This is a genomic window from Desulfitobacterium sp. LBE (genome assembly GCF_007830365.1).
GTDB classification, from domain to species: domain Bacteria; phylum Bacillota; class Desulfitobacteriia; order Desulfitobacteriales; family Desulfitobacteriaceae; genus Desulfitobacterium; species Desulfitobacterium hafniense.
On sequence record NZ_VLKD01000001.1, the window covers coordinates 379,462 to 437,132 of the forward strand.

Consider the following 57,671-nt stretch of genomic DNA (forward strand, 5'->3'; position numbering starts at 1 on the left):
CTCAGCGCGACGGATCATGGCTTTAACCATACTTCCACCGATGCGGCCGCCTACATGGCCGCAATCACGGGAGGTCATGTTAGCCCATCCCTTGGTTTGGATTTGTTCGGTTAAACCTAATTCGGAGGCCACCTCCATTTTAAACTCGTCCAAAACAGACTTGGGCAAAATGCCGGCGGAGCGGTTTCTGCGACTCATAGATATCCATCTCCTTTCATCTGTTTAATCGAGACAATTCTATTTTTTACAGACGGGATTATAAATATAGTACAGAAAATATGGAGAATTTAAGCTTAATTGTTAAGGGAGGAAACTGAGTTGATTATTGGGACCTTTTTGTTTTACTTCATTTTATTCCTTTTTGTTTTTTCCTCCCCGGAAAAGCTTAAGCAAAGGGATAAACGCTGGACAAAAATATTGGTTTTACCGGCCGTCTTTGCCCTGATTTTAGCTTTTTTAACGGTGATCAAAGTGTTCTTTATCTATAAGATTATCCTGATTATTGTTCTTGGCTTAACCACGCTCCTGACCTATTGGCAGTATGGAGAGCGGATTAAGCACTGGTTAGGTTGAAACGAGATAAGATCCTCCGGGTCGCGTAGCTTTATGCACAACGCGTACTCCATAGCTCCGGGGCTGGTTAACCCGCTTTCTTAACAGCATCTGCGGCGGATAGGCATGCTTTGGGGAGTGCCGCCTTGAGCGAAACTGTCCACCGGACACTTTCGTACGCCAAACCCCGTTGTTTTCTGCATGTGAACCGTGGCTCCGCTACGTTAAGAAAGCCTCGTTAACCTGACCGCCCCTCCGCTAAATCCGACACCTTCGGGCGTGAATCCTAAAACCTTCCACCGGAAGGTTTCTTCTTCGGAGTTCACGGCTTTTGTACATAAAGCTACTGCTTGCGGGTTTCTTTGCGAGGCATTTCTGGGGTCTGCTCAGGTCTTCTTCAAAGCCTTGCTTAGGAGCGCCGACCCCTGCCGCTTCAAGCGGCGTCGGTAAAGACGGAAAAAGCCGCTCATGTCATGCAACTTGCCCCACACCACACTTCCCAGAAAGCCATGCTTACCCAGCCCCACAAAGCCCCGCTCACTCAGACCGAAAAAGCAGCCCAAGGATTTTGCTTTACGGAAGAGAGCGAATTTAAGCGAGCGGAAACAAAGCTTCGCGAAAAGCACGCTGCGGAGAAAGGTTGGAAACAGGACGTTTCCAACCGGCTATGAGAACAAGTGCGAAAGCAGTGCTTTCGAGGAGCCGATTTAGCCACGAAACCCGGACGAGGGTCTCGCCCAAGCCGCCACGCCACAGAGAACGACTTAGCGGCGCAGGTGGACCTTTCGGAGCGGCGGGCTTTTCGCGTTAGTTTTGTCCGCGCAGCTTATGGAGCGACCAGCGTAAATCAAAATCCTGGAGAACAACTCAGCGTAAAAACTTGCCGAGCCAGGGAATTCTCTGCAGATCGTCACGGTTGATACCGCCGTTAAAGAAGAGAATGGCGAAGTAAAGAACCGCTCCCAGTATGATCTCCAGGAGAAAGGCTAAGGGATGGAAAGCGAAGAAGGGATGAAAGAGGCGAAAGGCCAACATCATGCCAATGCCGCCCATGAGCGGGTGGAGAAGAAACTCCCGAAGATCGACAGGCATCCCTGTATAGTGGACGATAGCGGCCAGATTCAGGGTCGAGGAGATAAAAAAACCGACGACATAAGCTACAGCCGTTCCTTTAAGCCCCCACTGAGGTGAAGCCGTTAAAATGAAAAGTATCGGTATCCGGATGACGGCGGAAATAATGGAATGGATCACCGGGAGCTGGACCTTGCCTAATCCTTGCAGAATTCCTGTAGAGGTTTGTTGAAGGTAGGAAAAGATCCCACCTAAGGCAAGGATGCGCAGAATGCTGCTGGTGCCTTCGCTTTTAAAAAAGGCGCTGAAAGGCTCAGCAAAGAAAAAGAGGATTACTAAACTGGGGACCCCGATGAAAATGGTCATCCGTAAAGCTTGGGCACTGCGGAGCTTAACCGTTTGGAATTGCTTTCGGGCGGCCGCTTCGGAAATGGCAGGAACCAAAGAGGTCGCCAGGGCAAAGGTGAAGACGCTGGGGAAATTGAGGAGAGTAAACACAGCCCCGCCCAGTTGTCCGAAAAGAGTGGTGGCTTCTCGGGCTGTATAGCCGGCTAGTTGCAGCCGTTGTGGTATCAGCATGGCATCCACCGTGGATAACCCGCTGGAAAAGAGCCTGCCGATCGTCACTGGATAAGCTAAGTGGAAAAGTTCTTTCATGGTTTGAATCGGATGTAGGGATTCATCCTGGTGGGAGGACTTTTTTGTTTTTTGGAGTTTATACTGAAGAATAATGATAAATAAGCCGATGATTTCTCCCGACAACATTCCCAAGGCCAAACCGGAAGCAGCCCATTCGATCCCTCTGGGCAATAAAGTGTAAGCCGAGAAAAATCCCACACTGACCCGCACCAGTTGTTCACAGATCTGACTGAGTGCAGTGGGAAGCATATTCTGCATGCCCTGAAAATACCCGCGAAAGGCTGAGGAAACAGAGACCACAAAGATTGCCGGTGTGCAGATCAAAAAAAGCCTTAGAACACGGGGATCGGGAAAGAAACGCTCTGCCAGGAGAGGCGAAATAATGTAGAGAGCCACGGAAATAACCAGCCCTGAACAGGTCAATAAAAGAAGGGAAGTACGAAATATGGAGCGGGCACGGGAATAATTCTGCAAAGATACTGCTTCGGAGATCATTTTCGAAACAGCCAAAGGGATGCCCGCAGTGGTAAAGACTAAAGCAAACATATACATAGGGAAAACCATATTGAATAGTCCAAAGGCCTCTCCGCCAATATGGGTCATGATTAAGTATTGATAAATAAAACCCAAAACCCGATTGAGAAAGTTTGCCGCCAAGAGAATGACAGCCCCATAAATAAAGGTCCTTTTGGCCATATTCCTCTCCAACCCCCTGGTCCCACTTATCCTGACTAACTTTATGCCAGAAGAAGGAAAGTGATGACAATTTATTCTAAGGATCAGGAAGGTAGGGAATTGGGTTGTCAATATCGAATATTCACACAGAGGATAACTTAATCTTCAGATGGAATGCTTTCACCTAAAGCAAGTTTCCTAGATGTTTTTTAAGTTATGGAATATTTGAAAAGGATTTTTATAGTTAGTGGAGAAATATTTAATTATTGTTGATTTAAGACAATTTTTTGTAAAGTGAATACTGTTCCAAAAATTGGGCATTCTACCTCCGAATGGAGGGGTTGCCTGTGTGGACACTCATCAAAAATGCCAAACTATTCGCACCGGAGCCGCTGCAGGAGCGGGATCTTCTCCTTGTAGGGAATCGAATCGCCGCCCTTGGCGATGACCTGTCCCTTCCCCCTTATGCTAAGGGTGAGGTGTATGACCTTCATGGACATTACCTTGTTCCCGGTTTTATCGACGCTCATGTCCATATCTGCGGAGGAGGAGGAGAAGCGGGGCCCAGCTCCAGGACTCCTGAGGTTCAACTTTCTCAACTGACGCGGGCCGGGATAACCACTGTGGTAGGCTGCTTGGGAACGGATTCTATCTCCCGTTCGATGGAAGAGCTCCTGGTTAAGGCAAATGCCTTGGAAGAAGAAGGATTAACGTGCTTTGTCTATAGCGGTGGTTATCAAGCCGATCGTATGATCTTTGATACCTTGCGCAAAGACTTAGTCTTAATCGATAAAGTGATTGGGGCGGGTGAGATCGCCATTTCTGACCATCGTTCCGCCCAACCTCAAAAATCTGAGCTGGAGCATCTTGCTGCGGAAGCTCGAGTAGGGGGGATGTTAGGAGATAAAGCGGGAGTCGTTCATATTCACCTGGGTGAAGGGAAGAGAGGTTTGTCCCCAATTCTAAAAATAATTGAGGAAACTGAAATTCCGATCAGCCAATTCATGCCAACTCATATCAATCGAAAGGAAACGCTCTTAGAGCAAGGAGTAGAGTTTCTCAAAGCAGGTGGCACAATTGATTTAACAGCAGGTTGCGATGATTTTGAACCGCATTTACAGGCTCCTTTCGTTCTAAAAACCCTTTACGAGCAGGGATTGCTGAATGACCGTGTGACGGTTACTTCAGACGGAAATGGCAGCCTTCCTCAGTTTAACGAGGCTGGAATCCTTGTCGGCATGGGAATAGGATCCGTTCATGTTCTTTGGCGCGATATCCGGGAGGCTGTGCTCCGGTACGGAATACCCCTTGATACCGCTCTGAGAACCATTACTTCCAATCCCGCCCGTATTCTACAATTAAAAAACAAAGGCATGATTCGGGAAGGCTTTGACGGTGATTTGGTGGCCTTGTCCGATGACTTGATGATTGAACAGGTGTGGGCTAAGGGAAGAGTTATGATTCGTAACCGTAAACCTGTTGTTTTAGGGGTATATGAGACATCATTGGCGAGTCATCTTCAGACTGTAGAAACTCCACGATTAGTCAAAGGTTAGACCTTTTCTAATACATTTTAAGGAGGTTGATTTGTCTTGAAGACCTATGACACTATGAATCTACGCAATATTTGCCTAGTAGGGCACGGAGGGGCAGGGAAGACGTCTTTGACGGAAGCTTGTCTCTTTAACTCAGGTGCGGTTACCCGTATGGGAAAAGTGCCTGAGGGAAACACAATGTCGGATTCTTTGCCAGAAGAGATTAAACACAAGGTTTCTATCAGTACGAGTCTTATTCCTGTTGAATGGCAGGGATGTAAAATCAATGTCCTGGATACTCCGGGATATTCTGATTTTTTTGGTGAGGTTAAGTCTGCCCTTCGGGTGGCAGAGAGCGGGGTCGTTGTTCTGTGCGGTGTATCAGGTCTTGAGGTACAAGCTGAGCTTATCCTTGACTTGATGGAAGAGCAGAAGTTGCCCCGCGTTATTTTTATTAATAAGTTAGAGCGCGAGAATGCTAATTTTGAAAAGGTTCTGAATCAACTCACAGAAGCTTTCCCTAATATGCGTTTTGCCCCCTTAACTCTTCCTATAGGTCATGAGGATCAGTTTCAGGGTGTCGTAGATATTATCGAGCAAAAGGCGTATATCTATGAAAACAATGCCAGTGGGAAGTATACAGTTAAGGATATTCCGTCAGATCTTTTATCTGATGTGGAACACTATCGAGAAATATTAGCTGAGGCGATAGCCGAAGCTGATGACGATATATTGACAAAATATCTGGATGGCGAAACTTTAAGTGATGACGACCTTCGCCAAGCTTTGAAAAGCGCCTTGGAAAAGGATTTAACCGTTCCGGTCCTTGCGGGTTCAGCTCTCAAAAACGTCGGGATTGGGAATTTGCTCGACTTCTTTGTTCAATACGCCCCGACTCCCCAAGTTCAAGAAGAGAAAAGCGCTCTGATCTTTAAAACTCTGGCCGACCCCTATGTCGGTAAGATGAGTTTTATCAGGGTCTATGGAGGAAAGCTCCAAGGGGACAGTATGGTGTATAATGCTCAAAAAGAAAAAGAAGAAAAAATCAGCACTCCCTTTATTCTGCGAGGAAAAAACCAAGATCCGGTTCAGGTCGTCCCGGCGGGAGATATCGCCGTAGTGGCTAAACTTCAGGATGCAGCTACCGGTGATACCCTGTGCGCTAAGGAGAATTCTGTGCAATTGGAGGGTATCGATTTACCTGTACCCCGTTTGCCTGTAGCCATCGCTCCTAAGAGCAAGGGAGATGAAGATAAACTGGGGAGTGCCCTGGCCCGCTTGGCGGAAGAGGACCCCACCATGCGTGTGGAGAAGAATGTCGAGACCAAAGAACTGATTCTCTATGGTATGGGTGAAATGCATGTTGAGATCCTGATGGAGAAGCTGCAACGGAAATTTGGCGTTGGTGTAGAGATGAAAGTTCCCCGGGTTCCCTATCGGGAAACTATTAAAAAGCCTGTTAAAGTAGAGGGCAAACACAAAAAGCAAAGCGGCGGCCACGGACAATATGGGCATGTCTGGATCAGTATGGAGCCTCTCGTGGATGGCGAGTTTGAATTTGCCGAGGAAGTATTCGGGGGTGCTGTACCCAGGCAATACTTCCCAGCTGTAGAAAAGGGAATTCGTGAAGCTATGGCGGAAGGAGTGTTGGCCGGATATCCTGTTACCGGATTTAAGGTAACCTTGACCGACGGCTCATACCATAGTGTGGATTCTTCCGAAATGGCCTTCAAGCTGGCTTCCATTATTGCCTTCCGTAAAGGTGCAGAAATGGCAAAACCCACTTTGCTGGAGCCGATTTCTGAGGTCGAGATTAGGGTGCCGGAAGCCTATATGGGTGATGTGATCGGTGATATCAACGGCAAACGGGGCAAGGTCCTGGGAATGGAGGCCGATGGTAAATTCCAGGTGATTAAGGCTCATGTGCCGCAATCGGAAATGATGCGCTATGCCATTGATTTAAAATCCATGACCCAAGGGCGAGGCAGCTTCGATATCCGATTCTTAAAATACGATGAAGTACCTTCTAAAATCAGTGAAGGAATTATCAATGAGCTTAAAGCGGCCCAGGGAAGCTAATTAGGGTTATATAGCGCTTAATCAACAGTCAGGTAGTTACCTGGCTGTTTTCTTTTTTTTGTTAATTAAAACTAAAGATTAATAAAAAATTCCTAATTTTAAGAAGGGTATTTACAAAATGCGTTGAATATTCAAATTATTGTATAAATTATATAAATATATATTATATAAAATTGAGGGAAAAAGAGTGGAGGGCTCAACTGTGGGACAACAGCCAAAAAGGGTGGAGATAAGGGATAGTAGGCGCATAGAAGAAGAACTTAAAGTGCTCTACAATTCGATTCAAGAAGCCATTGAGGTCGCAGGCAAAGACGGAACCATTCAATATGTCAACCCGTATTTCAGCCGTTTAACAGGCATATCTCCTTATGAACGAATCGGTAAGAACATCTTCGAACTCTCACCGGAGGGGGCACTGGCAAGAGTACTGAGGACCCATGAACCAATCTATGCACATCGTTCCACGATGGAAGAGTGTGATATCGAAATCATTGCCAATGCATACCCCATTGTCATCGAAGGTAATATCGAAGCGGCCCTGGTGGTGTTTCAGCAACTAACGGAGACCTCCAGGCTGGGCGAAGAGATCGAAGCGGCGAAACAGATGATTCAAGCTCTTACAACCCGGGTCGATCAGATGGCATCCAGCTCGTATACTTTTGACGATGTTCTAGGGAGCCACCCGGATTTTGCTTTTATTCGCAATAAGGCGCGTCGCTCGGCCGAGACCCATTCACCCATTATGATCATGGGTGAAAGCGGTTCTGGAAAAGAGCTCTTTGCTCATGCCATTCATAGTGGCAGCACGCGCAGCCATAAACCTTTTTTGAAAGTGGATTGTGCCAATATACCGGAAAGCCTTCTTGAAGTTGAGTTGCTGGGTTACGAGAAGAAAAGCCAGGATAGGGCTTCCGAGCGGAAGTTGGGCAAATTGGAATGTGCCAGTGGGGGAACTCTGTTCCTTGATGAAATAGGGCTGCTTAATGACTATTTACAAGATAAATTGCTTCATATCCTTCTGGAGAAGAAGTTCCAACCTGTTGACGGAACCCAGGTGATTGAACTGGATATTCGGATTATCACGGCAACTAACCGCGATTTAAGAACTATGGTGGAGAATGGGCAGTTCTCACCGGATTTGTATCATCTGCTCGGTGGTATTGAAATCCAAATACCCCCTTTAAGAATGCATAAAGAAGATGCCTTGACTTACGCCCAGAGTTTTATCTATAAGGCCAATCGGAAGCTGGGCAAACATGTGATTGGCATAACGACTCAGGCAGAGCAGCTTTTATTGGATTACCACTGGCCGGGAAACATCCGTGAGTTGAGAAATGTCATCGAGATGGCGATGGATTCCGTGGAAGGAGATATGCTCAATATTAAGGATTTTGCCAGTTTGGTAGAGATTGTCAATAAGACGGAAGAGATTCATTATCGTGAGCCTATGGCCCTTGATGAATTAGAAAAGAGGATGATTCGCTTGGCATTAGACCGCTATGGCAATTCCGTGGAAGGGAAAAAGCGGGCAGCTGGTGTCCTCAATATCTCCTTAGCTACTCTCTATAATAAGCTGAAAACCCTCGAGGATAATGTTTAACCCAGGGTAAAAAGGTATGCTTTATGGGGAATCTGCTCATCCTATACCTAAAGGAGGGATTTTCCATGGCATTATTCGGCACAAAGGGCAGGGACCCTAAGAAAAAGCCAGAACCCGCCCCAAAGCAGCATCATCGCGGCGACGCTATTCGTGAAGATATGGAAGGGTTCAAAGATTTGTACTGGCCATAAAGGGGCCGCCCAAAAGCTCTCAACCGAGTTGGTGAGAGCTTTTTAAGTAGTCCGTAGTTTTAAGCCTTTATAATTTGATCCCTTATAAATATTTTAAGAACTTAAGCTTGACACTTTTCCTGCCTTCAAGTATAATTTCATTTGTCGCTAGTTGATAAAGTGACTTAGGGGATTAGTTTAATGGTAGAACAGCGGTCTCCAAAACCGTTAGTGTGGGTTCAACTCCTGCATCCCCTGCCAATATGAAATCCGCTCTCTGCAAGGTTTGCAGGGATTTTTTGTTTTTCGAGATTCGAAATAATAAAAATTAGGTAGAACAAAAGTGGAACATCTGATTTTATTTTGTTTATGGGAAAACCCGCCGTGAGTGGCGGGTTTTTCTAATCCACCCTCTCCACCAATAGGAGGCCCATACCGCATTGACCTGTTTCCTGTTTCAAGCTGTAAATACTGCTCCGCTATCTTCCCACTGCGTTCCGCGCTCTTCGGCATTATTTTCTTGTTCACTTTTAGCTGGCGCAGTAGGAAGATAGTAGAGTTCTCAGGCATACTTGATATCTCGTTGAGCTTGGCAGAAGAAGATGTTGAATGCGGTATTTGGCGGAGAGCCTAAAGGTATAGAAAAATAAGTATTGTGCTCCATAATTAGGATATGCTACCATATGCAGTATGGAGGTGCATAAATGAAAAAATTCTTATTCCTATTTTTACTTATTCCTTTAGTTCTATCCCTTGCAGCGTGTGGTGGAGAAGGTGTAACGGCTAAAAAGGGTGAGACAGCAGAACAATCTGTAGAAAAGGCACTTAACGCGATTAAGGCCGCCGACATCGAAGCAGCATCCAAGTACATTGATTATAATGAGATTGTTAATGCGGGCAGTACAGGAACCCCGGATACTGAAGATGAAAAGAAGTCGGAAGAGATGTCCAAGGCGATTTTAAAAAACATTGAATATAAGATTTTAGAGTCATCAGAAGAAGAAAAAACTGCTGTTGTCAAAACTGAAATTACCAACCTGGATATGAGCAACGTAATGGCTGAGTTTATCTCCCAGCTCTTTTCCCTTGCCTTCAGTGGATTAAATGAAGAACAATTAAATGAAAAGTCTTTTGAAATATTCACAAACCTGGTAAGTAGCGAAACTAAAACCGTAACGAAAACAGTGGACATTAATCTTTCTAAAAGCGAAGAAGGATGGAGAATTGTAGGGGACGACGCATTAGCTGACGCTCTAACAGGTGGATTAGTTAGTTTTTCGGACAGCATGAATGGGAACAACGAAAACAGCGGAAACAGTGACACAGATAAACTACAAGAGATAAGCAATTGGTTGATAGGAAAAGTTTGGAATGAAGGATTTGTTGACATCCAACACTACATAGCAAGAGGAAAAAGCAGCACAGGACAGACGCTTGATATTGAATTCACCTTAGAACAACTCGATGCTACAATGAAGAAAAAGGCAGATTATGATAGTTTTATCGGCGGATTGGCCGAGGAACAATACTCTCAAATAAAATCAATATGGGGAAGGTTATCCCCAGAGATAGATAGTCTATATGATCAAATTAAAGGTACTCCGCCTGTCGCAAATGATGCCAGTAATTCTTTCGATACAGGAAAGCTTGAACAGTATATGGACGCCTTTACTGATGCGGTAGATGATTTAAATTAAATTTAGTTGAACTATAAAAAGCGCCTTTCCCGGGAGTGTTTGTCACACATCCCCGGTCAGAGGCATATAGTATGGTGAGTGGATGATTTTATTATTGGATATAGTCATAAGTCTCTTTTCAGCAGGAGCAGACACCCTGGCAGTTAGAGCCGGGGTTCTTTTTTTATTGTCAGGATTTACCGTTACTATTTTTCCGCTGCCGCGATAAGTTCCTTATACGAGTATAAGTTCTGAGGCAGCGAAATTATAAGAGAGAGCTACCTCCTTTAAGTAATTAAGTAATTGTTTTCCTTCAACGAGAAGAAAGGTGCTCCTCTTTTTAAGCAGCCATAACGGCTGCGTAAAGACATTACCTGGCGATAGAGTTGGCCAGAGCCTTCTGAACTTCAAATATGTTTTTGTCTTTTTTAAACTCCTTGGTGATAGGTGATGAATTGCCAGAAATCCAGATTTTTAATTCTGCGTCGAGATCGAGGTGACCGGCTGTCTCTACAGCAAAGTGCGTGATACTTCTGAAAGGTATAGAGTGATACTCAATCTTTTTACCGGTGATGCCTTGTTTGTCCACGAGAATCAACCTGCTGTTGGTAAACACGATTAAATCTCTGATGAGTTTAAAAGCCTTTGTTATCTGTTCTGAGTCATAAAGTAAAGGACCTACTTCGCTTTCAATTTCTTTGGTGTCAATCTCTGAGGCATTGCCCATCATCCCGCTAAATATTCCCATAATGTTTAATATCTCCTTTCTGAATTGCAATGTTCAAGTATTCGAGGGAAAAATTTTATTTCCTGCTTTGGCTTAATGATGCCGAAAAGTGGGCATTTATCAGGGCACACTCTGTTTTTGTGCCCAAAATCCTATGCCGGAAATTTGCGGGAAGTGGGGTAGCTGGGGAGTGGGTCAGTCACCATTATAACGACATGTCTATATAAATATAGTATAGCGAGAGGTGATAGCATTTGGATTTTACAATTATAACAGCCCTCATTGGGATTGTAGCAGCTCTGTCCGGAATTATCTTAGGGTGGTCGGCAAGGGCAAAGGAAGCGAAAAGAGAAGTCAGAATAGACGCTGAAATCAACACAGCCATCCGTACCGACATGGAGTACCTTAAGCGCGGGGTAGATGATATCCGCATAGAGCAGCGTGCCCAGGGGCAGCGCATGGATACCATGGGTGAACGTCTTACCCGGGTTGAGGAGTCATCTAAACAGGCTCATAAGAGGATTGATCGCCTTGAGCAGAAAGGAGAGTAAGCATGAAAATCGAATGGGTGGGCACACCGAACTATCGTCAGGGGAGAAGTGGTAATCAAGTCTTTGCCATCATAAATCACATCACAGCAGGACGATATCCGGGGTGCCTCTCATGGATGCAGAATCCTGCCTCCCAGGCAAGCAGTCACTATCTCGTACTCAAGGATGGACGAATCCTGCAGCTTGTCAAAGACGAGGATACTGCGTGGCACGCCGGCCTTGTCAATAAACCGAACTGGAAGTTGTATAATGGAAAAAATCCGAACCTGTATACTATTGGCATTGAGCATGAGGCTTTAGAAGGGGAGGGGCTAACCGATGCTCAGTATCAGTCTACGTTATGGCTTCACGGTCAGCTCCTGGCCAAGTTTCCGGCAATTAAACCGGACAGTGACCACATCATCGGTCATTATCGCACAGACAGTGTAAATCGGCCGAACGATCCAGGAGCGAAGTTTCCCTGGGAGCAACTGTTTAAAGATTTAAAATCTAAGGATTTGAAAGGAGAGGAGGATATGGTGGATAATCTTGTTATCTATGCTGATGGGGATGTGGGAGCAGCCCTTATCTTGAGCCAGAAGCTGGGATGCCCGATGGTTCATAAAAACAGCTCAAACAAGTATCAAGCTGCCCAGAAGCACTGGGTTGGGGTACAAGGGACAAATGATAGTGGGAATAGCTACTATGCCGGAGCGAATCGTACCGAAACGGCAAGAGCGGTTCTGAAATGAAGCAGAGCCATTTTTCTAAGCGGATAGTGTTTCTGGTGATGTAGTTGAACACCGGATTCACTATCCGTTTTTTACTTATTGAAAAGCAAATTGAAGAAGCAGATACACGATTAGTTCATGAATAGCCCCTTAAAATTCGTATTTGTAATAGAATAGTTTAAGCTGGTAAGCAATCGCTGCTATGCCAAAACCAGCACTCTTTAGTAAATTACCGATTACGGCGAGTTTTGTGCCTCTGGTCAACACAAGAGAGGTTTTTAAGTTGGCGGTTGATCCCAGTTCTTCTAAGCGGACAATCGCCACATGGGTGAAAAGGATGCTGGCGAGAAAGAAAAGCCAGCTTGCAGCTGTGATGGACATGGCAGAATCAATATCTTTTGGTTTAACCATTGAAACGTTCTCGGTGAGAAGTGCTTGTTCTTCTTGATAGTTCGATATAAAAGCCAAGATCGTGCCGAGAAGAAAGAGTAAATCCCCTGCTCTTTCTTCATAGGTTAGGGTTAAATCAACATTTTCATTTGCCATAATCATCACTTCCCTATTTATTAAGATATGTCATAGAGCCAAGAACCGTAACATATGAAGGCTGTAATCCTGTCGCAGAGTTTTGTGCGGGAAAGAGTGCAGGAACGTCCTTCGATCAATACTCTTGAAAGACTCATTGAATATAATTTCAGCTCTTTTAAGTGAGAGGACTAATTGAGAAGACAGGTTGTGTTGGCTCCACATCTGCAGTATACTGCAGATGTGGAGCGATTTTGTCATGGGAAAAGCTTTGCATGGATTCCCGACATTCAGCCTGGATAATAATTCAATGAAATTATACTGACGCCGGAGGAATGAAATGGCAAGTGTTTTACTCGAAATCCAAGAGACAGTCAAAAAATATACAGAGATTATGGCAAAGATATCAAGAGTGGACGTAGAGGTTGTGGATACGGAATTATTTCGGGTAGCCGGTACCGGTATGTTTGCTGATCATGTAAACGAGGATATGTCCGCAGAGGGATATGCCTATAGTCATGTTATAAAAGAAGGCCGGCTTCAGGTTATTTACTCTCCAGGTCATGAATTGATCTGTAACAATTGTCCCAAGCGGGACAGCTGTGCTGAAGAAATAGAGATTGCTATGCCGATCTGGGCCAGTGATCAAATTATAGGTGTGATCGGATTGGTGGGTTCCAATGCCCAGCAACGCAATGCGATCCTGGCGGATGAAGAGACATATCTTGGGTTGATTGAGCAGATCGCTAATTTTATTGCGGCTAAAGCGATCGAACAGATCGATCGCAAGGAAAAGGAGTCAATGCTGTCAACGCTTGCTTTTGCTATTAATAATATGGAAGAAGGGGTTCTCATTGTCAGCCGCAAGCATACCATCACCATGGCCAATCGGGCCGCCAAGCAGCAGCTGATGTTGAACACTCTCGAAGGTATGCGGATTATGTTGTCTCCAACCGGGGATAAGCTTAACGGGAAGACAGAATATATGTTGAATGTCGGAGCAAAGACATTTCGTATTCTTGGCCAAATTAATTCTTTGCTCAAAGCGGATGACTCTTATGCCGAGCTTCTATCGTTTACCCCAACCCGTGATCTGAATAAAAAATTGTACGCCATGACTGCTGCGGTGAGTGAAGGTATAGTTGTAGGCAATAGTCAAGAGACGATAGCCCTTCGTACCCAAATTGGAAAAATAGCGAACAGCACTTCAACAGTGCTTATCACTGGAGAAAGCGGTACCGGCAAGGAGGTTGTGGCTACCGCTATTTGGCGTGCCGGTGATCGTAAAGAACAGCAATTTGTAGCGGTGAATTGTGCGGCTATTCCTGAGAGTCTGCTGGAAGCTGAATTATTCGGTTATGTAAAAGGGGCTTTTACAGGAGCCGATCCTAACGGCCGGGTAGGAAAATTTGAACTGGCTAATCAGGGGATCATCTTTCTGGATGAGATCGGCGATATGCCCCTGTATTTGCAGGCCAAGCTTCTACGTGTTCTTCAGGAACGTAAAATCACCCGTATCGGTTCCAATCACTTGATTTCCATCGATGTGCGTGTCATTGCCGCTACAAATAAAGATATCCGAACCATGATTGCCAATGGCAAATTCCGCGAAGATCTGTATTATAGACTGAACGTGATTCCTGTGAAGATTCTGCCCCTTCGCCACCGTCTTGAGGATATTCCCGTTCTTGCCAACTTATTTGCCCAACGGTATGCGGTAAGGCTTGGCAAGCCGGAGCGTGAAATTTCACCGGCAGCGATGCGCGCCTTGCTGGAGTATCCATGGTACGGCAATGTTCGGGAATTGGAAAACACTGTGGAATATATGGTGAATATGTGCAATGATCAGGATGTTCTGGGGTTAGAAACATTACCCAAGGATTTTTTGGTTAATGAACATACTGTCATAATTCAGGCGGATAGCTCTTATGAAAAAGAAAAAAAGCACGGTTCTGAGGAAAAGGTAATACCCCTGCAGGAGGTTGAACAACGAGAAATAGCAAAAGCTCTGCGTCTTCACGGTATGAATACTCAAGGGAAAAAAGAGGCGGCGAAAAGTCTCGGTATTAGTCTTGCAACTTTATATCGTAAACTAGAACAATTCTCAAATTGATAATTTTGTTATTCTCACATTGAGAAAATTATTGAAATGAGAATAATGGAAAGTGTGTATGCTGAATTGAGCCTAGATAAATTTGTTCAAAAATATTGAGTAAAATGCAACATTTCTGATGTGTTGCATTTTTTTATTAATGATTCAAGACAATAATGTGATTGGCACGAAAATTGCAATTGTATTGTTGTGGTTAATATTTAAAGACTGACCCTAAGTGGTCATATGAAAGGAGGATCTCTGGTGAAAGAAGAGATTAAAATTATTTCATTTCAGCGTGATAAACAAAAGGCAAGCGATCTGACATTTTTGAATTTGGAGGAAGCTGAAAAGGTCCATAGCTTTCATGTCAGCTTTCCCATTTACCAAAAAACGCCGCTGCGGGAATTGAAAAACACGGCTCAAGCTCTGGGGCTTGGCACCGTCTATGTCAAGGATGAATCGTATCGTTTCGGACTCAATGCCTTCAAGGTTTTGGGGGGGAGCTATGCAATCGGCAACTATATTGCTTCAAAGCTGGGTACCGATATTCGAGATCTTCCTTACGAGAAGATGGTTTCAGAGGAAGTTCGCAGCAAGCTTGGTGAACTGACCTTTGTAACGGCGACTGATGGAAATCATGGCCGTGGTGTCGCCTGGACAGCGAACCAGCTTAAGCAGCGTTCTGTCGTCTATATGCCAAAGGGGAGTGCGGCTGAGCGGCTGGAGAATATCCGGGCTGAGGGAGCTGAGGCATCCATTACTGAGCTGAATTATGATGAAGCCGTCCGTTTGGCTAACCGCAAAGCAGAAGAAAATGGCTGGATTATGGTACAGGATACGGCCTGGCAAGGCTATGAAGATATTCCCCGCTGGATCATGCAAGGATACGGCACCTTGGGCTATGAGGTTTATGGTCAATTAAAGGAAAAACCAACCCACATCTTCTTGCAGGCTGGGGTCGGTTCTATGGCTGGAGCGGTCACTGGTTTCTTCGCTTCACTGTATGGTGAAGAACGCCCGATCATCGCCATTGTTGAGCCCAATAAGGCAGACTGCCTGTATCTTACTGCCCAGGCAGATGATGGGGAGCGGCATTTTGTCACGGGAGAGATGAACACCATCATGGCCGGACTCGCCTGCGGAGAGCCGTGCAGCATTGCCTGGGAAGTTCTGAAAGACTATGCAGATCATTTTATATCTTGCCCTGATTACGTCGCAGCAAAGGGAATGCGCATCCTTGGCAATCCTGTTCAAGGAGACGAGAGAGTCATTTCAGGTGAAAGCGGTGCGGCTCCATTTGGCTGTGTGGCAGAGATCATGACGAATCCGCTGTATAAGGAGATAAAAGATCAGCTTCAGTTGAACGAAAACTCGCGGGTTCTCTTCTTCAGTACCGAAGGAGATACGGATCAGGAAAATTATCAGGCCATTGTTTGGGATGGAAAATATCCCAGCTGCAAGTAATCAGTGATAAAGGAGATTTGATAATGAAGGAAATCAGAACAGCAAAAGCACCGGGTGCCATCGGTCCCTATTCCCAAGGATTTATCAGTGGTGATCTTGTCTATACTTCCGGGCAGATTCCTGTCGATCCTGCCTCTGGTGATGTTGCCGCGGGCATTGCCGGACAAGCAGAGCAAAGCTGTAAAAACGTGGGAGCTATTTTGGAAGCAGCTGATTCAGACTTTTCAAAGGTTATAAAAACCACCTGTTTTTTAACGGACATGAATGATTTCGCGGCCTTTAACGAGGTCTATGCCCGCTATTTTGTTTCTAAACCAGCCCGCAGCTGTGTGGCAGTGAGAGCTCTGCCGAAAGGCGTTCTTTGTGAGATTGAAGCGATTGCTGAATTATAAAGTGAAAAGGAGGAAATAGATTTTATGTTAAATTCGGAAAGACAAGGGAAAGTTGTGGAGCTGTGCAGTGATCTGATACGGGCAAAGTCCATGTCAGGAGAAGAACAAGATGTTGTCGGCATTATGGAAAAGTTTTTTCGCATGCATCAATTCGACACCATAAAAAAGGATAAGTACGGCAACATCATTGGCTGCATTAAAGGTAACAGACCCGGCAAAAAAATCTTGTATGAGGGCCACATGGACGAGGTACCTGTTGCCGATCCAAAGGTTTGGACTCATGATCCTTTTGGTGCAGAAATTGAGAACGGCCGTATTTATGGCCGGGGAGCCACAGATATGAAAGGCGGTTTATCTGCCGCCTGTTGTGCAGCGGCCTTTTTCGCCGAAGATACCAACCGTGATTTTGCCGGTGAAATATATGTGGCGGGAAGCTGTCACGAAGAGTGCTTCGAAGGTGTTGCCGCCCGCTCCATCAGTGAAATAGTTCAACCTGATATTGTGGTTATTTGTGAGCCTTCACATCTGGATCTGCGGATTGGCCAGAGAGGTCGTGCCGAAATTGTCGTGGAAACCTTTGGCCGCCCCGCTCATTCTTCCAATCCCGAAAAAGGTGTCAACGCCGTTTATAAGATGATGCAGATTATAGAAGGGATAAAAGGATTGCCGGTCAACAATCATCCTGTGCTCGGCAAAGGAATTTTAGAGTTGACAGATATAAAGTCATCCCCCTATCCCGGAGCGTCGGTAGTACCTCAATACTGCCGGGCTACCTATGATCGCCGCACTCTTGTCGATGAAACGAAAGAAAGCGTGCTGGCTCCTATTCAGGATCTGATCAAGAAGCTGCAGGAAAATGACCCTGAGCTGGAGGCGAAAGTTTCCTATGCGTGGGGTTCCGAAAAATGTTATACAGGGGCAGTCATCGAAGGGGAAAGATTCTTCCCTGCCTGGCTGTATAACGAAGGTGATGATTTTGTGCAGGCGGCTTATCAGGAATTGCAAAAAAATAACTTCAGTTCGCAAATTTCTACTTGGCAATTTTGCACTAACGGAAGCCATTATGCAGGGGAGGCAAAGATTCGCACCATCGGTTTAGGTCCCTCATGGGAACATCTGGCCCATATTACCGACGAGTATATCGAGCTTGAACAGCTGTATGGTGCTGTCAGCGCCTATATGTCCATCAGTAAGGGCTTGCTTGACATGTGATGAATGCATTTTGCCGAATCTTTTATACGGTTTGAAAAAGTGTCTTAAACCAACGTCATCGCAAAGAGAAGGGAGAAAATTATGTACGATCTTATCATTAAGAACGGAACCGTTGTTTCCCCGTCATCCAGCACAATATGTGATGTAGCCATAAAAGATGACAAAATTGTCGGTCTTGGGTTTTATGAAGCCGCTGAAGGAATTCGAACCATTGATGCGACAGGAAAGTATGTTATGCCTGGTGTGATCGAAGCCCACATGCACTGCATGGCCCCTTTTCAAGGATGTTTAGGCGCCAATACCTTCTATCAACAGAGCGTCAGCGGTGCTTTCGGCGGGGTAACCATGTTTATGGATTTTGCCAATGTTTTTCCGGGAAAATCCGTTTTGGAAGCTGTCAAAGAACGCAGGGCGGAGATGGAGGAATCTGCCATAGACTTTAGTGTCCACGGAAAGTTTGTCAAGTCTCCTCCCGAGCTGGTGGAAGAAATCCCCCAACTGGCCGAGTACGGCGTACCGACCTTTAAAATGTTTATGACCTACAAAAAGGAAGGGGTCATGATCGATGAGGAGACCATGCTCAAAGTCTTTGAAAAAGCAAAGGAAGTGGGCGGTCTGCCCATGCTCCACTGTGAGGACAATACCATGGCGGAAGATGCCATCGAAAAAGTAAAGAAAATCGGCGATCTGAGTTGGGTTAACTTCGCAAAGACCAAGCCTCAGAAGTGCGAAGCAGCAGCCTTTGAACGGGCATGCAGACTTGCGGAGTATGTCGGCTGCTCCGTTATGGTGGTCCATACAACCCATAAAGAAGCGTTGGATGTTGCCCGCCGTGCCCATGAATCAGGATTTCCCATCTATGTGGAGACCGGTCCCCACTATCTTACCTTGTTCGATGATAATTATGAAAAGGAAGAGGGGTATTTATACCTATGCTCTCCTCCGCTGCGCACGCCCCAGGATGCTGAAGACTTATGGCAGGGGCTGCAGGATGGTACAATATCCGTCACCGGCTCTGACGACTGCACGTTTGACACTAATGAAAAAGCAGCCTTTCTTGAAAAAGACGAAAACGGCAACTATATTCAGGATTTCACCAAGGTAGTCAATGGCATGTCCGGATTGGAGGTTCGCTTGCCGATTCTTCTTTCTGAGGGAGCAGGGAAAGGACGCCTGACGATCAACCAGGTTTGTGCCCTGACCAGCACCAATGTTGCTAAGATCTATGGCTGCTACCCACAGAAAGGTATCATCGCCCCTGGGTCTGATGCGGATCTGGTTATTGTGGATATGGCTCAGGAGGTAACTCTATCTAAGGATATTCTCCACAACAATATCAGTTATTGCTTGCATGAAGGCTTCAAGGTAAAGGGTTACCCTATTATGACGATCGCCCGGGGGAAAGTCATTGTAGAAAACGGTGAATTTAGAGGAGAAAAAGGTGCCGGTCAATTTATTAAACGAAAAATCGATTCAAAATATCTGGAGAGATTTGGTCTTGATTAAATTATAGCAAATCGTCATTTAATACAATTTTATGGAGGGAATAGTGTATGAATTCTCCAAACCGCTCGGCTTCTTTAAGAAGCCCTGAATTAATGCCAGCAGGTAAGTCTGAAAGAACAATGTCATTAGCGGACTACTTTATTCTTTGGGCAGGTATGACGATTAACGTAGTAGCTTTCTCCCTTGGCGCACAGTATTATAACAATGGCGATGGTCTCAGTGCTTGGACGATGGTTTTTGTGATTCTTATCGGTTACGGTATAGTGACTGCCCTAACAGCACTGATTGGGGATATCGGGACCCTTTATGGCGTACCTTTTGCAGTATATGCCCGCGCGCCCTTTGGTTACAAAGGTTCATCCATTGCCGGTCTGCTGCGTGCGGTTCCGGCTCTGTATTGGTTCGGTTTTCAAACTTGGGTCGGTGCGGCTGCTTTAAACTATATTATGGAAATTCTTTTCGGCTTTAGCAATTTAACCTTAATGATCATTGCCTTTGCCGTATTTCAGGTGGTTAATGCTATGTACGGTCTAAAGGCGATGGCGAAATTTGACTGGATCGCCATTCCGGCACTGGCCATTCTTTTTGTGGCCATTGCTATCGCCATCGGAAATGCCTACGGTGTCACTGTTACCGATATTATGGCCACAAAGGGTAACGGCAACATGTCTGTCATTTATGCTATTTCCGGTATCGCCGGGGGCTGGATCACCATGGCCCTGAATGGTTCCGACTTGGCTCGCCAGATCGAGCATGTACCCAACTATGAGAAAAAAGGTTTACTGGCTCGTAACAAGCGTGCTTTAATCGGTCAGTTTTTCGGTCTGATGGTGATCGGCGTAATTTGCATGCTGATTGGTATGGCAGCAGGAATCACGACGGGTGAATGGGATTTGAACGCAATCTGTGTGAAGCTCTTTGACAGCAATTTCGGCTTGATTCTGGCGTTAATCGCTGTGGTATTTGCTCAATGGTCTACAAACACTGTCGGTAATCTGATGCCCCCTTCCTATGTTCTCATCAGCATTTTCCCCAAGCTTAACTTTAAAGTGGCGTCAATTATTTGCGGTGTGATTGCAGTAGCCATGCAACCGTGGAAAATTCAAAACTCCGGTACATTCCTTGTTGATATGCAGGTCTATATCTCCACAATGCTTGGACCGGTGATGGGAATTCTGCTGGCCGACTATTTCATCATCAGAAAATGCAAGCTCAATGTTCAGGATTTATACACTGCTGGCGGACAGTATCAGTATAATAACGGATTCAATATGAGTGCAGTTATTGCTTTGGTGGCCGGTTTTGGATTGAGCTTCATCAGCAGTACCTATGCATTTTTCATCGGTCTGCTTGTGGCTCCGGTTGTCTACGTTGTCCTGATGAAGAATTTTACAATGAAGAAACATGATCAAAAAATCGGGCAGGTTATCGAATTTAATGAAGATATTCAATAATTGATGACATCGTCTTGATTAGCAAAGAACCCGGTTGGGGCTGCGACTGAAGTCTTCTGATCTTAAGTCCGGCCCCTATATCAATGGTCTGACAGTGTTGTACACAGTGAAATGGAGGGTCTGACTATGAAAACTTTACTGAAAAACGGTTTTATTGTTGATGGCAGTGCTGCTCCCGGCTATTATGGCGATCTACTTATCGAAAATGACAAGATTATGAGTATCGGAAATCTTGGCGATGTTGAGGCCGATCGGGTCATCGATGTAGAAGGGCATGTTATCGCCCCAGGTTTTATTGATACTCATAGTCATTCAGATATACAGATTCTGACCGATCCGGAAGTTCTGCCGAAGGTTATGCAGGGTATCACAACGGAGGTATTGGGGCAGGACGGTATTTCTTTGGTTCCGCTACCTCAACAATATATTCAGCCCTGGCGTAAGAACCTTGCTGGATTGGACGGAGACAGTGACGATATCCATTGGGAAGACTTGGCGACAACTGAAGACTATCTGCAGGCAATTGAAGAGGCACGCCCCGGTCTTAATGCGTGCTATCTGGTACCCCATGGAAATATCCGTATGGAGGCCATGGGGTTGGATAATAGAGAGCCAACCAAAGAAGAGATTCAAAAGATGAGAGAGATTACCCGACGGGAAATGGAATCCGGTGCTTTTGGAGTTTCCACCGGTTTGATTTATATGCCCTGCGCTTATTCCGGGATGAACGAGGTGGTTGAGATATGCAAAGTAGCAGCAGAATATGATGGAGTATTTGTCGTTCATCAGCGCAGTGAAGCGGATGATATCATAAACTCAATGAAGGAAGTTATCGAAATCGGCAGACAAAGCGGCATTAAGGTGCATTGGTCGCATTTTAAAGTTTGTGGAAAGCCCAACTGGAGCAAGATCGATCGTCAGATTGAACTCCTCAAGGAAGCAAGGGCTGAAGGTATCCATGTATCATTTGACCAGTACCCTTATGTTGCCGGCAGCACCATGCTGGGAGTCATCCTTCCTCCTTGGGCCCATGACGGCGGTACAGACAAACTGCTTAAGCGTCTGGAAGATCCGGAATTGCGCACTAAGATGATCCATGATATTGAACATGGTATTCCCGGGTGGGATAACTTTGTTGATTTTGCAGGTCTGGACGGCATCTATGTAACCAGTGTTAAAAATAAAAAGAACGAAGATGTCATTGGTCTGAATCTTGTCCAGATTGGAGAGCTGCGCGGCAAGGATCCCTACGATGCCGTATTTGATCTTCTTTACGAGGAAGAAAATGCTGTTGGCATGTATGATTATTATGGGAAAGAAGAGCATGTTATCCGTTTCATGACTATGCCTGAGCAGAATGTCTGCACAGATGGCTTGCTGGGCGGTAAACCCCATCCCCGTGTCTACGGGTCGTTCCCACGTGTGTTGGGTAAATATGTCCGCGAACAAAAGGCACTCTCTCTGGAAGAAGCTGTCCGCAAGATGACAGGTAAACCGGCAGAAGTCTTTGGGTTGAAGGAGAGAGGTTTGCTGCGGGAAGGGTACTTTGCCGATATTTGCATCTTCGATCGGGACACGATTATTGATAAAGGGGATTTCACGAATCCTGCCCGGTATCCGGAAGGGATCGACTACGTTTTGATCAATGGCCAGATTGTTATCGATCACGGCAAGCATACCGGATTTCGTGCCGGATCCGTGCTGCGTAGATAAGCAAAACATTAAATTACGGTAAACAGTGATGAAATATTTGCTCATGAGCCACAGGCAGTTATATTAGAACATCAAGGGGGACAGACTTCTTATTTAGAGAAGCCGTCCCTTTTATTATGCTTTTAGAAAGCAGGATTTTTGATTAATAAAAAAGAAAGAATCATAATATCCTTTGAGAGTAGGGGAGGTGGCTCCAACGGCTATCGATTTACACATTCATACAATAGAGTCGGACGGTTCTCTTTCAGTGGCTGGAGTTATCCAGGAGGCTGCCGAACGGGGGGTTCGTGTTTTGGCTTTGACCGATCATGAGACCACCAACGGCGTCCCGGAAGCCATGGAATTAGGCCAAAAGCATAATTTGAATATTATCCCCGGCGTTGAGCTGATCACAGCTTTCAAAGGTAAGGAAGTCCATTTGCTCGGTTATTTTTCTTATGCGGCGATGATGCATTCAGATCTCCAATCACGGCTAAAGGAACTTCGGCAGCAGCGAACCTATTTGGCTTTTGAAATGGTCAAAAGGTTACAGAAGGATGGATTCACCCTGAAATGGGCGGAGGTGGAGAAAATTGCTAATCCTGAAGGAGCGGTAAGCAAAGGCCATATTATGCGGGCTCTGCATGAGCATGAGAACGGCACTGTCCAGTGGCCTGTGATAGCGAAACTTTTCCAGCCTTACGGGATTGCCTACTTGCCATTTTTGGAACATCCTTTTGAAGAAGCTGTTGATTTGATCTACACATGCGGTGGTGTCCCTGTGTTAGCCCATCCCGGGTTGTTACGGGACGATCGTATGGTGGGTGAGCTTTTATCCTATCGTCCCATGGGTTTGGAGGTCTATTATGGTTATTGGGAGCAACGGGAAGCCTTGATTCAAAACTATAAAACGATAGCTCAGGATAAAGCTATCCTGACGACCGGAGGCAGCGATTTCCATGGTTTATTCGGACCGGTTAAACTGGGAGAGATTGAGGTTCCGGAACAATGCAGTCGTGAACTGCAGACTTTTCTTAAGCTTGATTTTTAGAAAGCCAGAAAGACAGTGTTGATTTATTTTACTTGAGGATAAAAAACCCCTTTCAGTGAGAAACTAAGGTTAGTTTTTGGAGCTGGAGGGACAAAAGAATGCAAAAATCACGACCGGAACAGGATGTTCATGAAGACATAAAAATTCTTATCCAAACTCACTTTGGGGAATCGGGCCAAGGAATCCATATTGAAGTCAAAGGGGATAAAGTTTCCCTATGGGGGACAGTGGATAGTCTTGCTGAAAAAGACTTTATCGGGCAAAGAATTGGCCGCATCGACGGTGTAAAAGAGCTGGATAATTCTCTGACGGTTGCCAACGACGGAAAAATCACCGATAAAGATATTGAAAAGCAAGTGGTTGAGCGTTTTGCTCAATCTAATTTTGAAGAGATCATGCATTTAGGGTGCCGGGCAAGCAAAGGGATTGTGACTTTGCTTGGACATCTGGAGACGCAAAGCAGTGAGCGGCTGGCGAAACGAATTGCTTCTCAGGTTAGAGGGGTAAAAGAAGTTCGTAGTGAAATTGATTTCCTGGAAAAGGCTGTGGACGATGCCACCCTTGTCAACCGTGTTGAAAATGCTCTAGTAGCTTCTCCATGGGTGAATGCCCATGAAATCAAAACATCGGCTCGCAATGGTCTGATTACGCTTACGGGAATGGTTAATACCCAAGAGGAGATGGAATGGGCAGTGGATACAGCCTATCAAGTACCAGGGGTTAAAGCTGTGGTCAGCGAGATCTTCTCCCGTCATCGTTCTCAAGGTGAGGATCTCTATATGACGGAACAACTCGTACGCAAGCTGGGGCAGCATGGCATGGCATCTCAGCTTGTGCGGGCCTTTGTTCAGGATGGCATAGCTTATATGACCGGTGAGGTCTATTCCGATGAAGATCGAAGATGGGCTGAATCCATGGGACAGCATGTGGAGGGGATCAAGAGCATCAATAGCTCGATTAAAGTGGCCGCCCACTCCAGCAAATAAATGGAATCTTAACAGCAGTTGTGCAATGCTTCATTGCTTCATTGCCTAAAACATAGTGCAGGAATATTCCCCGGTGCTGTTCTGAATTTTTTCGGGATGGCACTGGGGTAATTTTTGACCTAGCTGAGATTGGCAAAAAAGTTACGAAAAATAAAAATTTCCTATAATGAGGAAACCCAAAATGTATTTTAGATATGATATAATGAATTCGTTCGTAAAAAAAATGGCAAGCAGGCTAATAAAATCCTTTGGGGGTGTTAAACATCGATCCAATTACTCATGGCTTAATCGGTGCTGCGTTGGCTAATCTTTCGGGGCACCCGATCCAACTCAATGATCCAATTTTCATAGGTTGCACATTGGGAGCAATGGTTCCTGATTTGGATATCGTCACCCATCTCAAAGGCAGACTTAATTATTTATTGAAACACCGGGGAGCCAGCCACTCATTCCTGGCTTTGGGAGGAATGGCATTAGGTTTAGGCACGCTTGTTCATTATACTTTTCCCACCAGTTCCTGGTTAGTTGTTGTATTTTGGACGTTGATAGGAACTCTGTCTCATGGAATTGCTGATTTATTGAATTCCTATGGTGCTCAGCTTTTATGGCCTTTTTATAAGAAGAAGTTCACGATAAATATGGCCATGGTAACTGAACCAGTGATTTTTGTCTTGTTCTTTTCTTCCTTTATTTTTTCATTTACTCGGCCGGAATTTGGGTTGTATTCAAGCTTAACAACCTTTGCTGTTGCACTCATCTATCTTTTTATAAGGGAAATGGACCGTTATAAGACTCGGCAGCGACTTGAGGAAACTTTTGCTGCACCCCGTGGCCAGGTAAAAGTCCTGCCTGCCATGTATCGGCCTTTCAGCTGGGCCTTCTTAGTCTATGAGGAGGATACCGTAAGCTTTGGTGTTATGAAGAAGAAGCATGCCAAAATTCTTAAAGTGCTGCCCCAATGGGATTCGGAAGATCCACTAATCAATAATGCTTTGGAAGGCGAATTAGCGGATATTTTTAACCGGTTTACGCCCTATTTTCATGTGGTCCGTACAGACAGCCCGGAAACCAAAGTCCAGTTTGTCGACCTTAGATATTGGGATAAAGAAGATTTTCTCTATACCGGGGAAGTCTGCATTTGTCCGGATGGTAAGATTACTGAGGAGAGATTTTATACTTTTGGAAGCAGGAACTCGCAAGGTATAGTATTGGAGTATTGAATAGATATAAGGAGCACAGGCTTTCCAGCGTGGAAGAGTCTGTGTTTTTTTATACACATGTCAGGAGTTTTTAGCCGAACGAAAAAACTCTTTGACTATACTTTAGACATAAAGGATAATTAGAGGTGGTGGAGGTGGAACTGTGTCGAAAAGGAAAAGAAAAACCCTGCCTGTTCGGCAAGTGGTTGCTATAGTATTGGCAATATTAGGATTCTTAGCCCTGCTGGGGGAATTAGGTTTCACTGCAGTCGGTAAGGGGCTTTATAATTTGATGAAATATCCTCTTGGAGAAAAGGTTTGGCTTGCCCCCTTGGTCTTTTTTGTGTTGGCCATTGGTGTATGGGTATCGGCTCTTTGGGGGCTGAAGCAGGGAGCCAGGCCAAAGGGAAAACAGTCTTATCCCCGGGGTAAAACCAGGGAAAAGGTGAAAAGGACAAATCTTCAGGAAGAGCGCGGGGAGGAAACTTTCTTTCCTCAAGGTATGGAGCTGCCAAAAGGGAAGCTTGTTCCCTTAAAAGGATTTAAAGAATATTTCTCCACAGATTTAGAGATGAAGCCCATGGAGCCTTTGACAGAGCTTGATGACCTGGGCCGGGATTTCGATACATATTTCACAGAAGGTAAAGATATTTCCTTTAAACCCATTGGAACCCGGCTGACAACACTGCAGGGATTCTCGAGTTATTTTGATGAGGTAAGTTCCGAAATAGAGGAAGAAATAAGGAATACCGAGCCTGCTTTGCCCAGTAAACGCCAGTGGGAAAAACTGGACATTACCGGTTTGGAGCCTGATCTCTATCCGGGACAAGTGGCCCAGTTGCTAAAGAACGAGCGGAGAATGCCCCAAGGGATTTCCACCGAAGAACGTGCAGCTTTACTTGGCAAGCCCCTGCAGACTCCTGCCTATAATTCGGAACCTTCCCGGGAAGAGCCATGGAGCGAAGCGGCTCACAAAAAGGAAAACCCCAAAGTGCTGCAGGAAAAGATGGATTTGGTGCGCAGTATTGCCCCCAGCCTGGTCAAGAAAGAAAGCGTGAAAAAGATTGATTTCGAACCCTTGGCAAAAGTCCCTGCTTATGAAGAAGCGACCCTTTCTGAGGCCTCTCTCCTTTCAGAAGAAGAACCTATTATAAGAGAAGAACCTATTTCAAGAGAAGAACCTAGAATCCAGGAAGATCTTGCCCCACAATTTGAGCAGAAGATTGAAGAACAAGTGCCTGCAATCAATCTGGAAGGCAACGCAGTTAATTTTCATGGGGAGAATGAAGAAGATAAGGCTATTGAACCTAAGCTAAAGACCACGGAGGCGTTGAAGAAGGCCAAGGCTTGGAGTTTGCCTTCCTTTGCATTACTGGATCCGCTTCCTCAGGTCACAGTGGTTCATGACCAGGATACCCAAAAACATCTGGAGAAGGTGTTGGAAGATTTCGGGGTTCAGGCTAAGGTCATCCGCGTGGCCCGGGGGCCGGTGATCACTCGCTATGAGCTGGCGCCTGCTCCTGGGGTGAAGATCAGCCGCATTGTCAATTTAGCAGATGATATTGCTTTGGGGTTAGCTGCCCGGGACGTGCGCATTGAAGCGCCGATTCCCGGCAAATCCGCTATTGGCATCGAAGTGCCCAATAAGCACCCCAGAGCTGTGCCTTTCCGCGAAGTTCTGGAGACACCGGAATTTAAGGAAGGGTCAGCTAAGTTGCGCATTGCTTTAGGGAAAGATATCGGCAATCAATCCATTGTGGCTAATTTAGCTAAGATGCCTCATTTGCTGGTAGCCGGAGCCACGGGTTCAGGAAAGAGCGTATGTATTACCGCTATCATCAATTCACTGCTCTTTAATACCCGTCCCGATGAGGTCAAATTCCTGATGGTGGATCCTAAAATGGTGGAATTGAGTCTTTATAATGGAATTCCCCACCTTTTGGCCCCTGTGGTGACAGACCCTAAAAAAGCCTCAGCCGCCCTGAAATGGGTGGTCAAAGAAATGGAAACCCGCTATGAATTGTTTGCCGCTTCCGGGGTGCGGGATATTGAACGGTATAATCAAATGAAGGCGGCGGAGGCCGGTCAGGGAAGCGATGCCAAAGCTGAGCCACTTGCCCCGGCTATGCCTTGGATTGTGGTTATTATTGATGAATTGGCAGATTTAATGATGGTAGCAGCCGATGAGGTGGAAGAAGCCATTTGCCGCCTGGCACAGATGGCCAGAGCTGCCGGAATCCATTTGGTCATCGCCACCCAAAGACCTTCAGTGGATGTTATCACCGGGGTGATTAAGGCTAATATTCCCAGCCGGATTTCCTTTGCCGTAAGTTCACAGATCGACTCCAGAACCATCCTTGATTCTACCGGAGCCGAAAAACTCTTGGGAAGAGGAGATATGCTCTATTCGCCCCAAGGTATGAATAAGCCCATGCGGGTTCAAGGCTGTATGGTTGCCGATGATGAAGTTCAGAAAGTGATAACACACTGGAAGTCCCAGGGATCACCTGAGTATCTGGATCCGGAAGGATTTTTGAACGCGGGCTCTTCGGGAAAAAGTGAAGGTGTCGGACCGGATGATGAGCTTTTTATGGAGGCAGGCCATCTGATCATTACTACAGGTATGGCTTCCGTTTCCTATTTGCAAAGAAAATTAAAACTGGGCTATGCCCGGGCTGCCCGTTTGATTGATTTGCTCGAGGAGCATGGGGTAGTGGGAGGATATGAAGGCAGTAAGCCCCGCCAAATCCTCTTGACAATGGATGAATTTGAAGAACGCTTTGGTTGATTCTTAATCGTTAAAAATGTTAACTGATCAAAAGGAAGGCTCTTAAAAGGAGTCTTCCTTTTTGTTTGTTGTATTTAGGGATAAAGAGAAAGAGACAGGTAATACTAAGGATAATTCATTACAGACCGATATTAGGAAGGAGTAAGGATTATGAGCGTTCAGTTAAAATGTGATGCCGTCAATTGCGTGTATAACCGTAGTCATCTGTGTTCTGCTGAGGAGATCGAGGTGCAGGGAGGGGAGACCACGGGTGGAGATGCTACGTTCTGCGGAACCTTCAGCTCGAAAAGCCTTGGTAACTTTGTCTCTTCGCTGGGAAATATGAATTACAGCGGAAGCTTAAAGCAGGCGGTATCAGCGGAGCCGATCATGGACCCTAAGGTTCATTGCAATGCGGTGAACTGTACCTATAACGACCAGCGATACTGCCATGCTGACCAAGTTGAGATTCGCAATGAGGTTTCCCACACAGCAGAAGAAACAGAATGTCAAACGTTCTACCCTAAAATGAGTTAAGAAAAGAGAGACTCTTCTCTTCTTTACTGCCAAAAAGCTTGCCTTATCCATAGGCGAGCTTTTTGCCATATAAGAGAGTCATTTCTTGAGGATTTACGGTATAATAAAACCATTGGGTAATGAATGATTCAAGCTGATAGAAGGAAGAGGAGTGTTCATGAAAGGACTATTTGTTTTGGTTGCCCTTTGCGGCGGGATGGTGATGGGGATTCAGACCCCTATTAATGGAGCTTTAGGAAAACGAATCGGTGGAATTGAAGGAGCACTGATCTCTTTTGCAGTAGGCTTGCTCTGTCTGTCCTTGGCGGTATTGTTTTTCGGCAAGGGTAATCTCAGTCAAGTCACCCATGTTCCAAAACCATGGCTCATTGGCGGAGCACTGGGTGCCATTGGTGTTACATGCTCCATTTTGTCGGTGCAAAGAATAGGGGTAGCGGGAACTCTGACCGCGGCTGTTGTCGGTCAGATTCTGGTAGGGTTAACCATTGATCATTTCGGTCTGCTGGGAGTGGGGAGAACCCCTCTGGACTTCTCCCGGGTATTGGGTGTTATACTGATGCTGAGTGGTCTTTATTTTGTGCTAAGACAGAATTTGTAAGGAAGCCATAAATTGAGACGAGGATACATATATTAAAAGTATATCTTTATGGATGCCATTCTTTGCATTCTAGTTTAAATCTCAAGGAGGGGTTAGTTTTTGAAAACCCGGAGCACGATGATATGGATCCCCCTGATTGCCTTAACCCTTCTGTTTAGTCTCGTTTACTTATGGTATGCCCTTTTTCCAGGTTCGATACGACCTGAGGCTGTCCAGCTTTTTGGCATGGAACAAATCCAGCAAGGCCGGGATTACAGCAAGGGGATAAGAATTTCCTATATTCTGAACTTCATGTTCCAGGTCCTATTCTTAATTTGGATTCTGGCCTCGGGACGGGGAAGCAGGCTTTCCCGGGCTTGCGAACAGTGGGCCCGAGGGCGTAAATGGTTAGGATACCTTGTTTTTTATCTCGTGATTTGGCTGCTGCTTACCCTGATCAGCCTGCCTTTTACTTTTTTCAGCGGCTTTTATTGGCAGCAGCTTTGGGGTTTTTCTACGCAAACCTTCCTGTCCTGGTGGGGGGATCTTCTTAAAGAGTCCCTGCTGGACCTGGTGATGGGTGGAGTAGGCGTTTGTTTACTGTTTTTGGCCTTTCGGCTCTGGCCTAAAACCTGGTGGCTGATCTGTGGCCTGCTTTTTTCCCTTTGGTTGGTTATACAAAGCCTGCTTTGGCCTGTTCTTGTGGCACCTTTATTCAATCACTTTCAACCTGTGGCCAACCCGGAAATTATCTCCATGGTCAATGAGCTGGCCAATAAGGCTGATTTAGCTATCGATGAGATGCTGGTGATGGACGCCAGTATCAGGACGACGAAGGCTAATGCTTATTTTGCCGGAGTCGGGGAGACAAAACGGATCGTCCTCTATGATAATCTTCTTAATCAATACCCTCTGGAGGAAGTAAAAGCGGTTATTGCTCATGAAATGGCTCACTGGCAAAAAGGACATATTGCCCGGGGACTCTTTTTAGGGACTTTGGGAAGCTTCTTAGTCTGGGGAGGAGCGTACCTGGTTCTCCGGCGGGAAATGTCCAGACATCATGTACCCCCTTTGGTGTGGGCGGTTTTTCTATTATTTGCAGTATTGGTGAGCTTTGTGAGTGCTCCTCTGCAAAACTCCATCTCCCGTCAAATGGAGATCGAAGCGGATCAGACCTCTGTCTTGCTGACCGGGAACCCACAAGGAGCGATTCAATTGCAGATGAATCTGGCTTTGAAGAACCGTTCCGATTTATCCCCGCCTGGGTTTATCGAATGGTTCAGCTATACCCACCCCTCGGTATTAACACGGATTGAAAAAATAAATGAAGTGGGTGGCGGATAAGTCGACTAAGCTTTAGGTGAACATGCTTTCACCTAAAACAAGTTTCCTATATACTTAGAGTTAAGAGATGACCTGCATAAGTGGGTCGAGGAGTGGAGGTTGGAAGATGGACTTTTTAGTTGTGGATTTTGAGTTTTCAGTTCCCCAAAGTTACGGCAAACCCAGAGCCTGGTTTCCAGAAATCATCGAAGTAGGGGCCACCGTCCTTGATCCTAACGGCAAACTGGCATTGGATAAAACCTTTAATGCCTTTGTAAAACCTCGCTTTTGGCCGCGTTTAGCTGAAGAAAGCTATGGGATTACCGGGATTCGTCAGGAAGATGTGGATCAAGGTATTCTCCTGGAAGAAGCAATTCAGCATCTGCAGAAATTAGCCCATCCGGAAGCCTATGTAGTGGCTTGGGGAGATGCGGATCGTAAGATTCTGGGTAATGTATGTGAAAAGTATGGTTTAAAGTACCCCTTTGTCTGGGAGAACTATATTGATTTAGCGGAGCAGTATAAGCATTACCGTTCCCTGGACCATTTGATTTCCCTGAAGAAGGCCATTGAAGAAAATTCCATCGAGCAAATTGGCATACTCCATTCAGCCTTGGATGATGCTATTAATGCCGCACAAGTCATGGCCAGGATGATGAGTGAAGGGTGGATGGTTAAGACCGGTGAGCAGGCTCATGGTTCTGAAGAAAAAAGAATCGCTGAGGCAGCTCAGAAAAATTCAAAAATTATCATCTAGCGGCAAACGCATAAATCCCAGGGTGTTCGTAAAGGCTATTTCATGAAAGAAAAATTATGCTGAAGATCGAAGGTAAAGACCAGCAAACGAATGAGCTGGGGGTAAAGCTGTGGCAAAAGTTATTATTGTTGAAGGAAAAACCGATAAGGAACGGCTTCAGGAAGTTTTAGCGGAGCCTGTTGAGATACTGTGCAGTTATGGGACGATCAGTTATGAAAAAACTGAAGAATGGGCGACCCAGCTTGAGGATTCAGAGGTGTATTTGTTGGTCGATGCCGATGATTCCGGAGAGAAAATCCGCAAAAGCCTCAATCAGGCCCTTCCGAATATCCATCATTTATATACCCATCGCATGTATCGTGAAGTGGCAACGACTCCTCTCGATGTGCTGGCTCAGGTTTTAGACCATGCACATTTTGAGGTCAAGGAAATCCGCCCGGAAGAAGAGCTCTTTTAAGGTTGACGGTTGCCGTAAGGCGGCCGTCATTATCTTTTGCACAGCTGTATTGCTCATGTATTCTATATACTCGTGTCGAAAGGAAGGAACTTGTTGACCCTGCAGCGAATCATAATTAAATCTTTGAGAAATTATAAATTTTTTAGGAGAACAGGTTTTGGCTGCATAACATATAGCATTAGATTCGGCTAAGGATTCACCGATGGGAAAGGAAGAACACTCATGCATAATATTGCCAGGGAGCTCAACGATCAGATAAGAGCAGAAAACCCCCATGTGTACGAACTGCTTTCAGATTTAGGGAGGAATTTATACTATCCCAAGGGAATATTGACCCAGACAGATGAGGCTACGGAAAAGGCTTATCGCTTTAATGCCACAATAGGTATGGCTACGGAAAAAGGGCAGCCCATGTTTCTGCCGGTTATCCAAGAAACCTTGTCCCAGTATAACCCTCAAGATATCTATACTTATGCGCCTCCGGCCGGGAAATCCAAAATCAGGGCTGTCTGGAGAGAAAAACTGCTTAAGGACAATCCTTCTTTGCAGGGCAAGACCATGAGCCAGCCTATTGTGACCAACGCTTTAACCCATGGTTTAAGTATTGCGGCAGACCTTTTTTTAAATCCTCAGGACGTATTAGTGCTTCCCGATAAACTCTGGGGCAATTACACGATGATTTTTGGAACCCGCAGAAATGCTGAAATGCGGAATTTCACCTTTTTCACGGAGAACGGTGAATTCAATACCCAAGGGATGAAAGAAGCTCTTCTGGCCCAAAAAGCACAAGGCAAAGCGGTGTTGCTGCTTAATTTCCCGAATAACCCGACCGGTTATACGCCTGTTGAGAAAGAGGCTCAGGCCATTGTGGAGGCGTTGCTGGAGGTGGCGGAGCAGGGAATTAATGTGGCGGTTTTAGTCGATGATGCTTATTTTGGGCTTTTCTACGAGGATTCCATCAAAGAATCTCTGTTTGGACGGCTTGCCAATATCCACCCCCGCATTCTGGCCGTTAAGGTGGATGGTCCAACCAAGGAAGAGTATGTATGGGGATTCCGGATTGGGTTCATCACCTTTGGGGATGCCAGCTCAGTGGTTTGCGATGTTCTGGAGAATAAAACCAAGGCCATCATCCGCAGCACCATCTCCAATGCCTCCCACCCTGCCCAAACCTTCGTCCTTCATGCTTTGGCATCCCCTGATTTTGAGAAGCAAAAACAGGAGAAATACAAGATTATGGAAGGCCGGGCCTTAAAGGTCAAAGAGATCTTGAACCGGGGTGATTACCAGGACCTTTGGGATTATTATCCTTTTAACTCCGGCTATTTTATGTGCTTGAAGCTTAAAGGTGTGAAGGCAGAGGAATTGCGTCTGCATTTACTGCATAACTATGGAGTGGGTGTCATCGCTCTGGGTGAGTCCGATATCCGGGTGGCGTTCTCCTGTGTGGAAGAAGAAGATTTGGAAGAATTGTTTAAGTTGATTTATCAGGGAGCCAAAGATTTAGCATAGTCAGGAGTAGGGAGTCTTGGACAAAGAACTACGGGTTTCTGTGCGGACCCTGGTCGAGTTCGTCTTGCGTCAGGGTGATTTGCAGATGGGTTTCATGAGTGGATCCAGAATGGCGGAAGGGATCTATGCCCATCAGTACCTGCAAAAGGAGCGGGGAGCAGATTACCAACCTGAAGTGACGCTGCGGACGACGGCTTATCAGGATGGTTTCAGCTTAGAAATTCATGGGCGGGCAGACGGGATATTCAGAAATGAATCAGGAGTTGTCATCGAAGAGATAAAATCCACATCCCTGGATTTGGACTTGATCGACGAATCCTATAACAATTTGCACTGGGCGCAAGCTCAGTGCTATGCTTATATAGTGGCAAATCAGGAAGATCTGGCTCAGGTGCAGGTTCAATTAACCTATATACAGTTGGAGACCCATGAACTTAAAGAATTCCGAAAGTCCTTGAGCAGAGAGGAATTGGAGTTCTTCTTTAAGGATCTTGTGGAACGGTACTGCACCTGGGCCCATCGGCTTTCGGCTTGGACAGAGCAGCGCAATGAAAGCATCTCCCGGCTTGAATTCCCTTATCCTGCTTATCGCAAAGGCCAACGAGAGCTGGTTGTGGCGGTCTATAAGACGATAAAAGAAAAGCATAAGCTTTATGTGCAAGCTCCTACAGGTATCGGCAAAACACTGGGGACGATTTTTCCGGCTTTAAAATGCCTCCTCGAAGGGTTGGAGACACCGATCTTTTATCTGACGGCTAAGACCATCACCCGCACCGTAGCGGAAGGCTCTCTCCTCATGCTCCAGCAGCAAGGACTGTCCCTGAAGAGGGTCACTCTTACGGCTAAGGATAAAGTATGCTTTTGTCCTGAGTGTGAATGCACACCGGAAGATTGCAGCTATGCCAAAGGATATTATGACCGGTTAGGCCCGGCTCTGGAGGATATTTTTGAGAGGGATCATTGGAATCGGGAGCAGATCGAGAACTGTGCCCGCAATCATGGGGTCTGTCCCTTTGAATTTTCCCTGGAACTTACCAATTGGGCTGATTTGGTGATCTGCGACTATAATTACGTCTTTGATCCAAGAGTGTTTCTCAAACGGTTTTTTCTCGAAGGCGGGGATTATGCCTTTCTGATCGATGAAGCTCATAACCTGGTGGAGCGGGCCCGGGAAATGTTTTCCGCCGAATTAAACAAGGAGGAATTCCTCCACTTGAAGAATCTCGTGGAGGATCAGGAACCGGTTCTGGGAAAAAGGCTCCAAACGGTCAATAAAAACTTTTTAAAGCTCAAAAAACAAGGTCTTGAAGTGGAAAAAGACGCCCCCACAGCCCTGTACTCTTCATTGGAGAGGGTAGTGAACGAAGCGGAGAAGTTTTTCAAGAAAGAGGAAACCCCACCCTGGAAGGAGAAGTTAACGGAGCTGTACTTTAACATTCAAGCCTTCCTGCGCACGGCTGAAAGTTATGATGAGCATTACCTTACCTATTATCAATACCCGGAGCAGGATGTTCGTGTTAAGCTTTTTTGTGTTGATCCCTCTCAGCAGCTGGCTCAGGTCTTAAACAAGGGGAGAGCAGCAGTTTTCTTTTCGGCCACCTTAAGCCCTCTGGAGTATTTTATTCAGGTTTTGGGGGGAGAGAAAGAATCTTATAAGCTGCAGCTGCCTTCTCCTTTTCCTCACGAGAACCTTTGCCTGATGCTGCAGAAACAGATCTCCACCAAATACAACCAGCGCTCTTTATCCCTGGACCCCATCGTCGACGGGATAACTCAGCTTGTTCAGGGGAAAACCGGCAATTATCTGGTCTATTTTCCTTCATATGAGTATCTTGAACAGGTTCGGGAAAGGCTTCTCCAGGCCCATCCCGAATTTAAGGTTTTGACCCAAACTATGGGGATGACTGAGGCGGATCGGGAGGAGTTCCTAGAAGCGTTTCAGGAGGAGCCCCGGGAGAGTCTGGTGGGATTGGCCCTGTTGGGGGGAATCTTTGGGGAAGGAATCGATCTTACGGGAGAGCGTTTGTCCGGTGCCGTAATTATCGGGGTGGGGCTGCCCCAGATTGGCACGGAGCGGGATATAATTCGCGCTCATTTTCAGGAACGCTATGGGCAAGGGTTTGAATTTGCCTATATGTACCCTGGGATGAATAAGGTGCTCCAAGCCTGTGGGAGAGTGATACGGACAGAACAGGATCGGGGAGCAATCCTCTTAATTGATGAACGGTTTGCCCGTTTGTCTTACAGACGTCTATTCCCTAAGGAATGGCATGCTATCCATACGCTGCAGGATAATAGCCGGATTCCTTCACTATTGAAAGCCTTTTGGGAATCATCATAAAATAAAGAACACATGTCAGAGGAGGGATGGGCTATCGACGAGCTGAATCAAGAGAATAGAAGAGAAAAAGATTCTTCCTATTCTTCAGTATACAATGGGGCGGAAGAGACTATCGTTGGTCAGGACGAACATGCTGATGATTATGTTATTGATGAGCAAAACATAAAATCCAAACCGGGGAACAAGAAGGGTTTATGGGCGGCGGCAGCCTTCGCCATCCCTTTGTTGACGAAGGGGAAATTTATTATCCTTTTTGTAGTGTCTAAATTGAAGTTCCTTTTTGTCTTTCTCAAGCTCGGTAAATTTGCCACCACTGCGGTATCCATGGTGGCTACGATCTGGATCTATGCCGTATTTTATGGCGCAAAATTTGCCTTGGGGTTTGTAGCGCTGCTCTTCGTCCATGAAATGGGACATTACCTTACCGCGAAACGAGTTGGCTTAGCTGTATCGGGACCGGTATTTATTCCCTTTGTGGGCGCCTTGATCGGGATGAAGGAGAATCCCAAAGATGCGGTGACTGAAGCCCAAGTCGCTTATGGCGGTCCCCTTTTTGGGAGTCTGGCTGCGGTGCTGTGCTTGGCGTTCTACTGGCTTACAGGATATGAACTGGCTTTGGTTCTCGCTTATGTGGGCTTTTTTCTCAATATATTCAACCTGCTTCCTGTTCATCCTATGGATGGCGGGCGAATCGTCTCCGCGGTCTCTCCCTATCTATGGCTGGTGGGGATCCCTGTCTTGCTTTACCTTATGATCACATCCTTTAACCCCATCCTCTTGATTGTCGTGATCCTGGGAGTGAGCCAAGTCTACAAACTATGGAGGAATCGGCATGAACTGTCGATCTATTATGAGGTTCCTTTGCGGGAGCGGGTACAGTTTGGCATTCTCTATTTTGGCTTGGTGGGTTCTCTTGCCATGGGGCTGACCTATGCTCTGGAACTTTTAGCTTAGGGTGCTTTTGACCTGGGTTGAAATAACTGAGTGAAAAGGGCTGCGGAGGGATAAACTAAAGAAAACCTGGAAGGTGGAGGAATTTTTAATGGCGGAAAATCAGGAAAGCATCATTATGAGCTTCTTTTATGATCAAGAATCGCCCTCTGGGGTAGGGTTTGAAACCATCGAGCTCTTATCTCAAAGCAAGGATACCCTTTGTCTGGCGATGGATTTAGCTGCCAAGATCAGCGACAGTTTACCCGAAGAAGCTAAAGCAGTCATGGCTGAAGAGGGGGTTCCTCTCTACCGGATTTTCACAGATCAGAAAGGTTTCTGGGGCGAATGGTGCGATACGGAGGCTTTGAATGTGGAAGAGGAGATGAAAAAGCTCCTGGACAGAATTGCCTCAGACCTTGAACAGGCTGCTCACTAAGATCTATTGCCACTCAAGTCTTCTCTATGGTAACATTGTAGAAAAAGATAACAGATGAGGAATAGTTTGCATGGGAATCCACAAACCTAAATTTTACGCTGTCCGTGCCGGACGGGATAAGGGAGTATTTTCTTCCTGGGAGGAGTGCCGGAAGGCCATCCATGGTTTTTCCGGAGCGGTCTACAGATCCTTCCCTACCTTAGAAGAGGCTCAGGCCTGGTTCAAAGGGGAAACACTGAGTGATCCGCTGAAAGCAGAGGATGACTCCTGGAGAGACGATAGAACGGAATATGATGTCTACACGGACGGAAGTTACGTTAATGGTCAGTATGCCTGGGCTTATGCTTTTGTTAAAGACGGTAAAGTTCACTATGAAGATGCCGATGTGGGTAAGAACCCCGCCGCGGCGACTATGCGCAATGTAGCTGGTGAGATTGCTGCGGCCCTCTATGCCGTAAAAAAAGCCTCACAGCTTGGGGTTAAAATCCGCATTCTTCACGATTATGCAGGAATCGCTTTTTGGGCTACGGGAGAATGGAAAGCAAAAAATGAGTTTACCCAAGCCTATGCCAAGCTGATGAATCAGTATCGGGGAATTTATAGTTTTGAAAAAGTCAAGGCCCATAGCGGCAATGAATTCAATGATTATGTGGATATGAAAGCTAAGAGTGCTTTAGGTATAAGAGACTGAAAGTGTTGAGCCTGCCATAGGGTGGGCTATTTAGTTGGGGGTTTTAAAATGAAATTCAAAGATTTTCCTTATTCACGTCCTGATCTGGAAAAACTCAAAGGAGAGTTTAAGGCTCTCCTTGAGCAGTTTAAAGGGGCAGAAAATTTTCATGAGCAGGATCGTCTGCTCATGGCTATCAATAGCTTGCGGGGAAAATTTGACTCTATGTCCCAAATTGCCTCAATACGCCAAACTATTGATACTAACGATACCTATTATGAGCGGGAACAAGAATTTTTTGATGAGAATTTGCCCATCTACCAGGGATTGATTTCAGAGTTTTATCAGGTGTTGCTGGATTCCTCATTTCGCCGGGAATTAGAACAAAAATGGGGCAAGCAGCTTTTCCGTATCGCGGAATTAACCCTGAAGACTTTTAAACCGGAGATTATTGAGGACTTACAGGCGGAGAATAAATTGTCCACCGAATATACCAAGCTCATTGCTTCAGCCAAGATTTACTTTGCAGGGGAAGAGCGCAATCTTTCCGGTTTAGGACCTTTTCTGCAATCCACCGATCCGGTCCTGCGGAAAAGAGCCCATGAAGCGAAATATGCTTTTTTTGCAGAACATGAAGAAACTTTGGACACTATTTATGATCAGCTGGTTAAGGTTCGGACACGGATTGCCCAGAAGCTGGGTTACCCCAATTATGTGGGATTGGGCTATGCGCGGATGCTGCGTTCCGATTATGATGCACAGATGGTGGCTGATTTCCGCAAGCAGGTTCAGGAAGATATCGTACCGCTGACCTCCCGCTTGCGGGAACGGCAGCGGCAGCGCCTGGGCTTGGAAAATTTGTATTACTATGATGAAAAAACCAGCTTTAATTCAGGCAATCCCCAACCTCATGGGGAACCGGACTGGATCATCGAGCAGGGCAGAAAGATGTATGGAGAATTATCAGCGGAGACTGAGGAGTTCTTTGACTATATGGTGAGCCATGAGCTTATGGACCTGGTGACCAAAAAAGGCAAGGCTGGCGGTGGCTATTGCACTTATATCAGCGAGCATCAAGCGCCGTTTATTTTTTCCAATTTTAATGGGACTTCAGGAGATGTGGATGTCCTGACTCATGAAGCGGGTCACGCCTTCCAAGTCTATTCCAGCCGTCATCATACTCTCCCGGAATATCAGTGGCCTACCTACGAATCCTGCGAAATTCATTCGATGAGCATGGAGTTTTTCGCCTGGCCCTGGATGGAGCTTTTCTTCGCAGAAGAAGCGGATAAATATCGTTTCCAGCATCTCAGTGAAGCCCTGCTCTTTATACCCTATGGAGTGAGCGTGGATGAATTCCAGCATTTTGTTTATGAGAACCCTGACGCCACTCCTGCCCAGAGAAAAGCAGCCTGGCGTGAAATTGAGAGAAAGTTCCTTCCCCATCGGAATTATGAGGGCAACCAGCACCTTGAAAATGGCGGGTATTGGCATCAGCAGGGGCATATCTTTGGCAATCCCTTCTATTATATTGATTATACCTTAGCTCAGATTTGCGCTTTTCAATTCTGGAAGAAATCCCGTCTGAATGCTCAGGAAGCCTGGCAGGATTACTTAAGACTGTGCCAAGTCGGGGGCAGTCTGTCCTTCCTGGATTTAGTGGAGCTGGGACAGTTGGTTTCCCCCTTCCAGGCAGGATGCCTTAAATCTGTGGCTGAAACCATTAACCAATGGCTTGAGCAGGTGGATGACCGGAAATTTTAGTGGAGGAGGAACCCATGGCAAACTTAGAAGCTTTAGGTTCCAGCAATATCTGGAAATATCTTGGTATGACGATCGTTACCAATGAGCAGGGGAAAAAAGGTGTTAAGATCACCACTACGGACAAGTTTAAACAAGCTCATGGCAGTGTCCATGGCGGCATCATCGCTACAGTGATCGATACGGCTATGGGGGTAGCCGTCAATGAAGCAATCGGTCCGGACCACTATGCGGTGACGGTGGAGTTGAAGGTCAACTATCTTCTGCCTGTTGTGGACTTGGATATTTATGCTTATGCCAGCCTTGTCAAGGAAGGCAAACGGCTTTTTATGGGGACAGTTAATGTCTATGACGAGGACGGTAATCTGGTGGCTATCGGCTCTGCGACCTTTTCCATGATTACCAGGCGCAAGGAGCAACTTTAAAAGGAGTAGCTATGTTCATTTCCTGCAGTGGCGAGAAAACCATCCTGGCGGTGCCGGAACAGGGTTCGGCAATAATCGGCGGGTACTGGACCCCCGATTCAGGCAGAGTTAAAGGTCCGGTTCAATTAAAATGGGAAGAGGGCAGAGTGAGTTCCCTTTGTCCCTATTCTGACCATAGGGGACGCTCAAAATCTTCTGGAGAAGAAGATTTTGCCTGGCAGCCTTATTTGCTGATGCCCGGCTTTATCGATAGTCATGTGCATTTGGCTTTGGACAGTATTGATTTTTATCAATGTCTGGAAAACTGGCATAACCCGGCTCTGATGGAGAAGGTGATCCAGGACAATCTTCGCCGTTATTTAGAGTCGGGCGTCGTTGCCGTCCGGGATGGCGGTGATTTGCCGGGTTTCGCCTGGTCCGCCAAGAAGCGCCTGGAACGTGAAGAATGGCAAGGCCCCCGGGTAGTTTCAGTGCGGGAGGCTGTAGCCCGGCAGGGCATGTATGGACGCTTTTTGGGACGGGGCTTCTCAAGCCTGCAGGACTGGCACCGGATTAAAGAGGATTTTTTCCGGCAAGGTGCCGACCAGCTTAAAATCGTCGTCACTGGGATTATCTCCTTCAGCCAATACCGGCAGGTGGGAACGGTTCAGTGGAGTGTGGAAGAACTCAAGGAATTGACTGCCTCCGCTCATGCCAGGGGAATCCTGGTGATGGCCCACGCCAGCGGGGAAGAGGGCATCTCGAGAGTGATTGAAGCGGGAGTGGATTCCATAGAGCATGGGTATTATATGACTTCCCGGCACTTAAGACAGATGAAAGCTCAAGGAATCGCCTGGGTCCCTACGGTGGCACCCATAGGCAACCTGTTGAAATACCCCACAGGCAGGTATTCTGAGCAGGAAATAGCTACTTTGTCTGAAATATTGAAAGGCCACCTCAGCCGGATTAAGGAAGCCTCTGATTTTGGTGTGCGTTTAGGCGTCGGCACGGATGCGGGAGCCTATTCAGTGCCCCATGGCAGCTCCTTCCTGGATGAAATGCTCTGGCTGAGGGAGGCCGGAATTCCTGAAGAAAAAGTTTATTGTCTCGCTACCCAGGAGAGTGCCCGCATCTGTGGGCTGCCTGAGTACGGGAAACTGGAAGCCGGCACTCCATTAAACTGCCTTCAGCTAAAGGAGTTATAGGAATCACCGAAAAATATTCAGGGCACCATGATGTTGTTGGTTGAAGTGTGTGCTTCGACAGGTTGTAAAGGAAATAAGTTTTTTTGAAGCAAGATAAACCCGGGAGTCTCTCCCGGGTTTATCTTGCTTATTAAGAGCTACCCATTTAGATTCAAAGCCATGATGCTCACGCTTTTCTGTCTTTCTAACTCCTTAAAGTCTAACTCTTCGTCATATTCAAGGTGCCTCTGTACATTTTTTCAGGTTGGCCGTTGTTTTTTACAGGGATTCGTTTGTACTGATTGATATGGTTAGCATTGCACCAGCCGATATTATTGTACCATGTTCCATTTATATAGAACAACGAGAGATTAACAGATAATTTTAAGCAAATGATTACACAATAAAGGAATAAGCAGAAAACCCTGAAAACTTGGAGTGACTTTAAGAAGTTCTTAAGATTTAGATCGGCAGAATGATCAGAATTAAGGGTTACCATAGTCCTAAAGACTGAGAAAGGACGTGGTATAATTTGTATGAATTGATTAGCGAGAGGAGTCCCATACATGAACATTTTAGTATGCGACGATGATAAGGAAATTGTCGAAGCGATAAGAATCTACTTAGCCCACGAAGGCTATACGATCCATAAAGCCTTCAATGGGCTCCAGGCCTTGGAGGTTATTGAAGAGCAGACTGTCCATCTGGTGATCATGGATATTATGATGCCCCAAATGGATGGGATCAGAGCTTTGATGAAGATTCGAGAAGAACGGAATATTCCGGTGATCATGCTCTCGGCCAAATCCGAAGATACGGACAAAATTATGGGCCTGAATATGGGTGCGGACGATTATATTACCAAACCCTTCAATCCACTGGAGCTCATCGCCCGCGTCAAATCCCAGCTGCGCAGGTATGTAACATTAGGCAGCCTGGAGACCAAGACGAATGTCTATCAATCCGGGGGGCTGATGATCGACGACGAAAGCAAATGCGTCACCGTGGACGGCGAGGAAGTTAAGCTGACCCCTGTCCAGTATAAAATTTTGAAGCTGCTGACAGCCAATGCGGGAAGGGTCTTTTCCATCGATCAGATTTACGAGAACGTTTGGAATGAAGCGGCTTTCAGTGCGGAAAATACAGTAGCTGTCCATATCCGGAAAATCCGTGAAAAAATTGAGATCAACCCGAAGGAGCCTAAATATTTAAAGGTGGTGTGGGGAATTGGATATAAAATCGAGAAGCTTTAGCCATTCACTGATTGCCAAAGCTTTAGCTTTTGTGTTGGTGATCTTTTGCTTTACTCAAGTCGTTACTTTAGTGCTCAATGTCATCAATCGCAGCCACTTTGGGGTAGCTTTGGAAAAAAGCTATTATCTGGGCGAAGGCTTCATTAATGAAAGCAATAATATTATCAGCGACCTAAGGTCACTCAGCAGATATAAGAGTGAGGAAAATATTTTAGCCGGAGGAAGTGTTTCAGAGGATAGACTTAGAAATAGAATTGACAGCCTCTATTGGGAGTTTCAGGTAAACAGCGACAGAAGATCAACAGTGAATAGCAACTCAACAATGAACAGTAACTCAGCAGTAGTCGAGGAAAATGTAGACGAGGGCTCTTCCCAAAAGCCTCCTTCCACTTCCAGCGTTACCAGTCCGACGCAGCCAGGCATTTATAATCCCAATCTATCCGACAGGGAAAATTATCAGATTTTCCTGGAAGCTTATAAAGAAGAGATAGCAAAAGAAAAAGAACGTCTGATTCAAGAAGATCTTTATTATTACCAAACGACTTTACAACGGTTGGCAAGCTATAAGGGGCTGAATTATTTCCTAAAAGCCGGGGAGCTGGAGCTGACCAATCAGGCAGAGTTGTCGAAAGAAGAGTATACTTCTTATCCCGCCTATATGCTGTTTGAAGGGTTTATCCAGAACGTCTATCCCCAGGAGATCAAAGAGAATCCGCGTTTTTATCAGATTGCTCCTGACGCTTATGTACAGGATTATCCGGATGTTTTGTATATTGGTTTTGAGGATGAGTTTTTAAAGCCTCGGATTGCCGAGTGGCAGGAAGACAAAGAAGTTGCTAATCATGCCCTTTATCAGATAGCAGCTTATCTGGCAGGACTGATGGCTTCCTTTATCTATCTCCTGATCGTCTGGGGAAGAAACTCAAGACATGACCAGGAAGTCCATCTCAATACCCTGGATCGTCTCTACAATGATTTTAATATCTTATTTTGTTTAGGCTTGATTTCTTCCTGGTTTATACTGGGTTTCAATTTTTATCAAATGCAAAATGCTGCCCTTATCTATCCCATGACTCTGGCCATAGCAACCTTGGGGCTGATCCTGGTCTTATCCCTGGTTAAGCATATTAAGAATAAGACCCTCCTCAAACACACTCTGGTTTATACGATTTTCCATAAGCTTTTTTCCGGTATCAAAGCCATCTATGACAGCGGCAGTCTGGGAGTGAAAGTGGCTGTCCTTGTCATTGGCTACCCTTTATGTATTGCCATAACCTTTTTCATGTTCCCCATTACCATTGGTGTGGCCATATGGTTATCCTTTAAGAAAGTCAAGGAATTCAAGGCCATTAAAGAAGGAGTCAGGCGGGTTAAGGATGGGGATCTGGCGACGATGATTAACATCAAGGGCAAGGGAGAGTTCGCTCAACTGGCTGGGGATATCAACAGTATAACCGACGGCTTAAATAAGGCCGTGGAAAATGAGATTAAAAGCGAACGCTTAAAAACAGAATTGATCACTAACGTTTCCCATGATATCCGCACTCCCTTAACCTCCATCATTACCTATGTTGACTTATTAAAAACGGAAGAAGACCCGGAAAAGATCAAAGACTATGTGGAAGTTCTCGAGCAAAAATCACAGCGCCTTAAAGTGTTGACCGATGACCTCTTTGAAGCCGCCAAGGCCTCCAGTGGGGATATTCCGGTGACCTTTGAGAGAATAGATATTGTATCCCTGCTGACTCAGGGCTTAGGAGAAGTGGATGAGAAAATCCAGGAACGGGGATTGGATTTTAAATTCAATTACCCTCGGGAAAGAATGTGGGTCAAGGCTGACGGGAGACTTCTTTGGCGAGCCATTGAAAATCTTTTGTCCAATATTTTTAAGTATGCCTTGGCAGGCTCACGAGTGTATATCGATCTGGAGGATGCGGGTCCGGGAATAAGATTAACTATTAAAAATATCTCAGCCTATGAATTGAATATATCTTCCACTGAGTTGATGGAGCGCTTTAAGCGCGGCGATGAATCCAGAAGCAGCCAGGGAAGCGGGTTGGGCTTATCCATTGTCACCAGTCTGATTGAAATCCAAAAGGGGAGCTTTACCATTGAAGTGGATGGAGATCTCTTTAAAGCGATGATCTTTTTGTACAAAGATGATAGTAAGGAAACCCCATTATCTCCCCAATAGCTTAAATAATAGACAAAATTTACCAAGGACAATCTGCTTGTCATGGCGAACTCTCTATCATAAACCTGAATTAGGGGTGATGGAGATGTTTCCCAAAAGCAAGACCCTGAAAATAAAAACCATGAGGAGCCCTGCAGAGGCCATAGAATTTCTTCAGGAGATAACCGAGGGATTAGCCAATGCGGATAAGCATTCTTTGGAAGATTTCATTTTGTATCTGCGTCAACGGGCTGACGATATCCAATTTAAATATTACAAGGCCCGTTGCTTGTATATGATGATCCCTCCTGAAGATTCCTTAACTTTCTGGGTGTGTTATACTTTGGGCAGGCTTCCGGAAACGATTCGTTTTGCAAACTTCGAAGGGGAAGTGCTGGAACTGCTCAAGGTATTATCCTTAGCGGAACAGAGCCCCCCAGCATGGAAGCAGGGCAATGGGCTCAAAAAAGATGTTCTGGGCAAAGAGATGAACTGTGCTTTATCCTTTCTCAAAGAAGAGTATCCGGTATTTTTCAGCAGCCTGACGAAGAACCCCCTCTTAGTCCCTGTATTAGGTTTCCGGTTAAGATTAAGAGAAGGTTCCTTGATGACCATTCCCCGGCTTCATTGCCTGGGAGTTTTTCAACCCAATCGGAATGAAGAGGAACTCTTGCTGCCGATTCTCCATGCCTTGGCCCATATTCTGCATTATTCCCTGACGGAGGATGCCAAGGTTATGCCTCCCGGCTTTACGAATATGGTTAAGCAGATTTTTGACGATTACCAGATGAACCCGGAAGACGGAGGTGAGTTCTTTGCCGAACTCTTTGTCGCTTCCCTGCTTTATGACACTGAATACATGCCTTTGGTCGCTTATATGGAGCTTTGTCATGAAGATCAGGCGGTCATCAGGAATTACTTCACTTGGCTGGAGACAATTTATGCCTCAAGTCTTCAGGATAATATGCTGAGAGTCATCCATCAATGGGATGAGTTAAAAAGAGCATAGACGCGTTGAATAGGCCTTTCGGGTAATGAAGAACATGATCCGGAAAGGCTTTTTTCATTTTTAAACACACTTGCTATACTTTGGGTATTGGTTGACAGCATTCGTGCTTTATTAACAGACCCATGCTTGGAATTCCAAGGGTAAGGATGGACGAAATCCGTTGAGTTATGCTATTTTATAGGAGGAGCGCTGCCTGGGGCGGCGTGATTTGAGAGGAATCGGGGTATCACTTCGTTCAAGATTGGAGAGGAAGAGCTTTGAATATACAGATTTATGGAACCCGAAAATGTTTTGATACCAAAAAAGCGGAGCGATATTTCAAAGAGCGGAACATAAAATTTCAATTTATCGATCTCAATGAAAAAGCTCTAAGTAAGGGTGAATTGCAGAGTGTCAAATCCTCTGTCGCCTTAAATGAGCTGATCAATAAAGAAGGCAAAGACTATAAAGCCCTCAATCTCGATCAAATCAGGGGCTTGGAGATGCGTGAAGAGCTTTTGCTGACTCATCCTAAACTCTATAGGACCCCGATTGTTCGCAATGGCAGGAAAGCAACGGTAGGTTATCAACCGGAGATCTGGAAAGAGTGGGAGTGATCGCCTATAATGAGCCAGGGGAAGGAAGAGAAGTGAGCTAGATGATGAAAATGATGCTGATCGGAATTGGCACACTCTGCGTAGTGCTTGGCATTATCGGTGTGTTTTTGCCTGTCGTCCCCACGACTCCTTTTTTATTATTGGCGGGAGCATGCTATATGCGAAGTTCCCCAAGGCTTCATAAGAGACTGTTGGCGAGCAAATGGCTTGGCTCTTATCTTAAAGATTATTACGAAAATAAAGGGATGACGCTGCATGCCAAGGCTGTATCGATCTCCTGTTTATGGCTTTCTTTAACCATTTCGATGTTTTTTGTGGAAATAATTGGGGTGCGGCTCCTTCTCCTGGGGATTGGTCTGGCAGTTACCCTCTTTTTACTGAGCCGCAAAACCAAAAAAAGTGAAACATGTGCCAATCCCTGTGGGGACGTTAACAGGCAGAAAGGAACAACTAAAGAATGAGCAGGATTCAAGCCAAGGATTCTTATGATTATCCTTATCCGCCCCAGATGATTTATCCGTTACTTGCGGATATTCCTGGCTATAGAAGCTGGTGGCCAGGAGAATTCCGAGTGCGGATTCTGGAAAAGTCCAGAGACCATCTTCATGCCAAGATTGAAGTATGGGCTTCAGGAGGATGGTTCCGGTGTGAGACAATATCCTTAAGCTTTCCGAACCGGGTAGATATCCGCTACTATCAGGGTGTCGTCATTGGCGAGAGCTGGTGGGACCTTGAGGAGCTGGAAAATGGCGGCACAAAGGTCAGCTATTCCATCGCCTTAGAACCTCATGGCAGGGTAATGGGGTTCGTGGCGAAAATGATCAATATTTCAACCCTGCATTCCTTTCAATTTCAAAGGGTGTTGAAGCGCTTGCATCGCCATCTGGATTCTCTGTACCTAAAGGAACCTAAGTAATTTTCTATCCGCTGCCCATTTCCAATAGCATTCCCGTACCTTTTGCATAGGATATACGGAAAATCTATGGAAAGGGGTGTATTTATGAATTATGTGGTAAAACCTGGGGAAACTCTTATGGACATTGCCTGCATGTTCAATACTACAGTAGAAGAGCTTCTCATGTTAAATCCGCAAATCACTGATCCTATGTGCCTTTTCCCAGGTCAGGTTATTTGTGTACCAACGCAACCGTGCTCCATGCATCCAATGCATCCAATGCATCCGCAAATGCCCATGGAAGGTCAGATGATGGCTCAAGGTCAGCCTTGTCCTGTTCTCAGACAGGGTTCACAAGGTCCCTCGGTCGTACATTTACAACAGCTTCTTACATCTCACGGCTTTAGTCCAGGAGCTATTGATGGCATTTTCGGACCGAGAACCCATGCAGCAGTTGTCGCTTTTCAGGGCAGCCGTGGTTTGGTACAGGATGGGGTCGTTGGGGTCAAGACCTGGACGGCTCTTGGAGTCAATTGCATGACTCCGCAACCCAGTCCCTGCCCGACGTTGCGTCAAGGTGCGACGGGCCCCTCCGTGGTTCAGCTGCAACAGCTGCTCACCTCCCATGGCTTTAGTCCGGGGGCCATTGATGGGATCTTCGGACCGAGGACAGAAGCCGCGGTGATTGCTTTCCAGGGCAGCCGGGGATTAGTACAGGATGGCATCGTAGGTGTCCGGACCTGGACGGCCCTGGGGGTCAATTGCATGACGCCTCCTCCACCGCCGCCGCCACAGAATTGCCCAACCTTGCGCCAAGGCTCAAGGGGTCCCTCCGTGGTTCAGCTGCAACAGCTGCTCACAGCCCGTGGTTTTAACCCAGGGGCTGCCGATGGGATTTTTGGACCGAGGACGGAAGCAGCGGTGATTGCTTTCCAAAGAAGCAGTGGTTTAACACCGGATGGCATTGTCGGCATTCGGACCTGGACAGCACTGGGAGTAACCTGCACTACCCCCCCACCACCGCCATCCCAAAACTGCCCAACCCTGCGGATGGGATCCCGTGGGGCATCTGTGAAGGAACTGCAATCCTTGCTGAAGGCGCAGGGATTTAGTCCTGGGAATATTGATGGAATTTTCGGTTCCAGAACTCAAGCGGCAGTGATTGCATTCCAAAAGAGCAGAGGACTTGTCCAGGATGGCATCGTCGGGATTCGAACCTGGACGGCTCTGGGTGTGAATTGCCGCAAAAATTAAGGTAGGGCTAAAGACAGCATCGTCATGAGCACAAAGTAGGGTGAAGCATTAGCCAGATAGTGCAGTTAAATTTGCATTATCTGGTTTTTTTATTTACGGAGGAATATTTCGTGATGGATAGCAGCAAAAGGAGAATTTATATTCGTGTAGAATATATATGCGGATATACCTTTTGGGGTAGAATAATTTTTCATGTGTGTCTTGAATCACGTATCAATACATATATTACTAGTATGATATGTCCAACTGCAAGAAACCTTGTCTTTAACATATTTTTGATATAATAGATCTTAATACCATAGGATATGGAAATTGGGCGGCGATTTATTATTCTGACAAGTTAAATCTTGTCCATTATTATGTTATATTATATATAAAGTATATATATTTTTTACTGTTTTGAATAGGAGGAAATTGGATGACCAAGGTGCTCAATGTTGGGCTCGATGTGGGTTCTACGACTGTTAAAATGATTATTCTCAGTCCTGAACAAGGCATTGTCTATAAACAATATTTGAGGCACTTTTCGAATATCAAAGATACTGTTCTTTCGATGCTAGAAGATGCAAAGCCCATTTTAGATGGACAACTTATGACGATGATGATTGCCGGTTCAGGCGGTTTTAATTTAGCCAAGAAATTAGGGATTCCCTTCGTCCAGGAGGTCATTGCCGGAACTGCGGCGGTTAAGAAGATGATCCCTCAGACTGACGTTGCCATTGAGCTGGGAGGAGAAGACGCTAAAATCACCTATTTTGGCGAATCTATTGAACAAAGAATGAACGGAACCTGTGCGGGTGGTACGGGAGCCTTTATTGATCAAATGGCTTCCTTGCTTCAAGTCGATGCGGAAGGGTTAAATGAGCTGGCCAAGAATTATAAGACCATTTATCCCATCGCCTCACGGTGCGGGGTTTTTGCCAAAACGGATGTGCAGCCTCTGTTGAATGAAGGGGCCGCCAAGGAAGACGTTGCTGTTTCGGTTCTGCAGGCCGTTGTCAATCAAACGATTACGGCCTTGGCCCAAGGCCGCCCGATTCGTGGCAGAGTAGCCTTTCTCGGAGGACCTTTGTTCTTCCTGTCCGAGTTACGCCAACGCTTTATCGAGACGTTAAAACTGGAAGGAGATTATGCTGTTTTTCCTGAGGATGCTCAATACTTTGTAGCCATCGGAGCCGCTTTGGTAGCTCGGGATGAGCAGGCATTCCCCTCCCAGACTGTTTATGATAACGCACCTCATATTAATAGCATCACTCAGGATGAAAAGGCCATTGCCGAGCCCCTTTTTGCTGATCAAGCAGAATATGAGGCTTTCCGGGAGAGGCATGCACGCCATAAGGTAAACCGTAAAGATCCTCAGGGGTATACAGGTCATGCTTATCTGGGTATCGATGCCGGCTCGACCACCACCAAGGTTGCCTTAATCGATGATGAGGGTGGACTGCTGTATTCCTATTATGGCAGCAACCTGGGCAGCCCCCTGGAATCAACCATAGGTGCTCTGAAAGAGATGTATTCCCAATTGAATCCTGGCATCACTATCCGCAATTCCACGGTAACAGGCTATGGAGAGCAGCTGATTAAAACGGCGCTTAAAGTGGATATTGGGGAGATCGAGACGGTTGCCCATGCTAAAGCGGCTGATTTTTTCCTGCCCGGTGTTAATTTTGTTCTGGATATCGGCGGTCAGGATATGAAAAGCCTGGTGATTAAAAATGGAGTCATCGATTCCATCATGCTCAATGAGGCCTGCTCTTCCGGGTGTGGATCCTTCGTGGAGACCTTTGCCAATTCGCTCAATATGGATGTTAAGGAATTTGCCCGGATTGGCCTGGAATCTCAAAACGCGGTGGATCTGGGGACACGCTGCACTGTATTTATGAATTCCAAAGTGAAGCAGGCCCAAAAAGAAGGGGCAACAGTCAGCGATATATCCGCCGGGATCTCCATGTCCGTGATTAAAAACGCCTTATTTAAGGTTATTCGCTTGCGCAACACAGAAGAGTTGGGTGAAAAAATTGTTGTTCAGGGTGGAACATTTTATAACGAGGCCGTCCTGCGTTCTTTGGAGAAATTGCTGGGCAGGGAAGTGGTCCGCCCCGATATCGCCGGAATTATGGGAGCTTTTGGAGCAGCGCTGATCGCTAAAGAACGCTGTGACTTAGGCCATAAAACAGAGCTGTTGCCGGCGGAACAGCTGGAATCCTTCGCCACGGAAACGACCATGAAACGCTGCGGCTTATGTGGGAATAACTGCTTGCTTACGGTCAAGCATTTTTCCAACGGCGAGAATTTCATTTCAGGAAACCGCTGTGAGCGGGGAGCCGGCCAGGAAAAGGTTAAGACGGAACTTCCTAACCTGTACGATTATAAATACCAAAGGGTATTTCGTTATAAGCCTTTGTCCGCCCAGGAAGCCTCGCGCGGGGTGATCGGCATTCCCCGGGTTCTGAATATTTATGAGGACTATCCTTTCTGGTACACCTTTTTTACGGAATTAGGCTATCGGGTGGTTCTATCCGGCCGTTCGACTAAAGCCCTTTATGAATCAGGGATGGATACCATTCCTTCGGAATCGGAATGCTTCCCCGCTAAGCTGGTCCACGGTCATATTGTGGATTTGGTGAAAAAAGGGGTTAAGAAAATATTCTACCCCTCGATTCCCTTTAATGTTAAGGAAGACTCAGAAGCCAACAACCATTTCAACTGCCCGATTGTCACCTCCTACCCGGAAACGATCCGTGCCAATATGGATATCCTCAAGGAAGAAAACATTACCTTTTATCAGCCTTTTTTGCCTATTGACAGTCCTAAGCATATGCGGAAACGCCTCATCGAGGAATTGTCGAAAAGGGAAGGTTTAACGCCACGGGAAATCGCGCAGGCTATGGACAAGGCTTATGGGGAATTGGCGAACTATAAAAAGGATGTCCGGCAAAAAGGAGAAGAGGCTCTTCACTATATGGAGACTCATGGCAGCAAGGGGATTGTCCTGGCTGGGCGGCCCTATCACATTGATCCCGAGATTCACCACGGCATCCCTGAGCTATTGCAAGGCTTTGGCCTGGTCGTGATTTCTGAAGACGCTATCCGCCATATGACGAACCCGGAGCGCCCTATGCGCGTGGTGGATCAGTGGATGTATCATACCCGGCTCTATGCTGCGGCTCAGTTTGTCGCCGCTAAACCCGATTTGGAGCTGATCCAGTTAAATTCCTTTGGCTGCGGTCTGGACGCCGTAACCACCGATCAAGTTTCGGAAATATTAGAGCGTTATGGTAAAATATATACAGTTCTGAAGATCGATGAGATCACCAATCTGGGAGCGGCCCGGATTCGCATTCGCTCTTTGCTGGCAGCTGTCCAGGAGCGGGATAAGCGCAATTTCAGACCCGAGAAGCTTTATGATCCGGAAGGCCGGGTGATCTTTACGGAAGAGATGAAGAAAAACTACACGATTATTGCCCCGCAGATGGCGCCCCATCAGTTCCAATTCTTAAAAACTGGCTTTGAAAAGGCGGGCTATAGGATTGAGGTTCTCCCTTCAGTTGACCGGGGAGCCATTGATGAAGGATTGAAGCATGTTCATAACGATGCCTGTTATCCGACCATCATCGTGGTCGGGCAGCTGTTGGAAGCTTTGAAATCAGGTAAGTATGATTTGAACCGGACCGCTGTGCTCATTTCCCAAACAGGCGGCGGGTGCCGGGCTACCAACTATATCGCCTTCATTCGCAAGGCTCTGAAAGACACAAGTATGGACCAGGTTCCGGTTATTTCTTTGAACGCTTCCGGGCTGGAAGCCAACCCCGGCTTTAAGATCACAGCGAAGATGCTTCCCGATCTGCTTTGGGGAATTGTCTATGGTGATCTGCTGATGAATGTCCTTCATCGTGTCCGCCCCTATGAGAAGGTTCCCGGCTCCGCCAACGCTCTCTATGATCAGTGGGTGGAGAAATGCCAGGAGGCCTTGAGGCGAGGGGACAAGAAGGAGATTAAAGCCAATATTTATAAAATCGTCGCGGACTTCGACAGCCTTGAAATTTATGAGGACCGGGTCAAACCCAAAGTAGGCATCGTCGGCGAGATTCTCGTCAAATATCATCCTACGGCTAATAATAATCTGGTGGAACTCCTGGAGGCAGAAGGAGCAGAAGTCACTCAACCGGATTTAATGGGCTTCCTGCTTTATTGCGCCTATTGCTATAAAATTAAATTTGACGTTTTGTCAGGCAGTTTTAAAGCTATGTTTAATGGTATGTTGACAGTCAAGGTCATGGAGTATTACCGTAAGGATATGCGCAAAGCTTTGGCCGCCAGCCGGCGGTTCACCCCTCCCGCTGCCATCGAAGAGATTGCCCGCAGCGCTGAGGAGCATATCTCCTTGGCCAATCAGACAGGAGAAGGCTGGTATCTGACCGGAGAGATGGTGGAGCTCCTCCACAGTGGGGTCATGAATATCGCTTGCCTGCAGCCTTTTGGCTGCCTGCCCAACCATATCATCGGCAAAGGAATGATTCGCTCCCTGCGCCGCTCCTACCCTAAAGCCAATATTGCCGTCATCGACTATGATCCTGGAGCCAGTGAAGTCAATCAATTGAACCGGATCAAATTGATGCTGTCTGTTGCCAAAGAGAATATGAAGACTGGGGAAGTTGCTAAGTAGCAAACGAAAAAGGTTATCAATCAAAAGGCTGTTCTTTATACTCGTGATAATAGAACAGCCTTTTCTTAAAGGAGGGCCTATGGCAAGCGCAACTACCATTATGAACAGTGAATCTTTGTATCAGGAACGATTAACTCGTTATCTGACGGCAATGGCAGGCAAAAAACCCGATAAAGTGCCTATTCGTCTGCAACTGAGTGAATTCATGGCCAAATATGCGGGATTAGAGCTTCAGGAAGTCTACTATGATTTGGATAAAAATATTGAAGCGGCGGACAAAATCCTCGCCGATTTTGATGTGGACGTGATCATGGGAGGCCCAAGTCTATGGTGGGGAACCCTGCATGATGCGGTAGGTGCCAAATACTTAAAATTCGCCGGCCGTCAGCTTGCTCCCAATCAACAGTTTCAATTTGTGGAAAAAGAATATATGGTTGCCGAGGATTATGATGCCTTCATAGCGAATCCGACTCAATGGATTCTGGAGTCTTTTTTACCCAGGATCCATAGTGAATTTTCTGAACCGGGGTCTTTTCGTGCCAATCTCGCCTTGATTAAAGGGGCGGCGGGAATGGTGATGGTGAACGAGAGAAATAAACAGGCAGTCGCTCATTGGGCAAAAGATTATGGGATGCCTCTGGGGGTCTCGGGTATGGTCAAGGCGCCCTTTGATACCTTAGGAGACACCCTGCGGGGGCTGAAGGGTATTATGAGGGATTTACGGAAACGCCCGGAAAAAATTCTCTCTGCTTTGGAGGTTCTCGTACCTCATAATATCTATTACGGCCTGGCGACTTCAGAAGGAGAACGCCTGCTGCCTGTTTTCCTGCCTCTGCACCGGGGCAGTTATCCCTTCTTGAACCCTCATGAGTGGGATACCTTTTATTGGCCCCCTCTGAAAAAAGTGATCGAGGGTCTTTGGGCCCAGGGCAAGCGAACCATGTTTTACGCTGAAGGAAACTGGAATCCCTATTTGGAAAGGATTTCCGAACTGCCTGCAGCCAGTATTGTTTTTCATGTGGATCAGACGGATATAGCGAAAGCTAAAGGGGTGCTTGGCCATAAGTTCTGCATCAGCGGCAATGTCCCTAATTCCCTGATGGCCTATGGGTCACCCGCCCAGGTCAGTGACTATGTCAAGGGTCTCCTGCACGATTATGCGGCAGATGGTGGCTTTATTATGGATACAGCCGGGATTATGCAGACAGATGTGAAGGTGGAAAATGTCATCGCTTTGATAGAAACCACACGCCAGTATGGAGTGTACACATAAGTGTTGCTGAGTACTAAAGAGAGGAGACTTAGTATGTCAGAAGAGGACAAGGTTCCTAGTATTTCGCCAGGCACTTGTCTCCCCTGGGAGCAGGTCCTTAAGGATTATGGTCCCCCCTCCGGGGATGAATCCCTCATCAGAGATCAGTGGGAACAGCTGGATGCCTTTGCCTATCTCTATCTTTGGTGGTGGGTACAAAGATGAGTTCATAAAAAGGGTTTATGCCAATTAATCCCGAATAGATTAAGCAAATAGTCATTCTTTTTCCAAGTGAGATCTAGATCAGAATTTAAAGCAAGGTGTTCGTATATGAATGAAGAACAGTTTATAGATAAAAATTCTGTCATCCCTATCTATTATCAGCTGGCCAAGCTTCTCGAAAGTCAAATCCTGCGCGGAGAACTCAAACCGGGTGAAGCTCTGCCTACGGAGACAGAGATTGCCAATCGCTTTGAAATTAGCCGGATGACTGTACGACGGGCCATTGCAGAGTTGATCACGGCAGGCATGGTTCACGCTCAGCAGGGAAAGGGGACCTTTGTCTCCCCGCCGAAGTTGAACAATGTTGTGTTTGAGTTGAATAATTTCAATCAAGAAATTAAAGACTTTGGCTTAAAACTGAGCACCACTCTATTAGGCGCTCATATCGTTCGGGCTGATGAGAGATTAATGAGGATTTTTCAATTGGATAGCAGCACAACCCGTCTCTTGTATTTTCGTACGGTAGTCTCTGCTGAGGATGAACGTCTCGCTTATGAGAGAAAGTATACTATTTATTCGAAAAGCAAGCCGATTTTGGAGTCCAATCTCCAAGACCCGACCCTTTCCGGGCTGGTAACGGCCAATAATGACGTTCTGCCTGTAAGTACCAAAAAAGTACTGCAGGTATCGGTGACCACTGCCGAGGAAGCAGCAATCCTCGGAATTGGGGTCAATGCCCCTGTCTTTGTGATTGAAGAAACTCTATATGATCTGGAAAATAAACCGGTAGGGTGGAGCAAATCCATCTATCGCGGTGACCGCTATCAATTGACGGGCTATGATGGGTGGCTGAGAAAGGATAATCATGGAGGGATTAATCTTGGATGACCAATTACTTAACGCCCTTGCCGATCTCGATGAAGAAAAAACCATAAACCTGGTCAAGGAATATCTCAGCAAAGGGGTCTCTCCCTTAAAAGTGGTTGAATTATGCCAGCAGGGAGTGGAGGTTGTGGGTAAACGCTATTGCAACGGCGAGTATTACCTATCGGATCTCATTATGTCTGAGGAAATATTAAAAGAGGTCATGGTGATTCTGGAACCACTGATTACAAGCGATATTCCTTCCAATGGCATGACCATTATCCTAGGCACCATTGAAGGAGATATCCACGATCTGGGCAAGAACATTATCCACTATATGTTAAAATCTTCAGGCTTTAAAGTCGTCGATCTAGGGGTGGATGTAGCCCCGGAAACCTTTGTCCAGGCCGTAAATCAAACAAAAGCTCCAGTTCTGGGGATCAGTGTTTTATTATCCTTTTGCGTGAGTGCGGTAAAAAAGGTTGTGGATTTATTGGTGGAGTCGGGTTTGCGCGATCAAGTAAAAATCATTGTGGGAGGATATCCGGTCAACGAAATTGTCAAGGATTACACCGGGGTGGACTATTATACCAATGATATCACCAAACTCTTCGAGATCTGTCAGATGCTCAAGGATGAATTGCCAATACCGGAGGAGACGTCTTAAGATGATGAATCAAGCGCTTAGTCTGCTTAAACGCTATTTCGGTTATTCTCAATTCCGCAAAGGTCAAGATAAGGTGATTCATAGTTTGCTCCAATCCTCAGATACTGTGGCGATTATGCCTACAGGGGCCGGAAAATCGTTATCCTACCAAATTCCAGCCCTGCTTTTTGATGGCGTTACCCTGGTCATTTCCCCCCTGATCTCCCTGATGAAAGACCAAGTGGATTCCCTGCATGAGGCAGGTGTTCCTGCCACCTTTATCAACAGTTCTCTATCGATGCAGGAAGTCTGGGAGAGGATCAACAAAGCCCGCCAGGGGAGATATAAGCTCCTTTATATTGCTCCGGAACGCCTGGAGGCTGAGAGCTTCTTAACCCTGTTAGAATCCTTGACCATCTCCTTTGTGGCTGTGGATGAGGCCCATTGTGTCTCCCAATGGGGGCATGATTTCCGTCCCAGTTACCGAAAGATCGGCGCTTTTGTGGAATCCCTTCCCCATCGTCCCATCATAGGGGCCTTTACCGCTACGGCGACCCAAGAGGTCAGAGAAGATATCGTGAGTCTTTTAACACTTGAGAGTCCTCAAGTATTTGTAACGGGGTTTGATCGCCCTAATCTGAAGTTTTCCACCTTGAAGGGAGAAAATAAAAAGGTCTTTATATCCACCTATTGTCTCCAGCATCGCAGCGAGTCGGGCATTATTTACGCGGCAACCCGCAAGGAAGTGGATCAGCTGCAAACTTATCTGAAAAGCAAAGGGCTTTTAGTCGGCAAATATCATGCCGGAATGAGCGACCTGGACCGGCAAAAAGCTCAGGAAGCTTTTCTATATGACAAAACCCCTCTGATGGTGGCTACCAATGCCTTTGGCATGGGGATCGATAAGTCCAATGTGCGGTTTGTTATTCATTACAATATGCCGAAAAACATGGAGGCTTATTATCAGGAGGCGGGAAGAGCGGGACGGGACGGAGAACCGGCTGAGTGCATCCTGCTCTTTGCTCCCCAGGATGTGGTGCTGCAGCGGTATTTGATCGATAATAACACCTTTAACCCGGAGCGGAAGGTTAATGAACATAAAAAACTTCAGGACATGGCGGATTATTGTCATACGGCCCGTTGTTTGCGCAAGGAAATCCTGGAGTATTTCGGGGAAACCGAGATCCCGGCGGAGTGCGGGAACTGCGGCAATTGCACTGATGATTGGGATGTTGTTGATATTACAGTGGATACTCAGAAGATTCTCTCCTGTGTCCTGCGCATGGGGGAGCGTTTCGGGGTTAACCTGGTGGCGGAAGTTCTCAAAGGTTCCGGCAATAAGAAAATCATGGACTTTCGCTTCCATCAGTTGAGTACTTACGGGCTGATGAGCAAGCGCACGATTCAAGAGATTAAAGATCAGATCAACTACCTCATTGCCGAAGATTATTTGCGCTTGTCCACTGGAGAATATCCTGTGGTTAAGTGCGGCAGGAAAGCGGCACCGGTCCTGAAAGGGAATGAACAAGTATTGCAAAAGGTTCTGCGCAAAGCAAAGCTTCAGGAAGAGGAGAGCCTCACTTTATTTGACTACCTGAGAGGCTTGCGCCGGGAAGCGGCA

The 57,671-nt window shown here is 46.2% G+C and carries 49 protein-coding genes and 1 tRNA gene (2 of these 50 only partly in view); 46 read left to right on the forward strand and 4 right to left on the reverse strand.

What is annotated here, in order from left to right; genetic code table 11:
* Window positions 1-198, reverse strand: partial view of an alpha/beta-type small acid-soluble spore protein gene (locus tag DESLBE_RS01825; protein WP_005812072.1) — the 5' portion only. It extends 27 nt beyond the left edge of the window; only the first 198 of its 225 coding nucleotides appear in the window; it begins with the start codon at window positions 196-198; the stop codon falls past the left edge of the window.
* A gap of 99 nt (window positions 199-297) precedes the next feature.
* Between DESLBE_RS01825 and DESLBE_RS01830 the strand changes: the two genes are divergently transcribed.
* The gene (locus DESLBE_RS01830) at window positions 298-573 is read left to right on the forward strand and encodes a hypothetical protein (protein WP_005812074.1); all 276 of its coding nucleotides are present in this window, start codon (window positions 298-300) and stop codon (window positions 571-573) included.
* Window positions 574-1,419: 846 nt separating this feature from the next.
* On the opposite strand, the gene spoVB is transcribed toward DESLBE_RS01830, so the two are convergent.
* Window positions 1,420-2,958 (reverse strand): stage V sporulation protein B, encoded by a 1,539-nt coding sequence (gene spoVB, locus DESLBE_RS01845; protein WP_018211561.1) that lies wholly within the window; start codon window positions 2,956-2,958, stop codon window positions 1,420-1,422.
* Window positions 2,959-3,284: 326 nt separating this feature from the next.
* Between spoVB and iadA the strand changes: the two genes are divergently transcribed.
* The 6 genes from iadA (at window position 3,285) to DESLBE_RS01870 (ending at window position 10,018) form a co-directional block, all read left to right on the forward strand.
* The gene (gene iadA / locus DESLBE_RS01850; RefSeq protein ID WP_011459897.1) at window positions 3,285-4,493 is read left to right on the forward strand and encodes a beta-aspartyl-peptidase; all 1,209 of its coding nucleotides are present in this window, start codon (window positions 3,285-3,287) and stop codon (window positions 4,491-4,493) included.
* Between the two features lie 36 nt (window positions 4,494-4,529).
* Complete coding sequence (gene fusA / locus DESLBE_RS01855; RefSeq protein ID WP_144674939.1) at window positions 4,530-6,551, forward strand: elongation factor G; 2,022 nt, start codon at window positions 4,530-4,532, stop codon at window positions 6,549-6,551.
* Window positions 6,552-6,753: 202 nt separating this feature from the next.
* The gene (locus DESLBE_RS01860; protein ID WP_015944313.1) at window positions 6,754-8,151 is read left to right on the forward strand and encodes a sigma-54-dependent Fis family transcriptional regulator; all 1,398 of its coding nucleotides are present in this window, start codon (window positions 6,754-6,756) and stop codon (window positions 8,149-8,151) included.
* 65 nt (window positions 8,152-8,216) lie between these two features.
* Window positions 8,217-8,342, forward strand: a complete 126-nt coding sequence (locus DESLBE_RS27220; protein ID WP_015944312.1) for a hypothetical protein — start codon at window positions 8,217-8,219, stop codon at window positions 8,340-8,342.
* A 166-nt stretch (window positions 8,343-8,508) separates the two neighbouring features.
* Window positions 8,509-8,582: transfer RNA gene (locus DESLBE_RS01865), tRNA-Trp, on the forward strand.
* 443 nt (window positions 8,583-9,025) lie between these two features.
* Window positions 9,026-10,018 carry a hypothetical protein gene (locus DESLBE_RS01870; protein ID WP_005812091.1) on the forward strand — a complete coding sequence of 331 codons (993 nt, stop codon included), beginning with the start codon at window positions 9,026-9,028 and terminating at the stop codon, window positions 10,016-10,018.
* Window positions 10,019-10,367: 349 nt separating this feature from the next.
* Here the strand turns inward: DESLBE_RS01870 and DESLBE_RS01875 are convergent, their stop codons facing one another.
* Window positions 10,368-10,745 carry a PH domain-containing protein gene (locus DESLBE_RS01875; RefSeq protein WP_015944311.1) on the reverse strand — a complete coding sequence of 126 codons (378 nt, stop codon included), beginning with the start codon at window positions 10,743-10,745 and terminating at the stop codon, window positions 10,368-10,370.
* A 233-nt stretch (window positions 10,746-10,978) separates the two neighbouring features.
* On the opposite strand from DESLBE_RS01875, the gene DESLBE_RS01880 reads away from it, so the two are divergent.
* Together DESLBE_RS01880 and DESLBE_RS01885 are read left to right on the forward strand one after the other, a co-directional pair.
* The gene (locus DESLBE_RS01880; protein ID WP_005812096.1) at window positions 10,979-11,275 is read left to right on the forward strand and encodes a hypothetical protein; all 297 of its coding nucleotides are present in this window, start codon (window positions 10,979-10,981) and stop codon (window positions 11,273-11,275) included.
* Window positions 11,276-11,277: 2 nt separating this feature from the next.
* Entirely contained in the window at window positions 11,278-12,006 is a 729-nt protein-coding gene (locus tag DESLBE_RS01885) for an N-acetylmuramoyl-L-alanine amidase (protein WP_005812098.1), read from the forward strand.
* A 129-nt stretch (window positions 12,007-12,135) separates the two neighbouring features.
* Here DESLBE_RS01885 and DESLBE_RS01890 read toward each other — a convergent pair whose 3' ends face one another.
* The gene (locus DESLBE_RS01890; protein ID WP_035214038.1) at window positions 12,136-12,531 is read right to left on the reverse strand and encodes a hypothetical protein; all 396 of its coding nucleotides are present in this window, start codon (window positions 12,529-12,531) and stop codon (window positions 12,136-12,138) included.
* Between the two features lie 319 nt (window positions 12,532-12,850).
* On the opposite strand from DESLBE_RS01890, the gene DESLBE_RS01895 reads away from it, so the two are divergent.
* From DESLBE_RS01895 to recQ, 37 genes are all read left to right on the forward strand, one after another.
* The gene (locus DESLBE_RS01895; RefSeq protein WP_005812102.1) at window positions 12,851-14,623 is read left to right on the forward strand and encodes a sigma-54-dependent Fis family transcriptional regulator; all 1,773 of its coding nucleotides are present in this window, start codon (window positions 12,851-12,853) and stop codon (window positions 14,621-14,623) included.
* Between the two features lie 225 nt (window positions 14,624-14,848).
* Window positions 14,849-16,069: a diaminopropionate ammonia-lyase gene (dpaL, locus tag DESLBE_RS01900; RefSeq protein ID WP_018211568.1), complete on the forward strand. Its 1,221-nt coding sequence runs from the start codon at window positions 14,849-14,851 to the stop codon at window positions 16,067-16,069.
* A 23-nt stretch (window positions 16,070-16,092) separates the two neighbouring features.
* Window positions 16,093-16,461: a RidA family protein gene (locus tag DESLBE_RS01905; protein ID WP_026183815.1), complete on the forward strand. Its 369-nt coding sequence runs from the start codon at window positions 16,093-16,095 to the stop codon at window positions 16,459-16,461.
* 24 nt (window positions 16,462-16,485) lie between these two features.
* Window positions 16,486-17,673 carry a YgeY family selenium metabolism-linked hydrolase gene (locus DESLBE_RS01910; RefSeq protein ID WP_018211570.1) on the forward strand — a complete coding sequence of 396 codons (1,188 nt, stop codon included), beginning with the start codon at window positions 16,486-16,488 and terminating at the stop codon, window positions 17,671-17,673.
* Window positions 17,674-17,754: 81 nt separating this feature from the next.
* Complete coding sequence (gene hydA / locus DESLBE_RS01915) at window positions 17,755-19,179, forward strand: dihydropyrimidinase (RefSeq protein WP_018211571.1); 1,425 nt, start codon at window positions 17,755-17,757, stop codon at window positions 19,177-19,179.
* A gap of 47 nt (window positions 19,180-19,226) precedes the next feature.
* Complete coding sequence (locus DESLBE_RS01920; protein ID WP_011459893.1) at window positions 19,227-20,633, forward strand: cytosine permease; 1,407 nt, start codon at window positions 19,227-19,229, stop codon at window positions 20,631-20,633.
* A 111-nt stretch (window positions 20,634-20,744) separates the two neighbouring features.
* A complete protein-coding gene (locus tag DESLBE_RS01925; protein WP_172625349.1) occupies window positions 20,745-22,346 on the forward strand; it encodes a D-aminoacylase in 1,602 nt (533 codons plus the stop codon).
* A 187-nt stretch (window positions 22,347-22,533) separates the two neighbouring features.
* Entirely contained in the window at window positions 22,534-23,376 is an 843-nt protein-coding gene (locus DESLBE_RS01930; protein WP_144674941.1) for a PHP domain-containing protein, read from the forward strand.
* A gap of 98 nt (window positions 23,377-23,474) precedes the next feature.
* The gene (locus DESLBE_RS01935) at window positions 23,475-24,362 is read left to right on the forward strand and encodes a BON domain-containing protein (RefSeq protein WP_144674942.1); all 888 of its coding nucleotides are present in this window, start codon (window positions 23,475-23,477) and stop codon (window positions 24,360-24,362) included.
* 248 nt (window positions 24,363-24,610) lie between these two features.
* Entirely contained in the window at window positions 24,611-25,582 is a 972-nt protein-coding gene (locus DESLBE_RS01940) for a metal-dependent hydrolase (protein ID WP_018211574.1), read from the forward strand.
* 142 nt (window positions 25,583-25,724) lie between these two features.
* Window positions 25,725-28,349: a DNA translocase FtsK gene (locus tag DESLBE_RS01945; protein ID WP_144674943.1), complete on the forward strand. Its 2,625-nt coding sequence runs from the start codon at window positions 25,725-25,727 to the stop codon at window positions 28,347-28,349.
* Window positions 28,350-28,499: 150 nt separating this feature from the next.
* Entirely contained in the window at window positions 28,500-28,865 is a 366-nt protein-coding gene (locus tag DESLBE_RS01950; RefSeq protein ID WP_005812124.1) for a DUF1540 domain-containing protein, read from the forward strand.
* Between the two features lie 157 nt (window positions 28,866-29,022).
* The gene (locus DESLBE_RS01955) at window positions 29,023-29,463 is read left to right on the forward strand and encodes a DMT family transporter (protein WP_144674944.1); all 441 of its coding nucleotides are present in this window, start codon (window positions 29,023-29,025) and stop codon (window positions 29,461-29,463) included.
* A 99-nt stretch (window positions 29,464-29,562) separates the two neighbouring features.
* Window positions 29,563-30,786, forward strand: coding sequence for a M48 family metallopeptidase (locus DESLBE_RS01960; RefSeq protein WP_144674945.1), 1,224 nt, complete (start codon window positions 29,563-29,565; stop codon window positions 30,784-30,786).
* A 106-nt stretch (window positions 30,787-30,892) separates the two neighbouring features.
* Window positions 30,893-31,522 carry a 3'-5' exonuclease KapD gene (gene kapD / locus DESLBE_RS01965; RefSeq protein WP_035242906.1) on the forward strand — a complete coding sequence of 210 codons (630 nt, stop codon included), beginning with the start codon at window positions 30,893-30,895 and terminating at the stop codon, window positions 31,520-31,522.
* Between the two features lie 109 nt (window positions 31,523-31,631).
* Entirely contained in the window at window positions 31,632-31,979 is a 348-nt protein-coding gene (locus DESLBE_RS01970) for a toprim domain-containing protein (protein ID WP_005812133.1), read from the forward strand.
* Between the two features lie 222 nt (window positions 31,980-32,201).
* Window positions 32,202-33,491, forward strand: a complete 1,290-nt coding sequence (locus tag DESLBE_RS01975) for an aminotransferase class I/II-fold pyridoxal phosphate-dependent enzyme (protein ID WP_018211579.1) — start codon at window positions 32,202-32,204, stop codon at window positions 33,489-33,491.
* A gap of 16 nt (window positions 33,492-33,507) precedes the next feature.
* The gene (locus tag DESLBE_RS01980; RefSeq protein ID WP_144674946.1) at window positions 33,508-35,832 is read left to right on the forward strand and encodes an ATP-dependent DNA helicase; all 2,325 of its coding nucleotides are present in this window, start codon (window positions 33,508-33,510) and stop codon (window positions 35,830-35,832) included.
* A gap of 12 nt (window positions 35,833-35,844) precedes the next feature.
* Complete coding sequence (locus DESLBE_RS01985) at window positions 35,845-36,786, forward strand: site-2 protease family protein (RefSeq protein ID WP_144674947.1); 942 nt, start codon at window positions 35,845-35,847, stop codon at window positions 36,784-36,786.
* Between the two features lie 88 nt (window positions 36,787-36,874).
* Window positions 36,875-37,201, forward strand: coding sequence for a hypothetical protein (locus DESLBE_RS01990; protein WP_144674948.1), 327 nt, complete (start codon window positions 36,875-36,877; stop codon window positions 37,199-37,201).
* A 70-nt stretch (window positions 37,202-37,271) separates the two neighbouring features.
* Window positions 37,272-37,892, forward strand: a complete 621-nt coding sequence (locus tag DESLBE_RS01995; protein ID WP_144674949.1) for a ribonuclease H family protein — start codon at window positions 37,272-37,274, stop codon at window positions 37,890-37,892.
* A gap of 48 nt (window positions 37,893-37,940) precedes the next feature.
* Window positions 37,941-39,635, forward strand: coding sequence for a M3 family oligoendopeptidase (locus DESLBE_RS02000; protein ID WP_144674950.1), 1,695 nt, complete (start codon window positions 37,941-37,943; stop codon window positions 39,633-39,635).
* A gap of 14 nt (window positions 39,636-39,649) precedes the next feature.
* Complete coding sequence (locus DESLBE_RS02005; RefSeq protein ID WP_144674951.1) at window positions 39,650-40,057, forward strand: PaaI family thioesterase; 408 nt, start codon at window positions 39,650-39,652, stop codon at window positions 40,055-40,057.
* Window positions 40,058-40,068: 11 nt separating this feature from the next.
* Window positions 40,069-41,241, forward strand: a complete 1,173-nt coding sequence (locus tag DESLBE_RS02010) for an amidohydrolase family protein (RefSeq protein WP_144674952.1) — start codon at window positions 40,069-40,071, stop codon at window positions 41,239-41,241.
* 545 nt (window positions 41,242-41,786) lie between these two features.
* Window positions 41,787-42,473 (forward strand): response regulator transcription factor, encoded by a 687-nt coding sequence (locus DESLBE_RS02015; protein ID WP_005812153.1) that lies wholly within the window; start codon window positions 41,787-41,789, stop codon window positions 42,471-42,473.
* On the forward strand, window positions 42,448-44,667 hold the full coding sequence (locus DESLBE_RS02020; protein WP_005812155.1) for a HAMP domain-containing sensor histidine kinase: 2,220 nt from the start codon (window positions 42,448-42,450) through the stop codon (window positions 44,665-44,667). Before DESLBE_RS02015 ends, DESLBE_RS02020 begins: the two co-directional genes overlap by 26 nt.
* 37 nt (window positions 44,668-44,704) lie before the next feature.
* On the forward strand, window positions 44,705-45,655 hold the full coding sequence (locus DESLBE_RS02025) for a hypothetical protein (RefSeq protein ID WP_015944305.1): 951 nt from the start codon (window positions 44,705-44,707) through the stop codon (window positions 45,653-45,655).
* A gap of 257 nt (window positions 45,656-45,912) precedes the next feature.
* Window positions 45,913-46,251, forward strand: a complete 339-nt coding sequence (locus tag DESLBE_RS02030) for an arsenate reductase family protein (protein WP_005812158.1) — start codon at window positions 45,913-45,915, stop codon at window positions 46,249-46,251.
* A 41-nt stretch (window positions 46,252-46,292) separates the two neighbouring features.
* The gene (locus DESLBE_RS02035; protein WP_005812160.1) at window positions 46,293-46,712 is read left to right on the forward strand and encodes a YbaN family protein; all 420 of its coding nucleotides are present in this window, start codon (window positions 46,293-46,295) and stop codon (window positions 46,710-46,712) included.
* Window positions 46,709-47,167, forward strand: a complete 459-nt coding sequence (locus DESLBE_RS02040) for an SRPBCC family protein (protein WP_005812162.1) — start codon at window positions 46,709-46,711, stop codon at window positions 47,165-47,167. Before DESLBE_RS02035 ends, DESLBE_RS02040 begins: the two co-directional genes overlap by 4 nt.
* Before the next feature lie 66 nt (window positions 47,168-47,233).
* Window positions 47,234-48,400 (forward strand): peptidoglycan-binding protein, encoded by a 1,167-nt coding sequence (locus DESLBE_RS02045; protein ID WP_144674953.1) that lies wholly within the window; start codon window positions 47,234-47,236, stop codon window positions 48,398-48,400.
* A gap of 418 nt (window positions 48,401-48,818) precedes the next feature.
* A complete protein-coding gene (locus DESLBE_RS02050; RefSeq protein WP_144674954.1) occupies window positions 48,819-53,066 on the forward strand; it encodes a 2-hydroxyacyl-CoA dehydratase in 4,248 nt (1,415 codons plus the stop codon).
* A gap of 79 nt (window positions 53,067-53,145) precedes the next feature.
* Window positions 53,146-54,339, forward strand: coding sequence for a uroporphyrinogen decarboxylase family protein (locus DESLBE_RS02055; protein ID WP_144674955.1), 1,194 nt, complete (start codon window positions 53,146-53,148; stop codon window positions 54,337-54,339).
* Between the two features lie 33 nt (window positions 54,340-54,372).
* Entirely contained in the window at window positions 54,373-54,543 is a 171-nt protein-coding gene (locus DESLBE_RS26445; RefSeq protein ID WP_015944300.1) for a hypothetical protein, read from the forward strand.
* Window positions 54,544-54,648: 105 nt separating this feature from the next.
* The gene (locus tag DESLBE_RS02060; RefSeq protein ID WP_144674956.1) at window positions 54,649-55,428 is read left to right on the forward strand and encodes a GntR family transcriptional regulator; all 780 of its coding nucleotides are present in this window, start codon (window positions 54,649-54,651) and stop codon (window positions 55,426-55,428) included.
* A complete protein-coding gene (locus DESLBE_RS02065; RefSeq protein WP_011459878.1) occupies window positions 55,421-56,071 on the forward strand; it encodes a cobalamin-dependent protein in 651 nt (216 codons plus the stop codon). The genes DESLBE_RS02060 and DESLBE_RS02065 overlap by 8 nt, the downstream gene beginning before the upstream one ends.
* 1 nt (window position 56,072) lies before the next feature.
* Window positions 56,073-57,671, forward strand: the 5' portion of a protein-coding gene (gene recQ, locus DESLBE_RS02070; RefSeq protein WP_144674957.1) for a DNA helicase RecQ. Its footprint extends 588 nt past the window's final position; 1,599 of the gene's 2,187 nt are visible here — the first part of the coding sequence; the start codon lies at window positions 56,073-56,075; the stop codon falls past the right edge of the window.

Bases quoted from the DNA above. Each gene is read 5' to 3' on its own strand.
- DESLBE_RS27220 (WP_015944312.1), top strand. From the start codon at position 8,217: ATGGCATTATTCGGCACAAAGGGCAGGGACCCTAAGAAAAAGCCAGAA.
- DESLBE_RS02035 (WP_005812160.1), top strand. From the start codon at position 46,293: ATGATGAAAATGATGCTGATCGGAATTGGCACACTCTGCGTAGTGCTT.
- DESLBE_RS01890 (WP_035214038.1), bottom strand. From the start codon at position 12,531: ATGGCAAATGAAAATGTTGATTTAACCCTAACCTATGAAGAAAGAGCA.
- DESLBE_RS01955 (WP_144674944.1), top strand. From the start codon at position 29,023: ATGAAAGGACTATTTGTTTTGGTTGCCCTTTGCGGCGGGATGGTGATG.
- hydA (WP_018211571.1), top strand. From the start codon at position 17,755: ATGTACGATCTTATCATTAAGAACGGAACCGTTGTTTCCCCGTCATCC.
- DESLBE_RS01975 (WP_018211579.1), top strand. From the start codon at position 32,202: ATGCATAATATTGCCAGGGAGCTCAACGATCAGATAAGAGCAGAAAAC.
- DESLBE_RS01885 (WP_005812098.1), top strand. From the start codon at position 11,278: ATGAAAATCGAATGGGTGGGCACACCGAACTATCGTCAGGGGAGAAGT.
- spoVB (WP_018211561.1), bottom strand. From the start codon at position 2,958: ATGGCCAAAAGGACCTTTATTTATGGGGCTGTCATTCTCTTGGCGGCA.
- DESLBE_RS01985 (WP_144674947.1), top strand. From the start codon at position 35,845: ATGTCAGAGGAGGGATGGGCTATCGACGAGCTGAATCAAGAGAATAGA.
- DESLBE_RS02045 (WP_144674953.1), top strand. From the start codon at position 47,234: ATGGAAAGGGGTGTATTTATGAATTATGTGGTAAAACCTGGGGAAACT.
- DESLBE_RS01920 (WP_011459893.1), top strand. From the start codon at position 19,227: ATGAATTCTCCAAACCGCTCGGCTTCTTTAAGAAGCCCTGAATTAATG.
- DESLBE_RS01905 (WP_026183815.1), top strand. From the start codon at position 16,093: ATGAAGGAAATCAGAACAGCAAAAGCACCGGGTGCCATCGGTCCCTAT.
- DESLBE_RS02015 (WP_005812153.1), top strand. From the start codon at position 41,787: ATGAACATTTTAGTATGCGACGATGATAAGGAAATTGTCGAAGCGATA.
- dpaL (WP_018211568.1), top strand. From the start codon at position 14,849: ATGAAAGGAGGATCTCTGGTGAAAGAAGAGATTAAAATTATTTCATTT.
- DESLBE_RS02055 (WP_144674955.1), top strand. From the start codon at position 53,146: ATGGCAAGCGCAACTACCATTATGAACAGTGAATCTTTGTATCAGGAA.
- DESLBE_RS01895 (WP_005812102.1), top strand. From the start codon at position 12,851: ATGGCAAGTGTTTTACTCGAAATCCAAGAGACAGTCAAAAAATATACA.
- DESLBE_RS01950 (WP_005812124.1), top strand. From the start codon at position 28,500: ATGAGCGTTCAGTTAAAATGTGATGCCGTCAATTGCGTGTATAACCGT.
- DESLBE_RS02050 (WP_144674954.1), top strand. From the start codon at position 48,819: ATGACCAAGGTGCTCAATGTTGGGCTCGATGTGGGTTCTACGACTGTT.
- DESLBE_RS02005 (WP_144674951.1), top strand. From the start codon at position 39,650: ATGGCAAACTTAGAAGCTTTAGGTTCCAGCAATATCTGGAAATATCTT.
- DESLBE_RS02010 (WP_144674952.1), top strand. From the start codon at position 40,069: ATGTTCATTTCCTGCAGTGGCGAGAAAACCATCCTGGCGGTGCCGGAA.
- kapD (WP_035242906.1), top strand. From the start codon at position 30,893: ATGGACTTTTTAGTTGTGGATTTTGAGTTTTCAGTTCCCCAAAGTTAC.
- DESLBE_RS01870 (WP_005812091.1), top strand. From the start codon at position 9,026: ATGAAAAAATTCTTATTCCTATTTTTACTTATTCCTTTAGTTCTATCC.
- DESLBE_RS01990 (WP_144674948.1), top strand. From the start codon at position 36,875: ATGGCGGAAAATCAGGAAAGCATCATTATGAGCTTCTTTTATGATCAA.
- DESLBE_RS01995 (WP_144674949.1), top strand. From the start codon at position 37,272: ATGGGAATCCACAAACCTAAATTTTACGCTGTCCGTGCCGGACGGGAT.
- DESLBE_RS01875 (WP_015944311.1), bottom strand. From the start codon at position 10,745: ATGGGAATATTTAGCGGGATGATGGGCAATGCCTCAGAGATTGACACC.
- DESLBE_RS01910 (WP_018211570.1), top strand. From the start codon at position 16,486: ATGTTAAATTCGGAAAGACAAGGGAAAGTTGTGGAGCTGTGCAGTGAT.
- DESLBE_RS02040 (WP_005812162.1), top strand. From the start codon at position 46,709: ATGAGCAGGATTCAAGCCAAGGATTCTTATGATTATCCTTATCCGCCC.
- DESLBE_RS02060 (WP_144674956.1), top strand. From the start codon at position 54,649: ATGAATGAAGAACAGTTTATAGATAAAAATTCTGTCATCCCTATCTAT.
- DESLBE_RS26445 (WP_015944300.1), top strand. From the start codon at position 54,373: ATGTCAGAAGAGGACAAGGTTCCTAGTATTTCGCCAGGCACTTGTCTC.
- DESLBE_RS01935 (WP_144674942.1), top strand. From the start codon at position 23,475: ATGCAAAAATCACGACCGGAACAGGATGTTCATGAAGACATAAAAATT.
- DESLBE_RS01925 (WP_172625349.1), top strand. From the start codon at position 20,745: ATGGAGGGTCTGACTATGAAAACTTTACTGAAAAACGGTTTTATTGTT.
- DESLBE_RS02000 (WP_144674950.1), top strand. From the start codon at position 37,941: ATGAAATTCAAAGATTTTCCTTATTCACGTCCTGATCTGGAAAAACTC.